Annotated in this window: 52 protein-coding genes, 1 tRNA gene and 1 pseudogene; 27 read left to right on the top strand and 27 right to left on the bottom strand. The window is 57.3% G+C overall.

The window, feature by feature from the left end; genetic code table 11:
• Positions 1-452 (bottom strand): fimbrial protein (gene mrkA, locus HMPREF3096_RS10890; protein WP_228704800.1); only part of this gene is annotated, 452 nt, incomplete at its 3' end.
• Between the two features lie 704 nt (positions 453-1,156).
• Between mrkA and HMPREF3096_RS10885 the strand changes: the two genes are divergently transcribed.
• Entirely contained in the window at positions 1,157-1,366 is a 210-nt protein-coding gene (locus HMPREF3096_RS10885; RefSeq protein ID WP_002916131.1) for a YdgH/BhsA/McbA family protein, read from the top strand.
• 95 nt (positions 1,367-1,461) lie between these two features.
• Here HMPREF3096_RS10885 and HMPREF3096_RS10880 read toward each other — a convergent pair whose 3' ends face one another.
• Complete coding sequence (locus HMPREF3096_RS10880; protein WP_012540631.1) at positions 1,462-2,358, bottom strand: EamA family transporter; 897 nt, start codon at positions 2,356-2,358, stop codon at positions 1,462-1,464.
• Between the two features lie 81 nt (positions 2,359-2,439).
• Here HMPREF3096_RS10880 and HMPREF3096_RS10875 point away from each other — a divergent pair, with 81 nt between their 5' ends.
• Positions 2,440-2,946: a MarR family winged helix-turn-helix transcriptional regulator gene (locus HMPREF3096_RS10875; protein ID WP_012540630.1), complete on the top strand. Its 507-nt coding sequence runs from the start codon at positions 2,440-2,442 to the stop codon at positions 2,944-2,946.
• On the opposite strand, the gene HMPREF3096_RS10870 is transcribed toward HMPREF3096_RS10875, so the two are convergent.
• The 5 genes from HMPREF3096_RS10870 to yehD form a co-directional block, all read right to left on the bottom strand.
• Positions 2,943-3,899, bottom strand: a complete 957-nt coding sequence (locus HMPREF3096_RS10870) for a nickel/cobalt transporter (protein WP_032731217.1) — start codon at positions 3,897-3,899, stop codon at positions 2,943-2,945. The genes HMPREF3096_RS10875 and HMPREF3096_RS10870 overlap by 4 nt on opposite strands.
• Before the next feature lie 137 nt (positions 3,900-4,036).
• Positions 4,037-5,026 (bottom strand): fimbrial protein, encoded by a 990-nt coding sequence (locus HMPREF3096_RS10865; protein WP_012967263.1) that lies wholly within the window; start codon positions 5,024-5,026, stop codon positions 4,037-4,039.
• A 12-nt stretch (positions 5,027-5,038) separates the two neighbouring features.
• Positions 5,039-7,519 carry a fimbrial biogenesis outer membrane usher protein gene (locus HMPREF3096_RS10860; protein ID WP_032731218.1) on the bottom strand — a complete coding sequence of 827 codons (2,481 nt, stop codon included), beginning with the start codon at positions 7,517-7,519 and terminating at the stop codon, positions 5,039-5,041.
• 12 nt (positions 7,520-7,531) lie between these two features.
• Positions 7,532-8,215 carry a fimbria/pilus periplasmic chaperone gene (locus tag HMPREF3096_RS10855; protein ID WP_012540626.1) on the bottom strand — a complete coding sequence of 228 codons (684 nt, stop codon included), beginning with the start codon at positions 8,213-8,215 and terminating at the stop codon, positions 7,532-7,534.
• Between the two features lie 61 nt (positions 8,216-8,276).
• Complete coding sequence (gene yehD / locus HMPREF3096_RS10850) at positions 8,277-8,819, bottom strand: fimbrial protein YehD (RefSeq protein WP_032731219.1); 543 nt, start codon at positions 8,817-8,819, stop codon at positions 8,277-8,279.
• Between the two features lie 349 nt (positions 8,820-9,168).
• On the opposite strand from yehD, the gene HMPREF3096_RS10845 reads away from it, so the two are divergent.
• Entirely contained in the window at positions 9,169-9,414 is a 246-nt protein-coding gene (locus tag HMPREF3096_RS10845; RefSeq protein WP_032731220.1) for a hypothetical protein, read from the top strand.
• A 410-nt stretch (positions 9,415-9,824) separates the two neighbouring features.
• Here HMPREF3096_RS10845 and HMPREF3096_RS30875 read toward each other — a convergent pair whose 3' ends face one another.
• Complete coding sequence (locus HMPREF3096_RS30875) at positions 9,825-10,022, bottom strand: hypothetical protein (protein WP_153242724.1); 198 nt, start codon at positions 10,020-10,022, stop codon at positions 9,825-9,827.
• Between the two features lie 244 nt (positions 10,023-10,266).
• On the opposite strand from HMPREF3096_RS30875, the pseudogene fimB reads away from it, so the two are divergent.
• From fimB to HMPREF3096_RS10785, 10 genes and pseudogenes are all read left to right on the top strand, one after another.
• Positions 10,267-10,871: pseudogene (gene fimB, locus HMPREF3096_RS10830) on the top strand (type 1 fimbria switch DNA invertase FimB).
• Positions 10,872-11,334: 463 nt separating this feature from the next.
• The gene (gene fimE, locus HMPREF3096_RS10825) at positions 11,335-11,943 is read left to right on the top strand and encodes a type 1 fimbria switch DNA invertase FimE (RefSeq protein WP_012540621.1); all 609 of its coding nucleotides are present in this window, start codon (positions 11,335-11,337) and stop codon (positions 11,941-11,943) included.
• Positions 11,944-12,423: 480 nt separating this feature from the next.
• Positions 12,424-12,972, top strand: a complete 549-nt coding sequence (fimA, locus tag HMPREF3096_RS10820; RefSeq protein WP_008806380.1) for a type 1 fimbrial major subunit FimA — start codon at positions 12,424-12,426, stop codon at positions 12,970-12,972.
• Positions 12,973-13,042: 70 nt separating this feature from the next.
• On the top strand, positions 13,043-13,579 hold the full coding sequence (locus HMPREF3096_RS10815; protein ID WP_012967260.1) for a type 1 fimbrial minor subunit FimI: 537 nt from the start codon (positions 13,043-13,045) through the stop codon (positions 13,577-13,579).
• A gap of 49 nt (positions 13,580-13,628) precedes the next feature.
• The gene (locus HMPREF3096_RS10810; protein ID WP_012540619.1) at positions 13,629-14,333 is read left to right on the top strand and encodes a fimbria/pilus periplasmic chaperone; all 705 of its coding nucleotides are present in this window, start codon (positions 13,629-13,631) and stop codon (positions 14,331-14,333) included.
• Between the two features lie 80 nt (positions 14,334-14,413).
• Positions 14,414-17,029, top strand: coding sequence for a fimbrial biogenesis usher protein (locus HMPREF3096_RS10805; protein ID WP_032731224.1), 2,616 nt, complete (start codon positions 14,414-14,416; stop codon positions 17,027-17,029).
• Between the two features lie 10 nt (positions 17,030-17,039).
• Positions 17,040-17,567 carry a type 1 fimbrial adaptor subunit FimF gene (locus tag HMPREF3096_RS10800; protein ID WP_012540617.1) on the top strand — a complete coding sequence of 176 codons (528 nt, stop codon included), beginning with the start codon at positions 17,040-17,042 and terminating at the stop codon, positions 17,565-17,567.
• A 27-nt stretch (positions 17,568-17,594) separates the two neighbouring features.
• Complete coding sequence (locus tag HMPREF3096_RS10795) at positions 17,595-18,080, top strand: type 1 fimbrial minor subunit FimG (RefSeq protein ID WP_162550390.1); 486 nt, start codon at positions 17,595-17,597, stop codon at positions 18,078-18,080.
• A gap of 17 nt (positions 18,081-18,097) precedes the next feature.
• Positions 18,098-19,003 (top strand): fimbrial protein, encoded by a 906-nt coding sequence (locus HMPREF3096_RS10790; protein WP_012540615.1) that lies wholly within the window; start codon positions 18,098-18,100, stop codon positions 19,001-19,003.
• Entirely contained in the window at positions 19,000-20,412 is a 1,413-nt protein-coding gene (locus HMPREF3096_RS10785) for a cyclic diguanylate phosphodiesterase (protein ID WP_012967256.1), read from the top strand. Before HMPREF3096_RS10790 ends, HMPREF3096_RS10785 begins: the two co-directional genes overlap by 4 nt.
• A gap of 42 nt (positions 20,413-20,454) precedes the next feature.
• On the opposite strand, the gene HMPREF3096_RS10780 is transcribed toward HMPREF3096_RS10785, so the two are convergent.
• Together HMPREF3096_RS10780 and yjdI are read right to left on the bottom strand one after the other, a co-directional pair.
• Complete coding sequence (locus HMPREF3096_RS10780; RefSeq protein WP_002916201.1) at positions 20,455-20,727, bottom strand: GNAT family N-acetyltransferase; 273 nt, start codon at positions 20,725-20,727, stop codon at positions 20,455-20,457.
• An 11-nt stretch (positions 20,728-20,738) separates the two neighbouring features.
• Positions 20,739-20,969, bottom strand: a complete 231-nt coding sequence (gene yjdI, locus HMPREF3096_RS10775) for a 4Fe-4S mono-cluster protein YjdI (RefSeq protein WP_012540613.1) — start codon at positions 20,967-20,969, stop codon at positions 20,739-20,741.
• Positions 20,970-21,175: 206 nt separating this feature from the next.
• On the opposite strand from yjdI, the gene HMPREF3096_RS10770 reads away from it, so the two are divergent.
• Genes HMPREF3096_RS10770 through HMPREF3096_RS10755 form a run of 4 tightly spaced genes read left to right on the top strand, consistent with a single transcriptional unit; the run spans position 21,176 to position 25,875 of the window.
• Complete coding sequence (locus HMPREF3096_RS10770; protein WP_008806389.1) at positions 21,176-21,448, top strand: YtcA family lipoprotein; 273 nt, start codon at positions 21,176-21,178, stop codon at positions 21,446-21,448.
• Positions 21,449-21,454: 6 nt separating this feature from the next.
• On the top strand, positions 21,455-22,480 hold the full coding sequence (gene mdtN / locus HMPREF3096_RS10765) for a multidrug transporter subunit MdtN (protein ID WP_008806390.1): 1,026 nt from the start codon (positions 21,455-21,457) through the stop codon (positions 22,478-22,480).
• A 12-nt stretch (positions 22,481-22,492) separates the two neighbouring features.
• Positions 22,493-24,430 (top strand): multidrug efflux transporter permease subunit MdtO, encoded by a 1,938-nt coding sequence (gene mdtO / locus HMPREF3096_RS10760; RefSeq protein WP_064169476.1) that lies wholly within the window; start codon positions 22,493-22,495, stop codon positions 24,428-24,430.
• Entirely contained in the window at positions 24,427-25,875 is a 1,449-nt protein-coding gene (locus HMPREF3096_RS10755) for an MdtP family multidrug efflux transporter outer membrane subunit (RefSeq protein ID WP_032731226.1), read from the top strand. Before mdtO ends, HMPREF3096_RS10755 begins: the two co-directional genes overlap by 4 nt.
• A 266-nt stretch (positions 25,876-26,141) precedes the next feature.
• Here HMPREF3096_RS10755 and HMPREF3096_RS10750 read toward each other — a convergent pair whose 3' ends face one another.
• The 5 genes from HMPREF3096_RS10750 to HMPREF3096_RS10730 all read right to left on the bottom strand — a co-directional run bounded on the left by HMPREF3096_RS10750 (position 26,142) and on the right by HMPREF3096_RS10730 (position 30,763).
• Positions 26,142-26,441 carry a DUF1889 family protein gene (locus HMPREF3096_RS10750; protein ID WP_008806393.1) on the bottom strand — a complete coding sequence of 100 codons (300 nt, stop codon included), beginning with the start codon at positions 26,439-26,441 and terminating at the stop codon, positions 26,142-26,144.
• 183 nt (positions 26,442-26,624) lie between these two features.
• Complete coding sequence (locus HMPREF3096_RS10745; RefSeq protein WP_008806394.1) at positions 26,625-28,178, bottom strand: peptide MFS transporter; 1,554 nt, start codon at positions 28,176-28,178, stop codon at positions 26,625-26,627.
• 478 nt (positions 28,179-28,656) lie between these two features.
• The gene (arsC, locus tag HMPREF3096_RS10740; protein WP_008806395.1) at positions 28,657-29,079 is read right to left on the bottom strand and encodes a glutaredoxin-dependent arsenate reductase; all 423 of its coding nucleotides are present in this window, start codon (positions 29,077-29,079) and stop codon (positions 28,657-28,659) included.
• A gap of 9 nt (positions 29,080-29,088) precedes the next feature.
• Positions 29,089-30,381 carry an arsenic transporter gene (locus HMPREF3096_RS10735; RefSeq protein WP_008806396.1) on the bottom strand — a complete coding sequence of 431 codons (1,293 nt, stop codon included), beginning with the start codon at positions 30,379-30,381 and terminating at the stop codon, positions 29,089-29,091.
• Positions 30,382-30,433: 52 nt separating this feature from the next.
• On the bottom strand, positions 30,434-30,763 hold the full coding sequence (locus HMPREF3096_RS10730) for a metalloregulator ArsR/SmtB family transcription factor (RefSeq protein WP_008806397.1): 330 nt from the start codon (positions 30,761-30,763) through the stop codon (positions 30,434-30,436).
• A 219-nt stretch (positions 30,764-30,982) separates the two neighbouring features.
• Between HMPREF3096_RS10730 and HMPREF3096_RS10725 the strand changes: the two genes are divergently transcribed.
• On the top strand, positions 30,983-31,276 hold the full coding sequence (locus HMPREF3096_RS10725) for a YciI family protein (RefSeq protein ID WP_012967252.1): 294 nt from the start codon (positions 30,983-30,985) through the stop codon (positions 31,274-31,276).
• A gap of 18 nt (positions 31,277-31,294) precedes the next feature.
• Entirely contained in the window at positions 31,295-31,867 is a 573-nt protein-coding gene (locus HMPREF3096_RS10720; protein WP_023323252.1) for a DUF1349 domain-containing protein, read from the top strand.
• A gap of 3 nt (positions 31,868-31,870) precedes the next feature.
• Here the strand turns inward: HMPREF3096_RS10720 and HMPREF3096_RS10715 are convergent, their stop codons facing one another.
• Both HMPREF3096_RS10715 and HMPREF3096_RS10710 read right to left on the bottom strand, forming a co-directional pair.
• Positions 31,871-32,146 (bottom strand): hypothetical protein, encoded by a 276-nt coding sequence (locus tag HMPREF3096_RS10715; protein ID WP_008806400.1) that lies wholly within the window; start codon positions 32,144-32,146, stop codon positions 31,871-31,873.
• 170 nt (positions 32,147-32,316) lie between these two features.
• A complete protein-coding gene (locus HMPREF3096_RS10710; RefSeq protein WP_012540606.1) occupies positions 32,317-33,216 on the bottom strand; it encodes a LysR family transcriptional regulator in 900 nt (299 codons plus the stop codon).
• A 138-nt stretch (positions 33,217-33,354) separates the two neighbouring features.
• Between HMPREF3096_RS10710 and HMPREF3096_RS10705 the strand changes: the two genes are divergently transcribed.
• Genes HMPREF3096_RS10705 through HMPREF3096_RS10690 form a run of 4 tightly spaced genes read left to right on the top strand, consistent with a single transcriptional unit; the run spans position 33,355 to position 36,105 of the window.
• Complete coding sequence (locus tag HMPREF3096_RS10705) at positions 33,355-33,663, top strand: superoxide dismutase (protein ID WP_004151785.1); 309 nt, start codon at positions 33,355-33,357, stop codon at positions 33,661-33,663.
• A 2-nt stretch (positions 33,664-33,665) separates the two neighbouring features.
• Positions 33,666-34,229, top strand: a complete 564-nt coding sequence (locus HMPREF3096_RS10700) for an NAD(P)H-dependent oxidoreductase (RefSeq protein WP_032731227.1) — start codon at positions 33,666-33,668, stop codon at positions 34,227-34,229.
• Between the two features lie 20 nt (positions 34,230-34,249).
• Complete coding sequence (locus HMPREF3096_RS10695) at positions 34,250-35,269, top strand: aldo/keto reductase (RefSeq protein ID WP_032731229.1); 1,020 nt, start codon at positions 34,250-34,252, stop codon at positions 35,267-35,269.
• Between the two features lie 32 nt (positions 35,270-35,301).
• Positions 35,302-36,105 (top strand): carboxymuconolactone decarboxylase family protein, encoded by an 804-nt coding sequence (locus HMPREF3096_RS10690; protein ID WP_032731230.1) that lies wholly within the window; start codon positions 35,302-35,304, stop codon positions 36,103-36,105.
• 357 nt (positions 36,106-36,462) lie between these two features.
• Here the strand turns inward: HMPREF3096_RS10690 and HMPREF3096_RS10685 are convergent, their stop codons facing one another.
• Positions 36,463-37,392: a LysR family transcriptional regulator gene (locus HMPREF3096_RS10685; protein ID WP_029602171.1), complete on the bottom strand. Its 930-nt coding sequence runs from the start codon at positions 37,390-37,392 to the stop codon at positions 36,463-36,465.
• A gap of 129 nt (positions 37,393-37,521) precedes the next feature.
• Between HMPREF3096_RS10685 and HMPREF3096_RS10680 the strand changes: the two genes are divergently transcribed.
• Positions 37,522-38,910 carry an MFS transporter gene (locus HMPREF3096_RS10680; RefSeq protein ID WP_032731231.1) on the top strand — a complete coding sequence of 463 codons (1,389 nt, stop codon included), beginning with the start codon at positions 37,522-37,524 and terminating at the stop codon, positions 38,908-38,910.
• Between the two features lie 167 nt (positions 38,911-39,077).
• Here HMPREF3096_RS10680 and HMPREF3096_RS10675 read toward each other — a convergent pair.
• Positions 39,078-39,151, bottom strand: a tRNA-Gly gene (locus HMPREF3096_RS10675).
• An 80-nt stretch (positions 39,152-39,231) separates the two neighbouring features.
• A complete protein-coding gene (gene actS, locus HMPREF3096_RS10670) occupies positions 39,232-39,945 on the bottom strand; it encodes an amidase activator ActS (protein ID WP_016161813.1) in 714 nt (237 codons plus the stop codon).
• A gap of 313 nt (positions 39,946-40,258) precedes the next feature.
• On the opposite strand from actS, the gene idi reads away from it, so the two are divergent.
• On the top strand, positions 40,259-40,813 hold the full coding sequence (idi, locus tag HMPREF3096_RS10665; RefSeq protein WP_012540596.1) for an isopentenyl-diphosphate Delta-isomerase: 555 nt from the start codon (positions 40,259-40,261) through the stop codon (positions 40,811-40,813).
• Between the two features lie 230 nt (positions 40,814-41,043).
• Here idi and lysS read toward each other — a convergent pair whose 3' ends face one another.
• The 5 genes from lysS to xerD all read right to left on the bottom strand — a co-directional run bounded on the left by lysS (position 41,044) and on the right by xerD (position 47,126).
• A complete protein-coding gene (lysS, locus tag HMPREF3096_RS10660) occupies positions 41,044-42,561 on the bottom strand; it encodes a lysine--tRNA ligase (protein ID WP_008806422.1) in 1,518 nt (505 codons plus the stop codon).
• Positions 42,562-42,570: 9 nt separating this feature from the next.
• A protein-coding gene (gene prfB / locus HMPREF3096_RS10655; protein WP_012540595.1) for a peptide chain release factor 2 occupies positions 42,571-43,669 on the bottom strand; the annotation gives its coding sequence in 2 pieces (ribosomal slippage) (positions 42,571-43,593 and positions 43,595-43,669; 1,098 coding nt in all).
• Between the two features lie 85 nt (positions 43,670-43,754).
• On the bottom strand, positions 43,755-45,488 hold the full coding sequence (gene recJ / locus HMPREF3096_RS10650) for a single-stranded-DNA-specific exonuclease RecJ (protein WP_008806424.1): 1,734 nt from the start codon (positions 45,486-45,488) through the stop codon (positions 43,755-43,757).
• 5 nt (positions 45,489-45,493) lie between these two features.
• Positions 45,494-46,207, bottom strand: a complete 714-nt coding sequence (gene dsbC / locus HMPREF3096_RS10645) for a bifunctional protein-disulfide isomerase/oxidoreductase DsbC (protein WP_032731232.1) — start codon at positions 46,205-46,207, stop codon at positions 45,494-45,496.
• 22 nt (positions 46,208-46,229) lie between these two features.
• Positions 46,230-47,126 (bottom strand): site-specific tyrosine recombinase XerD, encoded by an 897-nt coding sequence (gene xerD / locus HMPREF3096_RS10640; protein ID WP_008806426.1) that lies wholly within the window; start codon positions 47,124-47,126, stop codon positions 46,230-46,232.
• A gap of 100 nt (positions 47,127-47,226) precedes the next feature.
• Here xerD and fldB point away from each other — a divergent pair, with 100 nt between their 5' ends.
• Positions 47,227-47,748, top strand: a complete 522-nt coding sequence (fldB, locus tag HMPREF3096_RS10635) for a flavodoxin FldB (RefSeq protein WP_008806427.1) — start codon at positions 47,227-47,229, stop codon at positions 47,746-47,748.
• Between the two features lie 6 nt (positions 47,749-47,754).
• Here fldB and HMPREF3096_RS10630 read toward each other — a convergent pair whose 3' ends face one another.
• Entirely contained in the window at positions 47,755-48,165 is a 411-nt protein-coding gene (locus HMPREF3096_RS10630) for a protein YgfX (protein ID WP_002916310.1), read from the bottom strand.
• Positions 48,146-48,412 (bottom strand): FAD assembly factor SdhE, encoded by a 267-nt coding sequence (gene sdhE / locus HMPREF3096_RS10625; RefSeq protein WP_002916312.1) that lies wholly within the window; start codon positions 48,410-48,412, stop codon positions 48,146-48,148. Before sdhE ends, HMPREF3096_RS10630 begins: the two co-directional genes overlap by 20 nt.
• 245 nt (positions 48,413-48,657) lie before the next feature.
• On the opposite strand from sdhE, the gene ygfZ reads away from it, so the two are divergent.
• Positions 48,658-49,641, top strand: a complete 984-nt coding sequence (gene ygfZ / locus HMPREF3096_RS10620) for a tRNA-modifying protein YgfZ (protein ID WP_032731234.1) — start codon at positions 48,658-48,660, stop codon at positions 49,639-49,641.
• Positions 49,642-49,735: the final 94 nt, after the last annotated feature.

Here is a 49,735-nt window from a genome sequence, read left to right as displayed (position 1 = left end):
GGGATGATTTTGTTGGTCAGCGCGGTGGCGTTGTCAGTAGACAGCACCAGCTGGATGTTCTGGGCACCGGAAGCTTCGGTGTTCGCCAGGTAACCCTGCTGTTTGCTGGTTGCGCCAGCCAGCAGGTTACCGCCGGTCCAGTTCACGCCCAGTTTGGTTACGTCATCCTGTTTGGTGCCGTCAGCAGCCTGGCAGTTAGAGACGTCAATGGTGAAAGATTTCGGTTTCAGATAAGTATCCGCTGCTGCCGCTTTAACTTCAGTCAGGGTTACCGGAGACAGGTAAACGTTCGCATCGCTGCCCTGGCCGTTAACAGAAACAGTACAGGATACATCGGTAACTTTACCGAAGAAATTAACCTGGCCGCCGCCAACATTGGTATCAGCTGCATGGGCAGCAGTCATGCCAAAAAACGCGGTTGCCATTGCTGCAGAGAGAAGAACCTTTTTCATTGCCATTTCCTTGTCAGAGTGAATTACGAATCAATGAGCACACTGTGAATTCGCATAGAACCAGAAACATCAGGCGATGCTGATTTATGCCACTGCTAATAGAATCTTCGACTGACCGGGAGCCGCAATATTTAAGGCGTCAGGTAACGAACTTAAAAATATCAGTTCGCTGGTGCTATCGGCGTCAAAGAATGCTATTTATTCGCCGACAAATATACATTTGTTCACGTTTCATTAAGTTATATAACAGATAACCATCAACTATTAATAAACAGTCATTGATAGATGAAAACGATAGGGTGGTTGTTTACAGCGCAGCAAGCCTAACGCCAGTGCGAGAGAAAGTGACCGCAACAGCATGCAGAAAAAGCCCTCGGAAGGCCATCGCGATAAGTCTGAATCTGCCTTTACGGTGGTGAAAACAGCACCAAACCATTCATACAACGAATGATGAAAGCATGAATGAGGCGCATTCCTCTCCCTGAACAAGGGCAGCCCATGTGATATCCCCTTCCAGAAACAAATCATTAATCCATTGTTTTTAAATTAAAAAATCGATAAACGATCATATTTCCGCCATAAACCGCCATAAAAATGTGATCTAAATCGCACTTTTTGCAACGCACGTTATAGTTAGCAGACTTATTATAAGTCCATCGAAAGCAAACACGCTTTCCACCATAAAAGTTAAAAGGACAAACACCATGAAAAACGTAAAATTACTCGCCGCTGCCGGTATGCTCTCCCTGGTTTCTTTTGCTAGCTTCGCGCATCCGGTGAGCGTGACAGCAGATACCCTGGACAGCGCAGAAGCGAAAATCGCGACCATTGCGAAAGAACAAGGCGCTTCCTACCACATCACCGAAGCGTACACCGGCAACCAGGTCCATATGACCGCCGAGCTGTCTAAATAAGCGAATGGTTGCAGAGGGAGCTGCCGGACAGGCCGCCTGCGGGTGGCTGGTCTGGCTCCCGCCGCCCACCCCGCACGCAGCAATGTCGAGCCCCGTTATGGGGCTTTTTTCGTTTTTGCTCCCGCCGCCTGGCGCGCCAGCGCGCGCTGGATAGACAGCACGCTCGCCAGCACCACGATCAACCCCACCAGCGCCATCCCCTGGATCTTTTGTCCAAGGAAAATCCATCCCAGCACCACGGCGGTCACCGGGCTCAGCAGACTCATCGCCGACACCGCCACCGGCGAGAGGCGACCAATCCCCCGGAACCACAGGCCATAGGCCAGCATGGCGCCCGCGACGCACAGCCACAGATAGCCTGCGACCTGCAGCGCTGTCACCTGATGCAGAGGGGGATCAACGATCAGCGCCACCGGGGCCAGCACCACTCCCCCAATCGCCAGCTGCCAGCCGGTCAACGCGACAATCGGCAAGGAGAGCGCCCAGCGGCGGGAGAGCCAGGTGCCCAGCGCCATACTGATCGCGCCGAGAAACGCCGCGCCGATCCCCAGCGGGTCGAGGACGGTGTGCGGCGACAGCAGCAGCATGGCCATACCGAGTATACCGGCGATGGCGGAGAACACCGCCAGCCAGGGCGAGCGCTGCCGATCAACGCACCAGGCGAGGAGCATCACCAGCAGCGGCTGGATCGCGCCAATCACCGCCGCCAGTCCACCGGGTAAGCGATAGGCAGCGATAAACAGCAGCGCCTGGAAAGCGCCGATATTTAAAATGCCGGTAACGATAAGCTTTGCCCACTCGCCGCGCTGCGGGAAACGACGGCTCCAGATCAGCAGGGCGATGCCTGCCGGCAACACCCTCAGCAGCGCAGCGATAAATGGCCGATCGGGAGGAAGGAACTGGGAGGTGACGATATAGGTCGTCCCCCAGATAGCGGGCGCCAGCGCGGTGAGCAGTAAGTCGATCATCAGACTACGTGAGAGAAAAGCCATGATTTTATCTTCACTTCAAGCTAAATTGGTGACTGAAGTATGTACCGACAAGTATCTTGATATCAAGACAAGTGAGCACTGATGGACAAATCACCCGCGATCGACGCCGTGGATCGCATTCTCGCCCAGTGGCAGCGGGAGCGACCGGATCTGGACTGCAGCCCAATGGGACCGATAGGCCGCCTGAAACGATGCGCCATGCTGCTGGAGCCGCAGGTGGAAGTGGCCTTTACGCGCCACGATCTGGTGCGCTGGGAGTTTGATATGCTGGCGACGCTGCGCCGCGCCGGCCCCCCTTTCACTCTTTCGCCGACCCAGCTCTTCTCCACGCTGATGATCACCTCCGGCACCATGACTCATCGCCTGAAGGCGCTGGAGAAACGCGGATTTATTACCCGCCTGCCGAACCCGGAGGATGCCCGCAGTATGCTGGTCGCCCTGACTCCTGTCGGGCGTGAGCGGATCGATGAGGCGGTGGAAACGCATGTCGATAATGAACGGCAGCTGCTGGCAGGACTCAGTGACAGCGAACGCCTGCAACTGGATCAGGCGCTGCGGGTATTGATGCACCTGCTGGAAAGTCGTTAACAGCCGGCGGCGATAAAGTCGCCGTTGGCGCTGATCGGCACCACGGTGAAAAACAACCCGGCGGCAAAGAGGATCAGCGCCAGCCCGCCGAGGATCTTCACCAGCGGCACCAGCCAGGGCCGCGGACGACTCCCCACCGTCAGCCTGTTGGCCATACGGTGACGGGCATAGTGCACCGTCAGTGACAGACCGAGGATCGAAAGTCCGGTGCCCAGCGCCATGGTCATCACCGCGGCGATGCCCCAGCTGACAATCCCCAGCGCGTTGGCGAACAGCAAGATCATGATTGCCCCGCTGCAGGGGCGGGCGCCGATGGCCAGCACCACGCCAAGGCGTGTTTTCCAGTCGGCGCCGTGCAGGTTGTGCCCCACGCCGTGGTGCCCGCAGCCGCACGAGGCATCATGCTGATGCGCCGGCGTCATGGCGCGAATCACTCTCTTGCCCGGCCCCAGGTTCTGCAGCGCGCGAAAGATAATGTAAATTCCAAAGGCGCCGATGGTCAGGGCGCTGATCTTCTCAACGTACCAGCGGCTGGCGCTGAGATCGCCGGCGGCCAGATTCAGTCCTACCGCGAGAATAAAGACAAAGAGGATGGCGCTGACGCCCTGCAACAGGCTGCCGAGAAAGGGCACCACCCGCGCCGCCATCAGGCTCTCCGGGTTGGTGCTCAGGTAAGTCGTGACGATAAACTTGCCGTGACCCGGCCCGATGGCGTGCAGCACGCCGTAGAGAAAGGCGCCCACTAACAGCCAGACGCCGCCGCTGTACTGGTGATTATTCAGCAGTAAAAGATACATCACCAGATAGCGATGTAAGGTTATTTGGGTGGCGAGGCACCACTGGAGAAAATCGCCCCAGTGGCTGTGCAACATGATGCCGGCCACCAGCAGAAGGAGCCCGCCGCTCCCGGCCGCCAGCAGGCGCCAGTCGCGCTGCGCAATCGGAGTATTCATCATTATGCCATTGCGTAAAGAGTTTATCTCACCGGGCGGCGAACCGTTTGCCTGCCCTGTCGGCCAGGGGAAGCGGTATGCCCCCTGACAGATAGAGATAACATTAGCCTGGGCTGGCGTCGACAGGCAAAGCGGGGTTAGTTATTGTTGACCACGATGATGACCCGGCTTTTCATCTCCCCGGTACGTATATTCTCGCCATACTTCATTGGCTTGATATTAAGGGTAATTGGGTTTTTGCCGTGCACGGCTTCCTGAGGCGTTTCGTACAGGTAGCCATTGTCATACTGGATATCCGCCCCGCTGGCATCCTGAATATGGAACCCGACCTCACCGGCGCCGGTGGCAGATAATTCCTCATCGTTGGCTAACACCTGGCCGTTTTTCAGTCCCGATGCGCTCCTGAACGAGTACTCAATCTTGCCCGGCGTCAGTTCCAGTACACCGGACTCTCCCTGGCGGCAGTCGATATAGATCACCTCCGGGCGGTACGCGACAGTTCCCTGTTTAATATCGATGAAATTATATTCACCCATGTTGATTTCCGTCGTCGGATTCTCAAAACCACAGGTCATCACGTTGATTTGCAAAATGATATGATAAATATAGGTAATGGGGATATCGGTGCACTCTTTATCCTTATTCTGACAATACCTTAGATTGAGTTTATAACTTACCGTAAAGGGCTGACCGGGGGTGATCACCGGCCTGCCTGCGACCTCTCCCTTACTGATGGCATAGCTAATCGAGGCGGTATCATTAAAAATGTCAGACAATTTATAGTGAATTTTTTCGGTCAAATCGGTGCCGGAAATATTATGCGGCGACAGGTCGAATTTAATTTTATATTTTTCGTGGCCCACCAGGAAATTATACTCGGTGCTGTGCTGCGCTTCTCCTGTCAGGGTAATCACGACGTTCTGTAATGACTGACAAACAAACAGCCAGTCATCATTGGTAAAGGTGCCTTCGCGTAACGCCAGAGTACCGGAGAGGGTGACGGGTTTGAAAATATAGGTACCGTACCCCTCAATCCCTTTCTGGATATGACTGGTGTTCAGGTCGCAGTTCCCCGCCCAGGCGCCAAAGGTACTGAAGGTGAATAGCAGAAACAGTAGCCATCTCATCGTAATATTCCTTTACCGGCAGACATAGGTCTGCTCTTCATCAATGGTTTGTTTAAAGGTGATCGTGCAGTACTGATTATTTGCTTTATCAACAGCCACTTTCAGCGTCGACGGAACAGTATCCGTGCGGATGTATAATAAGCTGCCCTGGCCCACGACCCCGACATTCTGCCCCCGGTTATCCTCGATTTCATAACCAAACGGCAGCGGCTCACCCGCGGCTTGTCGGGCATGAATCAACCACGGCTTACGCTGGTCGGTATCAAAGTGGCTGACCACCACAGCCCCCCGATACGGAGCCACCATTTTCCGGTTGCCTTTCAGTTCCGTCGTACTGTGGGAATCCGACACATCCAGCATCAGGGCGTTTTCACGGAACGGCGTGAGGTTGTCGTAGAGCACGATCCCTTTCCCGTTAGTGGTGCGGTATTTCTGACCATTGACATAAGCCCCCTCCAGCCCCGGCGCCTGCAAAATCGCGAAGGTGTCCGATAACCGATTCGCCAGGCTGACGCCCCCGGACCAAAGCACCACGCCCCCGGAGAGGCTTCCGCTGGCCTGGGTGTAGTTTGACGACTGGCTGTAACTACCGCTCAGTGTGGCCAGCGGGGCATTCCAGGTGAGATTGGCCCCGGCAGCGGTTTCATTATTTTGCTGCTGATGACTGAGATTAACCCCGTAGCTGAACTGATCGCGGGAGCCGGCAATGCCGTTCAGTCCGGTGTTATTGGAGGCAAAGCCACTGTTATCGAAGGTAGTGGAGTTAGACAGATTCAACCGACGACGCGGCGCGGTCAGGTCGTCCCCCCAACTGAACGGAATGGAGAAATAAAGATTAAATCGCTTATCCTGGTGATGATATTCGTCATAGGTTTGGCTAGCCGATAGCGTATAGGTCAGCCGCTGCCAGGTATTCGAGTAGCCGAGCTGATAATCTTTATTGCTGCCGCTTTTTCCCCAGTAGTCGCGCCACAGGGCGCTCAGGGAAATCGCGCCATAGCCCGCCGGAAGCGCCTGACTCAAACTGGCCGACAGGGAATTTTTCCTGCCGAAATCATATTGATAATAATCGGCAATATCGTAGACATCCTTTTCGTCGCGGTGATAGTGGGTTCTGTTCTTCGCCCACACGTGATCGTTAAAGGTGCGGTAATCGCGGCTGGAATAGCGGTAGGCCGCGAGGCCAAAACGGGTCTGGGTTGGGGTGAGGAATTTACTGTAAGCCACCTGATAGCTTTGTCCATCATAGGTGCCGTTATCCTGCTCGCTGTGCGACTGGGTGGCATCGACGGAAATAGCGCCGAGCCAGGTATTCCAGCCCGTCCCGAGGGTAAAAGCCGAATAGTGATTCGACAGCATCGAACCACCATACAGCGTCAGCAGATTGTTCAGACCGTACTGATAGGTCCCCTGGATAAAATCAGCCTGCCGATCGGCCCCCTCAATATGGCTGCGTCCGGCAGCAAGATCGTATTTCGAGACGCCAGCCTGCAGCATATTGGGAACGGAAGAAAAGGGAACCAGATAGCTGGTGACCGTCCCGTCTGCTTCTCTGATGCTCACGTCAAGATCGGCCCCGCCGCCGGCCATCTGTAAATCAGCGATGGCAAAGGGACCGGGCGGCACCTCTTTCTGATAAATGACAAAGCCATTTTGCTCAATGGTGACCAGGGCATTGCTTTGCGCAATCCCCTGGACGATCGGCGTAAAGTTGCGTCTGGAGTTGGGCAACATCTGCATATCGCGATATAAGCGCACCCCGCGAAAGCGCACAGTGTCGAATATATCGCCTGATGTGTACATATCGCCAGCGCGCAGCGTACTCTCTATCTCGCCGAAGCCTCGCTCCAGATAAAGGGTGTTACTTTTCCACTCACCGGCGCCAGAATCATTATTGTTATAGCTGGCGTCAGAGTGCAGTTGCCATCCCAGGAGATTTAAACCGCTGGTAAAACGGGCAAAGGTACTCTTGTTATTCCCGGCGCTTTTATAATCGCTGTAATACTGACTGGCATAATAGGACGTATAGAAGGCGTTGACCCCGCGGTCCCAGCTTTCCGGGGAAGCATAGCCCGCCTCCAGCTCATTAACAAACGCCTGCGGGACAGTGAGCGCGAGGGTCAGGGTGGAGATATCAAAATGATATTTCCCCCCCTGCACAGCCTCGCGTAGCGTGATGCATTGCGCCAGATCCTTTTTGTCCAGCCTCTCGGCTTTAATACCGAGCTGCTGCAGCTGGGAGTGTGACAAGCAGCTTTCCCCTGGCTGCTCCTTCACTGTCAGGTCATATTTCCCACGCCACTTGTTATTGACATACACATCCAGGTTATATTCACCCGCAATCGGTGCGTCATCTGTAAACTGATAGTGACTGTCTTTGACCCCTTTCATCCCGCCGAACATAAAGTTGGTATCAAAGGTCTCTTCTGCCGCCAGGGCTTCAGCAAATAATGATGCAATAATTGCCAGGGCCAGTGATGTCATCCTTAACATAACCACCTCTTTTTATTTTACGCTGATGCTATCACTAATATAATTTCCATAATCATCAATAAGAGTAATTTTGTACTGTCTGGCAACGCTGCCGCTGAGGGTGATCATTTGCTGTGAAAATGGCGCCAGCATAATGGCTTTACTGTTTCCTTTGACATTATTCACTTTAATTTCAGGGATCGTTATCCAGTTTGCGCTGTTATTTTTAAGCAGTACATTTTTACCTTTTTGCTGCAGGTCTAAATGATGAAAACTGGCCTGCGTAACGCCAGCGACACCTTCCGGGCGATAAAACAACTTAATTCGATTTTGGATCGCAAATTTCACCACATTTTTACCATCATTCACGCTGGCATTGGGTGGGATATCGAGGACATTCAGATAAAATAAACTTTCCTGATTTTGCGGTAACGTATTGGATAATGCTTTTATTTTAAGCTGCTGACCGGTATTGGCTCTGACGCGCACCACCGGCGGTGAAATAAGAAAAGGTACGCGGATATTTTCCGGAGCAATGGAAGTATTACCGTCGTCGATCCACGCCTGTACCAAAGCGCCGCGATCGCCGCGATTCATTAACTGCACCATCACCTCATTTTTACCGGCCGGATAAATAACGCGCGTCCCATAGATCACAATACCCGCCTGCGCGGGGATAATGAAAAAGGTCAGTAACAGCAGAATGAATCCTTTCATCTCTTTCACTCCATGTAAACAGAGACCCGGCGAACGCCCTGCGTCTCGCCGGGTGACAGCATCACTCGGTTACCACGGTCAGCGTAAGGGTTGACTCAACATCGCCCTGGGTGACTGCGGAACCTGCGGCCACTAGCGCATATTGTGCTGAAAAATCAATGGTATATACACCGCTTTCATCAGGATCCCCATTAAGAGGGATCAGCGTTTCGGGGGTCAGTGGGGTGTCATTCGCCGTCACCACAAAGCCGACGCCGGATGCGCCACCCGCTACGGTATTTTTAGTAATGTTCGGGTAATTATCATCAAACTGATTACGCGCGAGGCTGATTTTCGGCTCAGCACCGGTACATTTTAATTTTAATGGCACCGTGGTGCTGTTTTTAATGCCGGTATAGGTGGCGCCGGCATTAAGACCAGCAAGACTTTCCTGCCCGACCTGGTTCATCGTAATAGTGGTAGAGTTGTTGCCATCAAGAAACTGACACGTGGTTCCTACAACGCGTCCGGTGATAATAACTTCACCCTGGTCAGTATCCGCAAAAGCACCGGCACTCATAAATACGGTGGACAGGACTGCTGCAGCAACAGTTAAACGCTTCATAATATAGTTCCTTTTACTTGTTTATCCATTTGGCTTATGAGATGAGAAAAAGCTCATGCGGTAAATATTGCACGCGTTTTAATCATTCACAACGTGCGTATTTAATTCTGTTGACCAATATCAAGCTAAATAATTCATTATATCTACGACTCATCTAAAAGTTATGTTGCTTATAACGCATTAAAACACAATAAAAACATAGACATCAGAAACAACGGATTTATTTAATAAAAAACAACGTTATTGCTGGCAGCGATGCATTTTGTGCTATCCTCACTTAAGCCATATGATAATTTTATAATTACCTGCTAATCATTTATTGTGTTTATAAAAACAGAAGGCCATCCTAATGAAAAAAGGCTTACTTGCCCTGGTCTGCGTCGCGCTGCTGGCGCCATCGCTTTCGGCGCAGGCGACCTGGCGCGGCGAAAAGCGTCAGGACGCCCGCGATATCCGTCAGGATAGCCGCGAGCAAGGTCGTGATACCAAGCAGGAATGCGTCCGCAATAACAATCAAAGCAACGCCAGCTGCCGTCACGATAAACGGGAAAACCGCCGCGAAGGTCGCCAGGAAGCACGTGACGAAAAATGGTGAAACTAAGGCTTCGGCGTCTCCAGGACGTCATTCCTCCCACCGCCGGAGCCTTTAACGCCCCCTCATACTTCAGTTGTCTGGCTGACATTTGTGGCATGCGCCTTATTCTTAGCATAGCGCAGAATATTCCCGTTCAACCCTCAGACCCTATCCCGGTCCTCATCATGTCCCCCTTTTTTCCAGCCCACTAATATCGCCGCCACTAGCGCTTACCGTGCCTGATACCACTCCACTTCGACCACATGCTTTAGATTAAACTGAATTACTGAAATACAGCGTAAAGTGCCCTCATACAGACAATGGCTATTATCCCCAGGCTTTTTGCAGTATGGTTTAATCACTGTTGTAGTTTTGCAGTGAATGCTATCCAGACGATGCAGAGTTGTATTCTGTCTGAGAAATTTCTCATGCTATTCCCGAAGGTTGTTGGCGCGGGAGGTTGGTTTGCTGGCGCAATGATGTCCAGCAGGCAGGCAATAAATCATGACGGCATTGATGGCCGCCTTGCCGCGGCCGGAAGCCCGCGCCTTCATCATCATGCGGGCATCATCAAGAGGATCAGGGATGTACAGGACGTGGAAACCACCAGGAAAGCGACGCCACTTCAACCCGCTAACCCTTTCTTTACCCTTCAGCTTGCGGCGCCTTATCGGTGGCGATGGAGATAGCCTATGATACCGCACGCTCACTCAGCGATAGCATTCAGATTTTGCCTTCACCAGGTGAAACGCTTTCGTATGAGATTAAAACGTTATCAGCACGCCGTTTCAAAATAAAAAGGCAGTCGAATTTAACAATGACCTGACGCAGGCCTGGAAAGAGAAAAATATGCCTGCAATAAAAGGGAAAACCATGACGAATAACGCCGATATAAAAAAAGGAACTTCCTGACTCAGAATGAGATCGAGTCTTTACTTAAAGCCGCCGATACCGGTCTCTATGCCGCACGGAATTATTGCCTGACATTACTGTGCTTCATTCACGGTCTGCGAGCCAGCGAGATCTGCCGTCTACGAATATCGGATATCGACCTTGCTGCCCGCTGCGTTTACATCCATCGACTCAAAAAGGGGTTTTCAACTACCCATCCGTTGCTGGAGAAAGAGATCCACGCCCTAAAGCGATGGCTGGCCATTCGCAGCAGCTGGCCGCAGGCAGCCAGCGAATGGCTGTTTCTCTCCCGCAAAGGTAATCCCCTTTCTCGCCAGCAGTTTTATCAGATTATCGCCTCATCAGGGGATCTGGCGGGATTACCGCTGGAGATCCACCCACACATGCTGCGTCACTCCTGTGGCTTTGCGCTGGCCAATATGGGGATCGATACCCGTTTGATCCAGGATTACCTTGGGCATCGCAATATCCGCCATACCGTCTGGTATACCGCCAGCAACGCGGGACGTTTCTATGGCATCTGGGACAATACGCGCGACAAACAGCGATCGTCTTTGATCCAATAACCTTGACGCCAAGGATGGCGTTGTCCCGCAACCTGCTCGCAAATTATAACATTTATTATCATTAACCCTGCGTTAATTATGATTACTGTTCCCGCAAGTTCTTATTTATTCCTGCCAGCTCCGCGTCAATTTAACCCTGCGTTCATTCTGGATTTGACCGAATTATTTATTGCTCGAGCAAAATTTCCGCACCGTTTTTTTAATGACAACGTGCGCCAGAAAAAAATCCTTTTATTTTATGCACCTGGCGATAACATCTGGAGATGCTATTGAGACAACGATTAAAATCTTTAAAATTAAGAATTATCGCCCGGCGATATTTTTAGTATCAGTCAATGTAATGTGCTATCTATTCGTGGTTAATCAACTTCACCCTACAACGTTTTAGCATTACGCATTCTTTTCGTCATGGCGTAAGGTTTCGCCGTGACGGTCATTCATCCTTTTTTCAGGAGCTAATATTGTGAACCGACGTCGTTTTCTTACCGCCAAAGAAGTTCAGGCAATGATGCAGGCCGCTCGCCAGGGCCCAACCGGTGAACGGGATTACTGCCTCATCCTGCTTGCCTTTCGCCACGGCATGCGCATCAGCGAACTGCTGGATCTGCACTATCACGATCTGGATCTGCATGAAGGACGGGTCAATGTGCGGCGGCTTAAGAACGGTTTTTCGACTATTCATCCGCTGCGCTTTGATGAGCGCGAGGCAATCGAACGCTGGAGTCAGGTCCGCGCCGGCTGGAAAGCGGCGGCAAAAACCGACGCGCTGTTTATCTCTCGTCGCGGTACGCCGCTCTCACGCCAGCAGGCATATCGTATTATTCGATCCGCCGGTGAAAATGCGGGCACCGTTACGCACACGCACCCTCATATGCTGCGTCACGCCTGCGGCTATGAACTGGCGGAAAGAGGTACAGATACCCGTTTGATACAGGATTATCTGGGACATCGTAATATTCGTCACACGGTACGCTACACTGCCAGCAATGCGGCGCGTTTTGCCGGGATTTGGGAAAGAAATAATCTTTTAGAGGAAAAAGGCCTGTCAAAGGAAAATGATTTAAGCGATTGATTTAATACAATAAAATAAATTGCTAACAGGTCAATTGGGGCCAAACTGTTTATATCATAAAAATGTTTTGTAATGTTTTGCAACTCACCGCGCTATATTTCTGCAGAAAAAATCATAGTTTATTGATTATTATATATTTTTAATCACGCAATCACTCACTTTTCTCCCACCATACTCCCGTTGCACCGGCGATCCTTCGCCAGCGCCATCGCTATTCCTTTTGCACTCCCGCCCACCACTCCAGATTATATACCCACAAAAAGCCAAATAAACAGAATTTAAAACCACAAATAAACCAGTCAAAAACCAAAAACAGATCATTTATCCCAACGAGTCAAAATGGCCCCAATTGTCTCATCAGTTGGGTAAAAACTGTGCAGAGCCGGCAGCCTGACTACTCGGCTGAAATCTGACATGCCTGGAAGGCACATCGGCTGCCAATCCGGTTCGTTATTTCGACATCGTTCAAAGGAAAACAGTATGAAAATCAAAACACTGGCAATGGTTGTTGTGTCAGCCCTGTCTCTGAGCTCCGCGGCGGCGCTGGCCGATACCACCACGGTCAACGGCGGGACAGTGCATTTTAAAGGGGAAGTCGTCAATGCGGCCTGTGCGGTAGATGCCGGCTCTATCGATCAAACCGTCCAGTTAGGACAGGTGCGTTCCGCGAAACTTGCCACCGCAGGTAGCACCAGCTCCTCCGTCGGTTTCAACATTCAGCTGGATGACTGCGACACCACAGTGGCGACCAAAGCTTCTGTCGCTTTCTCCGGTACCGCTATCGACAGCAGCAACACCACCGTTCTGGCACTGCAAAACTCTGCCGCCGGCGGCGCAACCAACGTTGGCGTGCAGATCCTCGACAGCACCGGCACGCCGCTGGCGCTGGACGGGGCCACCTTCAGTGCCGCGACCACGCTGAATGACGGCACCAACATCATCCCGTTCCAGGCGCGTTACTACGCGACCGGCGCAGCGACCGCCGGTACGGCGAACGCGGATGCCACGTTCAAAGTGCAATACGAGTAAGGCCCGATCCACGCAGGGAGGCAATCAGGGCCAGGAGGGCCCGCTCTCTATTTCCAACTGGAGTGAAACGATGCAGGGAATGAAATCAGGTCTGCTGCTGCTACTACCCCCGCTGGCCCTGGCCGGTAATCAGTGGAACGTCACGCTGCCTGGGGGCAGCATGCGTTTTCAGGGCCTGATTATGGCGAGTTCCTGTCGCGTCGAAGCGGGCGATCGGCAGATGACGGTCAATCTGGGGCAGATCAGCAGTAACCGATTTCATGATGTCGGCGAAGACAGTAACCCGATCCCTTTCGCGATTCATTTACAGGATTGCAGTACCGCAGTCAGCCAGCATGTGGGGGTGGCATTTCACGGCGTGGCTGATGGTAAAAATCCCGATGTGCTCTCGGTGGGCGAAGGCCCGGGGATCGCCAGCGGGATTGGCATTGCGCTGTTCGACAGTCAGGGCCAGCAGCTGCCGCTCAATCGTCCGCCCGACCGCTGGGTGCCGCTCTACCGCGGACCGACGACGCTCAATTTTGTCGCCAAATATCGGGCGACCGGACGCCAGGTCACCGGCGGCGCGGCCAACGCCCAGGCCTGGTTCTCATTGACCTATCAGTAATTAATCCGCAGACAAACAGGACAACACGGTGAGCAGACAAGGAGATAACGTGAGAAAAATGGCAACGACGACACGCGGCATACTGGCGGGATGTTTACTTTTCGTCGCCGGTGCGTTGAGCGCCAGCGCGCAGGCGGGCGTCGCGCTGGGCGCGACCCGGGTTATCTACCCGGCGGGACAGAAGCAGGTCCAGCTCGCGGTGACCAATAATGACGACAACAGCACCTGGCTTATACAGTCATGGGTGGAAAATGCCGATGGTCAGCGAGACGGCCGGTTTGTCATCACTCCCCCGCTGTTTGCCATGCAGGGCAAAAAAGAGAACACCCTGCGCATTATCGACGCCACCAATAACCAGCTGCCGCAGGATCGGGAAAGCCTGTTCTGGATGAACGTGAAGGCGATCCCCTCAATGGATAAATCCAAGCTCAGCGACAATACCCTGCAGCTGGCGATTATCAGCCGCATCAAGCTCTACTACCGTCCGGGAAAACTGGCACTGCCCCCGGATCAGGCGGCGGAAAAGCTGACCTTTAGCCGCAGCGGATCGTCGCTGACGCTGACGAACCCCACCCCTTATTACCTGACGGTGACCGAACTGAACGCCGGGACGCGCATTCTGGAAAACGCCCTCGTGCCGCCGATGGGCAAAACCAGCGTCAAGCTGCCCGCGGATGCCGGGAGCACCATCACCTATCGCACGATTAACGATTACGGCGCGCTGACGCCGAAAATGAATGGCGTACTGCGTTAACCCAGAGTACCCCGCCGCGCGGGCCACGCTGCGCATGACCAGAAGCACTGACAGCCGGGCAACGTCGGACCGGAGGGATTATGTCACATCGAAAATATGGACTGGACCATTGGGGTTGCCGAAGCGCACGGCGCCTGATTACGCCGGCGCTGACGCTGTGGCTCTGCTCACAGCCGTTTGCCGCGCGGGCGGACCTCTATTTTAACCCCCGCTTCTTAGCTGACGATCCGGCGGCGGTGGCTGACCTGTCGGGATTTGAAAAAGGCCAGGAGGTGCCGCCAGGCACCTATCGCGTCGATATTTATCTCAACAATGGTTTTATGACCACCCGGGACGTCACTTTCCAGGCCGACGTTCAGGGCCATGGCTTGTCGCCCTGTCTGACGCGCGGCCAGCTGGCGAGCATGGGCGTGGATACCGGTCGGGTGCCGGGCATGGCGACGCTGGACAGCGCAGCCTGCGTGCCGCTAACGACGCTTATCAGCGAAGCCACTACACGCTTCGACGTCGGCCAACAGCGTCTGTATCTCACCGTGCCTCAGGCATTTATGGGCACCCGCGCGCGCGGCTATATTCCGCCGGAGCTGTGGGATAACGGTATCACCGCCGGGCTGATTAACTATAACTTCACGGGCAATAACGTCCATAACACCACGGGTGGCAGCAGCCGTTACGCCTATCTGAATCTGCAGAGCGGCCTGAACGTTGGCGCCTGGCGTCTGCGCGATAACAGCACGTGGAGCTACAGTAGCGGCAGCGGCAGCGCTTCCTCCAGTGAAAACCGCTGGCAGCACGTTAACAGCTGGCTTGAGCGGGACATCACGCCTCTGCGTTCGCGGCTGACCCTCGGGGACAGCTATACCAACGGCGATGTCTTCGACGGGATCAACTTCCGCGGCGCCCAGCTGGCCTCGGACGACAATATGCTACCGGACAGCCAGAAAGGCTTCGCGCCGGTGATCCACGGGATCGCCCGCGGCACGGCGCAGGTGTCAATCAAACAAAACGGCTATGAAATCTACCAGAGCACAGTGCCGCCGGGGCCGTTTACCATCGACGATCTCTACGCCGCGGGCAATGGCGGCGATCTGCAGGTCACGATTAAAGAAGCGGATGGCTCCCGCCAGGTCTTCAGCGTGCCCTGGTCAACGGTGCCGGTGCTGCAGCGTGAAGGCCATACCCGCTTCGCCCTCACCGCCGGGGAGTACCGCAGCGGCAACAGCCAACAGGAAACGCCCGATTTTTTCCAGAGCACGGCCATGCATGGCCTGCCGGCCGGCTGGACCCTGTACGGCGGCACTCAGCTGGCGGACCGCTATCGCGCCTTTAACCTTGGGGTGGGGAAAAACATGGGCTATTTCGGCGCCCTGTCGCTGGATATCACCCAAGCCAACGCCACGCTGGCGGACGACAGCGAGCATCAGGGACAGTCGGTGCGTTTCCTCTATAACAAATCCCTGGATGAGACCGGGACTAACCTGCAGCTGGTGGGCTACCGCTACTCCACCCGCGGCTACTATAACTTTGCCGATACCACCTACCGCCGGATGAGCGGCTACAGTGTGGAAACTCAGGACGGCGTTATCCAGGTGAAACCCAAATTTACCGACTACTACAATCTGGCTTACAGCAAGCGCGGCAAGGTGCAACTGAGCGTGACCCAGCAGCTGGGGCGCACCGCCACCCTCTATCTCAGCGGCAGCCACCAGACCTACTGGGGCACCGACGATACCGATGAGCAGCTGCAGGCCGGCCTCAACGCCGCCGTAGACGATATCAACTGGTCGCTAAGTTACAGCCTGACCAAAAACGCCTGGCAGCAAGGGCGCGATCAGATGCTGGCGGTCAACGTCAATATCCCCTTCAGCCACTGGCTGCGTTCCGATAGCCGCTCAGTCTGGCGGCACGCCAGCGCCAGCTACAGCCTGTCGCACGATCTCAATGGCCGCATGACTAACCTGGCGGGCCTGTACGGCACCCTGCTGGAAGACAACAACCTCAGCTATAGCGTGCAGACCGGCTATGCGGGCGGCGGCAACGGCGACAGCGGGAGCACAGGCTATACGGCGCTCAACTACCGCGGCGGCTACGGCAACGCCAACGTCGGCTACAGCCGCAGCGACGGCTTTAAACAGCTCTACTACGGGGTCAGCGGCGGCGTGCTGGCGCACGCCAACGGCATCACCCTGAGCCAGCCGTTGAACGATACCGTGGTGCTGGTGAAAGCCCCCGGCGCCGGCGGCGTGAAGGTGGAAAACCAGACCGGGGTACGCACCGACTGGCGCGGGTATGCCGTCCTGCCCTATGCCACCGAGTATCGCGAAAACCGGATCGCGCTGGACACCAACACCCTGGCAGACAATGTCGACCTTGATGATGCAGTGGTCAGCGTGGTGCCGACCCATGGGGCGATCGTCCGCGCCAACTTTAACGCGCAGGTGGGAATGAAGATCCTGATGACGCTGACCCATCGCGGCAAACCGGTGCCGTTTGGCGCCCTCGCCACCGGCGACAGCAACCAGAGCGGCAGCATCGTCGCGGATAACGGCCAGGTCTACCTGAGCGGGATGCCGCTGGCGGGCAAGGTGCGAGTGAAATGGGGCGATGGCCCGGACGCTCAGTGCGTGGCCGATTATCGTCTGCCGCCGGAGAGTCAGCAGCAGGCGCTCAGCCAGCTGTCGGCCGCGTGCCGCTAAGGAGATCATGATGAAAACACTGCAGTATCTGCTGGGCGCCCTGCTCACCCTGGTGACGCCGTTTGCCTTCGCTGCCGATAGCACGATCACCATCAGCGGCTATGTGCGCGACAACGCCTGCGCAGTGGCCGGCGAGTCGAAGGATTTCACCGTCGATTTTCAGGACAACGCCGCGAAGCAGTTTTATGCCGTCGGGGCGACGACGCCGCCGGTGCCGTTCCGCATCGTGCTGTCGCCCTGTGGCACTTCCGTCACCGCGGTGAAGGTCGGTTTCACCGGCGTGGCGGACAGCGTCAACACCAGCCTGTTAAAACTCGATGCCGGCGCCTCGGCGGCGGCGGGAATGGGGGTGGAAATTCTCGATCAGCAGCAGTCCCGGCTGCCGGTCAATGCGCCGTCGTCAGCCATGTCCTGGACCACGCTGACGCCGGGCCAGACCAACATTCTCAACTTTTACGCCCGTCTGATGGCCACTCAGGTGCCCGTCACCGCCGGGCATGTCAATGCGACAGCGACATTCACGCTGGAATTTCAGTAAGCGGAGGCTGAAATGAAATGGACCCACGTGGGCTGGCTGCTGGCCGGCCTGTTAACCGCGAGCGCTTCCCTGCGGGCGGCCGACGTCACCCTCACCGTCAACGGGAAGGTGGTGGCCAGACCCTGCACGGTTTCCACCGTCAATGCCACCGTCGAGCTGGGCGATCTCTATACCTTTAGCCTGATCGGCGCGGGCTCGGCATCGGCCTGGCACAGCGTGGCGCTGGATCTCAGTAACTGCCCCGTGGGTACTTCACGGGTGAAGGCCACCTTCAGCGGGACGACGGACAGTACCGGCTATTACAAAAACCAGGGAACGGCAGGCAATATTCAGCTCGAACTGCAGAGCGAGGACGGCACCACGCTGAACAATGGCAGCAGCCAGTCGGTACAGGTGGATGAGGCCAGCCAGTCCGCTCGCTTCCCGCTGCAGGTCAGAGCCCTGTCCGTTAACGGCGGCGCCACGCAAGGCACCATTCAGGCGGTGATTAACGTCACCTATACCTACGCCTGAGCCAGGAGAGCATTATGATGAAAAAAATTATCCCCCTGTTCACCACCCTGCTGCTGTTGGGCTGGTCGATGAACGCCTGGTCCTTTGCCTGCAAAACGGCCACCGGGGCGACGATCCCCATCGGCGGCGGGTCAGCCAACGTCTACGTAAATCTGACACCGGCGGTTAACGTCGGGCAAAACCTGGTGGTCGACCTCTCCACGCAGATTTTTTGCCATAACGACTATCCGGAAACGATCACTGACTACGTCACCCTGCAGCGCGGATCCGCCTACGGCGGCGTGCTGTCGAGTTTCTCCGGCACCGTGAAATATAACGGCACCTCTTACCCCTTCCCGACCACCACGGAAACGGCGCGGGTGGTTTACGATTCACGGACCGATAAGCCCTGGCCCACCGTCCTGTATCTGACGCCGGTCAGCACCGCCGGTGGGGTGGCGATCACCGCAGGATCGTTAATCGCGGTGCTGATCCTGCATCAGACCAACAACTACAATAGCGACTCCTTCCAGTTCATCTGGAACATTTACGCCAACAACGACGTGGTGGTCCCCACCGGCGGCTGCGATGTCTCCGCCCGCGATGTCACCGTCACCCTCCCCGACTACCCGGGATCGATGGCCGTGCCGCTCACCGTGCACTGCGCGCAAAGCCAGCAGCTGGGGTATTACCTCTCCGGCACCACCGCGGATAGCGCCAACGCGATCTTCACCAATACCGCCTCCGCCTCGCCGGCGCAGGGGATAGGCGTTCAGCTGACCCGCAACGGCAGCGCCGTGCCGGCGAACAGCACGGTCTCGCTGGGCACCGTCAGTACCTCGCCAGTTAATCTCGGTCTGACGGCAACCTATGCCCGGACCACAGGCCAGGTCACTGCCGGCAACGTGCAGTCGATCATCGGCATCACCTTTGTCTATCAATGATGACCGACTATATCCTCTCACCCTGCTCGCTGGCCGCCCGCGGGTTGAGCCAGCTGATGGTGAACGCCGCGAAGCGGCCCGTTGAGCTGCCGGTCGAGGGCGTGTCCCTGCGGGAGCTGACCGCCGTGACGCGGATCGTGGTGTTTCTCCCTGACGATCCCCTGTGGATGCTCACCACGCTGCGCCAGGCGGCAAGGCTGCTCGACCAGGCCTTGCAGCCGTTACCGATGTTGATTCTGAGCCGCAGCCCAGCCATCTGGCTGTGGCAAACGCTGCTTTATCAGGTGAGCCATCCGGATCGTCTGCGCAACGTCCATACCGCCCCCGCCGATCTGTCCTGCACGGAGCTGGCCGATCGGCTGGAGAACGCACCGCGACTTGAGCGGCTTGCCAGTGAAGCCGCCCTGCTCAACGACAAACGAGCCGCCGGATTGAGCCATGCCGAGTTCAAAGTGATCCTCGCCCTGCTGCAAGGGCAGACGATAGGCGAGCAGGCCCGGCGTCTCCGATTGAGCCAGAAAACGCTCTACACCCAGCGGCTGGCCGGGGTGAAAAAGCTGGTGGAATATCACCCGCATCTGGCCCCCCGCTTTCCGCGTACGCTGCTACCGCGCTCATCCGCCAGCTCACTGTCGGCGTTTGAACAGGAATGGGTACAAGCGATCCACGATCGCCAGGTCTTCCCGGTTTTTCAACCTATCGTCGATAGTCGCTCACAGCTACAGGGGGTGGAGATCCTGATCCGCTGGCGCCACCGCGGCCAGGTTCTCCATCCGCAGGCTTTTTTGCCGCAGTTCCGCGCCGACTACGCCTGGCTGCTGCTCACGGCCTTTGTCCTGCAGGAGGCCGTGCAGAATATTAATGAGCATCCGGGTACTTTCTATTTTTCGGTCAATATTCCTTCCTCGCTCGCCGCCAGCGATAGCCTGCTGCGGATGGTGGAAGCCGCTCGCCAGCAGCTCCGGCAGCCAGAGGGCGTGGAAAGGCTGGTGCTGGAATATGCTGAAACCATCGATTTTCGCCGTCAGAGCCGATCCACCGCCCAGGTGGAGGAACTGCAACGTGCTGGCGTGCGGGTGATGCTGGACGACTGCTTTTCTCAGGGGAGCGTCATCTTTCCGGCGCGTCGCCTGCACTTCAATGCCTATAAACTGGATATGAGTATCGTCAACGACGCTCAGCACGATCAGAAGGCGCTTGCGCTGATAAAAAGCCTGGCCTACTACTGCCAGTTGAGCGGCAGCCGCTGCGTGGCGGAAGGGGTGGATTCGCTGGCGAAGTTTACGCAGTTAAAATCGCTGGGTATTGACCGTTTCCAGGGCTATCTGTTTTCACCGCCGATGCGGCGCGAGCATCTCCCGGATCTGATCCGCCGCTTTTCCCATCAGCGCGATCCGGCGGATCGTTGATGGCGCGAGAAAAGCGCACCGGTTGGCACCGGTGCCGGTACGTCAGGCGCGAATATCGTCGTATTCGCGGGTGTTATCGAATTCATGTTTGGCAAACGGGCAGAGAGGAATGATCTTCCGCTGCTCCTGGCGCATTTTTTCCACCACCTTCGCCACCAGCTGTTTCCCCACGCCCTGGCCTTTCAGGCTGGGATCAACATCGGTATGTTCGATAATACTGAGGTGTTCCCCGGTGGGAACAAAAACAATTTCCGCCACCTGGTTTCCCTGCGCGTCGTTAACATAAAACTTGTTGTGCCCTTCCAGTATTTCCATCTTCTCCTCGCTTATTTATGACGATAGTGCAGGGCGCCGCTCGGGCAGGTATCGATCACTTTTACCACCGTCGCCACATCCACTTCATCCGGGATAATCCACGGTTTACGCTTCAGGTTAAAAAGCTTCGCGCTGCCGCGCACGCAGTTCCCCGAATGCTGACAGATCGCCGTATTAAAGTAGACGTCGATTTTCTCTCCGGTGTAGGCCCGGTAGCCCGCTTCCAGTAATTCCTTATCCATGACATTGCCTCGTTCTTTTTTTATGTTTCAGGCTAAGCATAGTCCTACACGTCGCGGCTGACTACGCGTAAGCGTGGGAATTGGCGCCTCACATCATGCTTTCCCATCGGGTAAGGATCCCGCAGTCGGCGATCCGTTGACTTTCATTCCCGCAACGAGGCGATTACACTCATCACACACTGGTATGATCACTCAGGGATGCTCTATTGAATCATATTGCCACCATCGCCCGCCCGGCGCGGTTACTGCTCGTCTTGCCGCTTTCTGGCTGCTCACTTTCGCCCGCGATCCCGGTATTGGGCGCCGCGTTCCCCGGCTGGTTTTTCTGCTTATTGGGCGGTGCGTTTTTACTGATCCCCTGCCATATCCTGATTACCCGTAAAGGCTGGCAGCCGCGCTTTTCTCCTCTGGTCTTCAGCTATGTCGCGCTGATGTTCCTGTTCGCCACGCTGCTGTGGTTTCTGTTTTTTGTTCACTGATCGCTTATGACAACTTCCCGCACTCCCCTGTTACGCAAAAAGTGGCCTCTGCTGGCGCTGGTCCTTGCCGCTATCCTGGCGCTGATCCTGGTTATCTGGCAGTTGCAAACCTCGCCGGAGACCAATGACGCCTATGTCTATGCCGATACCATCGATGTGGTGCCCGAGGTCAGCGGACGCATCGTGGAGATGCCCATTCGCGATAACCAGCGGGTGAAAAAAGGCGATCTGCTGTTCCGCATCGACCCCCGTCCCTATCAGGCGATGCTCGATGACGCGAAAGCGCGGCTGACGACCCTCGACGCGCAGATCATGCTGACCCAGCGCACCATCAAAGCGCAGGAGTATAACGCCCAGTCGGTGGCGGCCGCCGTCGAGCGCGCCAGAGCGCTGGTCAAGCAGACCACCTCCACGCGCACCCGCCTTGAGCCGCTGGTGCCGCAGGGGTTTGCCTCCCAGGAAGATCTCGATCAGGCGCGCACCGCTGAGAAAGCGGCGCGGGCGGAGCTGGAGGCCACGCTGCTGCAGGCCAGACAGGCCTCGGCGGCCGTGACCGGCGTGGATGCCATGGTGGCGCAACGCGCCGGGATCCTGGCGCAAATCGCCCTCGCCGAACTGCATCTGGAATTTACCGAAGTGCGTGCGCCCTTCAACGGCGTGGTGGTGGCGCTGAAAACCACCGTCGGCCAGTACGCCTCGGCGCTGAAGCCGGTCTTTACCCTGCTGGATGACGACCGCTGGTATGTGATCGCTAACTTCCGCGAGACCGATCTGAACAACGTGCGCCCCGGCGTGGCGGCGCGGATCACCGTGATGACCAACCACAACCGGACCTTTAACGGGGTGGTCGATTCGGTCGGCTCCGGGGTCCTGCCCGAAGGCGGGAGCGTCATCGAAGGGCTGCCGCTGATCCAAAAAAGCATTAACTGGGTTCACGTCTCGCAGCGCTTCCCGGTGAAAATCGCCGTCAGCGATCCCGATCCGGCGCTGTTCCGCATGGGCGCCTCGGCCAGCGCCGTGCTGCAGCCGTAGCCGGGGGACGCGATGTTTCCTCTCGCCCATTTTTTACGCCAGGAGCTGCGCGACGCGCCGGGACGCGCCAGCTACACGCTGCGCCTGACGCTGAGCTGCGCGGTGCTCATCACCCTGTTTATGACCCTGCAGATCCCCTTCCTGGCCGTTGCGCTGATCGTCGTGTTCTACGTCAGTCAGCCTAACGTGTTGATGATCAAGCTGGTCAGCGTGGTCTTTTTTGTCACCGTCACCGTGGCGCTCGGCGGCGTGCTGCTGATCATCAAGTGGACCTATGACTACCCGCTGATCCGCCTGGCGGCCTCCGTGGCGCTCTTTTTCTGCGCCATCTACCTGATGCGGGTGCTGGGTAAGCTGGGACTGGCTTTTTTCGTGGTGGCGCTGGCGGTGATTTATGCTCAGACCTTCCCGTCAATGACCAGTCAGAGCGAGATCCTGGTGCGGCTGCTGCTCTGGCTGTGGGTGGCGATTAACACCGCGATCCTCGTCACTTTGCTGGTCAACGCCTGTTTTCAGCAGGCCTTTCCCGGCAACCAGTTTAAGGCGCGCCTGGCGGGGATGCTGCACGAGGTCGCCCGGCGGCTGACGGCTCCTGGCGATGAAGCGCCACCGACCTTCGGCGAGACCGCCGCGCAGTTCAACCAGCTGCAGTCGCTGTTCGCCCAGGCCAGCCGGGCCACGCCGGAGATAGCCGCCGAACCGCAGGCCTGGCGCTCGCGGCTGGCCGCCACCCTGCGCTGCTATCAGCTGGCGGCGCTGCTGCAAGCAGACGAGGCGGATAGCGACGATCGCCAGCAGCTGTCGCAGGCGGTACTGAAGCTGAAGAGTGCCCTCAGCGAGGAACAGTTTGACGGCGCCATTCCTCCCCTGGCGCTCAGCGGTCGTGGCATTAATCACGCGGTTCTGCAGGAGATGGCTACCCTCCTGCAGCAGCTGGCGCAGGGTGAGCCCGTCGCCCTGCCGCAGGGTGAGGTGGAGAAGGCGCCCCTGCTGGCGCCGGACGCCTGGCGCAACCCGGCTTATCTCCATTTTGCGCTCAAGACCCTGCTGGCGACGCTAATCTGCTATGTCTTCTATACCGCTGCCGACTGGCAAGGGCTGCACACCATTATGCTGAGCTGCGTCATTGTCGCCCAGCCCGGGCTGGGCGCCACGATGCAAAAGACATGGCTGCGTATCGGCGGGGCGCTGCTCGCCACCCTGCTGGCGCTGCTGTTAATCGTCTTTGTTCAGCCCTGGACCGATTCGCTGTCGGGCCTGCTGGCGATGTCTCTGCCGGTGCTGGCGCTGGCGGCGTGGATTGCCGCCGGCTCGGAGCGTATCGCCTACGCCGGGATCCAGATTGGTTTCACCTTTGCGCTGGCCTTCCTCAGCTGGTTTGGCCCGCTGACGAACCTCACCGAGCTGCGGGATCGGGTGCTCGGCATCCTGCTCGGGGTGCTGGTCTCCTCCATTGTCCATTTGTATCTCTGGCCGGACAGCGAAGCACCACAGCTGAAATCCCGTCTTGCGGCGCTTTATCGCCGGCTGGCGGACTGTCTCGCCGCTCCGAAGGAGGCGGTGCCGCTGGCTCCCCTGTTTGTCGCCTTCACCGACAGCGAAGCGCTGCTCCATCGGGTTCGCGCTGAACCGCTGGGCACCTGGGCCCATCCCTGGCCCCAGGCGAAAGGCTGGCCGATGCGCGCCACCCTCGCCCAGGCCGAGGAGATCGCCCGCCTCAGCGAAGGCTACCGGCTCAACGCCGCGCCGGGAGACCCGACGCTGGCCCGCTGCGCCGAACAGCTGCGGCGCTACGCCGAACGTATCGAACAGGAGGCGGCAGCGCCTGACGGGACGCTGGCCGCCGATCTCCGCAACCCCTTTGGCCCGGCGCTGGCTACCGCGCTGGCCGCCCTGCCCGACTGGGGCCCGACACCGATAGCGACTGAGCAACAGGCTAAAACGTCATGATGATGCTTCCTTTCCCCGCGCGATTGCGGGTCACTCTCTTTACCCTGACGCTGACGCTGCTCAGCGGCTGCGCGCTGATCCAGGATGAGCCTTCCCAGGTCGCCATCGTCAATCCGCAGCAGGCCCAGCTGGCGCAGGTGATCCACCTGGCGAACAGCGACTGGCCGGCAGCCCGCTGGTGGGAGGCCTATGATGATCCTCAGCTCAACCTGCTGATCAACCGGGCGCTGCAGAACTCGCCGACCATGCAGGCCGCCCGGCTACGCATCTCCCAGTCGCAGTCCACGGTGGAACTCGCCCGGTCGGCGATGGGCCTGCAGGCCACCGCCGTCGCGGCGCAAAACCGCCTGCGGATCACCGACAAATCCTTTAGCTGGCCCTACTCGTACTCCCTGCCGGTGGATAAGAACGGTCCCTGGTATACGCTGAATACCGTTGGCGTCGGGGCGCAGCTGAATATCGATCTCTGGGGAGCCGATCGCGCCCGGGTCGCCGCCGCCATTGGCGAGAAAAATGCCCGGCTGGCGGAGACCGCCGGCATTGAGCTCGACATCGCCAGCAGCGTGGCGCAGCTCTATTTCGCCATGCAGGCGACGTTCCAGAAAATCGCGCTGCTGCAGGAGCTGGAGGGCATTGCCCAGTTCTCGGTGGCAGCCCACGAACACCGGACCCAACGCGGTGTGGAGGATAGTGTGGATGTGGCCAACGCCCGGGCTGAGCAGCTTGCCGCTCGCCAGCAGATCATTAGCGCCGAGGGAACGCTGACCCTGTATCGTGAAACCCTGCGGGCGCTGATCGGCGCCGATGCGCAGAGCATGCCGGCCATCCATCCGGTGGCGCTGCCGGCGCTCCAGGAGACGCTGCCGCCATCGCTCTCTTTCGAGCTGCTGGCCCGCCGCCCGGACCTGCAGGCGCTGCGCGGCTACGTGACTGCCTCCCTGAGCCAGGTCGATGCGGCGAAAGCGGCCTTCTATCCTCATTTTGATATCAAAGCGTTCTGGGGGTATAACGCCCTGAGCGTCGGGGATCTGTTTAAGTCCTCTTTCCAGCAGATCAACCTGCTGCCCGGGCTGTATCTGCCAATCTTCGACGGCGGTCGTCTGAACGCTAATCTGCAGTCGGTGCGCACCGCCAGCAACATCCTGATCAAACAGTACAACCAGGCGGTGCTGGACGCGGTGCGCGATGTCGCCATCAGCTCCAGCCAGCTTAACGATCTGAACCAACAGCGCGCGCTGCAGCAGCTAAAGGTCACCGCGGCGCAGACCACCACCGACAGCGCCCGCGCCCATTATCAGCGCGGCCTGCTCAGCCGCTACGCCGCCGAAGAGGCCCGGCGGGCGGTTCTCGCCCAGCAGCTGTTGCTGCTGGACATTGAAGCCCAGCGGCTGAGCACCGACATTACCCTGATCAAAGCCCTGGGCGGCGGCTATCGCGGGCAGTAACAAAAATGCCTTCCCCCGGTGGAGAAGGCATTCAGACTGCAGACAAAGTGCAATATGCAGAGATTGCCCGGCGGCGCTGTGCTTGCGCGGGCCTACAACTAACTGCATAACTTTTTGATGTTGCTGTATTTTGTAGGCCGGGTAAGGCGAAAGCCGCCACCCGGCAGAAAGGCGAGCACAATAACCAAACAGGTTTGTCATCAGCAAGAATGCCTTCCCGGATGGGGAAGGCATTTAACAGAAGAGGCGGGGTGGATGCGCGGCGATTACACCAGGGCGCGCAGCTCCTCCTGCATATAGGTGGAAAAGAATTCCGGATGCTTGATGACCATCCGCTCGCCGGCGGCGATCCGTTCAGCCCAATCCGCCACTTTGTCGGTAAACCCGGCGCTCCAGCCCTGCTGCTGCCCGCGTTCAGCGACGTCGGCCGGGGTAGCGGGCACGCCCAGCTCTTTCAAATATTTGAGAATTCCCTTCGCGGTACTTTCATCCATAGACTGTGGTACTGGCTCAGACGTATTCATACCACCGATGAAATCCAATGCTTTATCAATGACTGCTGGCATAGGTGTGTCCTTATATTAACCACATAGTAAACCTGACTACACTATGGACCGGAAAGTGACGTGATTTCAAAGAACACGCTCACGTTATGGGACATCGCGCATTCTGAAAAAGGGATTTTGTTCTGCTGAGGCGGGTTTCGTACAAAAATAAGCCGGCCCCGTAGGGCCGGCCTGAGGATCGCGTCAGGCGTTGCTGACGGATGTTTGCCCGGCGCTGGACCGACTGTTCTCCAGCATCCGGCGGACCGGGACAATCAGCACGGCCAGCACGGCGGCGCAGATCAGCAATGCGATGGAGCAGCGGGCGAAGAGGTCCGGTAGCAGCGACAGCTGATCGGCCTTCACGTGACCGCCAATCAGGCCCGCCGCCAGGTTACCCAGCGCGCTGGCGCAGAACCACAGGCCCATCATCTGGCCGCGCATTCTCTCCGGCGCCAGCAGAGTCATGGTCGCCAGACCAATCGGACTCAGGCACAGCTCACCGAGCGTCAGCATCAGGATGCTGCCCACCAGCCACAGCGGCGACACACCGGCCCCGCCGTTGCTCAGGACGTTCTGCGCCGCCAGCATCATCAGGCCAAAGCCCGCCGCTGCGCACAGGATGCCAATCACGAATTTGGTCATACTGCCCGGACGCACGTTTTTACGCGCCAGCGCAGGCCACGCCCAGCTGAATACCGGCGCGAGCAGAATGATAAACAAGGCGTTAATCGACTGGAACCAGACCGCGGGGATCTCAAAGTCGCCGATCATCCGGTTGGTGTAGTCGTTAGCAAACAGGTTAAAGGAGGTCGGTTTCTGTTCAAACGCGGACCAGAAAAAGGCCGCCGAGACCAGCAAAATAAAGCACACCAGCAGGCGCGCCCGCTCTTTACGGTTCAGCCCAGCGAAGACGAACAGCCAGATGAAATAGAGCGCCACGGAGGCGGCAATCACATAGACCAGCACGCTGGCCACCGCCACCGGGTTAATCACGATCGTGCCCAGGCTAATCAGCGTGACCAGCACTGCCACCCCCAGGGCCAGGGCCAGCAGCCACGCTCCGACGCCATTCTTTTTCGCCACCGGGCTGTTCCAGGTGGAATCGAGGCCGACCTCCGCGTCATAGCGCTTCATCGACGGCACGGCAAAGACGCGGAAAATGACCAGCGCCACCAGCATCCCGATCCCCCCGATGCCGAAGCCCCAGTGCCAGCCATGGGATTTAATCAGCCAACCGGAGATCAAGGGCGCGATAAACGAGCCGATGTTGATCCCCATATAGAACAGCGAAAAACCGCCGTCGCGGCGCGCGTCGCCTTTTTTATACAGGGTGCCGACCATCACTGAGATACAGGTTTTAAACAACCCGGAACCCAGGACGATAAACATCAGACCGATAAAGAACAGGTCGTTGCCCAGCCATGCCGACAGGGCGATCGACAGGTGCCCCAGGGCGATCAGGATAGAGCCGTACCAGACGGCCCGCTGCTGGCCAAGCCAGTTATCCGCCAGCCAGCCGCCCGGCAGCGCGGCCAGATACATACTGCCAGCAAAAATCCCGACGATCGCCGAGGCGTTCTCCCGCGCCAGTCCCATCCCGCCGTCGTACACCGTCGCCGCCATAAACAGGATCAGTAAGGGACGGATGCCGTAAAACGAGAAGCGCTCCCACATTTCGGTGAAGAACAGGGAGCCCAGCGGATAAGGATGGCCGAAAAAGGTACGGCTTTCGTTTTTATTAACAGAGGAATGCATAAATTCTCCAGGTAAGGTGCGCCGCAGCGCAAGTTAACCGTATAAAGCGGGCTGACGATTTATAATTTGTTTGCATTAACATCAAACGCGAGCATTTTTAACCATTTGATAACCACACAATGGTTTTGTCCAGCCCCTTACCTTCCCTTTTTAGATGAAAAGTCGACAAACATCTAGTTTTACAGATTTAACGTTCATAAAAAGATAAACAGCATTGACTTTATATTAGTGCAGAAAATCCGATTATTTTTTTATTAAAAAACAGAAAGTTAACGCTAAGGCGAGGATCTATAGCGGCTCAGTTCGGCTGCCAGGATAACGACAGAAAAAGTAAGGAAAACAGGTGGAATGATGTAGAAACCACGCTAAGTGGCAATATTTCTCTATCAGGGACTATCCTGGCCCACAGTGTTTGTCGCGGAGGATGACGGGAGGGGAAGTGAGGCAGCCGGGAGTCAAAGCCGGCGCCTTTCGCGAGTTATTTCACACGCTGCCCTGCGGCATCAATGACTGGCTCACCGTCTTCCTTCACGAACGCGCCTTTTTGCGACGCCGTCAGGATCTCCAGCACCACCTCTGACGGGCGGCAGAGTCGGGTGCCCCGCGGCGTTGTCACGATCGGACGGTTAATCAGGATCGGATGCTGAAGCATAAAGTCGATTAACTGATCGTCAGTAAACCGGTCTTCCGCCAGCCCCAGCGCGTCGTAGGGTTCAACGTTTTTCCGTAGCAGGGCACGTACCGGGATCGCCATCGCGGCGATCAGCTGGCGCAGCTCATCGCGCGATGGCGGCGTCTCCAGATAATAGATAATGGTGGGCTCAGCGCCGCTGTTGCGGATCAGCGCCAGGGTATTACGCGAGGTGCCGCAGTCAGGGTTATGGTAAATGGTGATGCTCATAGTACGTTCTCATGGCTGGTTGAAGGAGAGACGCAGCGCCAGCGCGGCCAGCGTCACAAGCAGCACCGGCAGGGTCATGGTAATGCCACAGCGGAAATAATACCCCCAACCGATGGTGATGTGCTTCTGCGCCAGCACATGCAGCCAGAGCAGCGTGGCCAGGCTACCAATTGGCGTGATCTTGGGCCCCAGATCGCAGCCGATGACGTTGGCATAAATCATGGCCTCTTTGATCGTCCCTGTTGCCGCGCTGCCATCAATCGACAGGGCGCCGACCAGTACGCTGGGCATATTATTCATTATTGAAGAGAGGAAGGCCGACAGGATACCGGTGCCCAGCGTCGCGGCCCAGAGCCCGCGCTCCGCCAGCATGTTCAGCACCGTGGTCAGATAATCCGTTAACCCGGCGTTTCGCAGGCCATACACCACCAGATACATTCCCAGCGAGAAGATCACGATCTGCCACGGGGCGCCGCGCAGCACCTTGCCGGTGTTAATCACCCGCCCGCGCTTCGCGACAGCAAACAGGATCCCCGCTCCCGGCGCCGCGATGGCGCTGACCGGGATCCCCAGCGGGTCAAGAACGAAAAAGCCGACCAGCAACAGCAGCAGCACGCCCCAGCCGGTGCGGAACGTCGCCGGATCTTTTATCGCCGTGACCGGCGCTTTCAGTAACGCCATATCCCAGGCCGGCGGGATATCCCGGCGAAAGAACAGGTGCAGCATCGCCAGGGTGGTGAGGATCGCCGCGAGATCGACCGGCACCATCACCGAAGCGTACTCCCTGAAGCCGATGGCAAAGAAATCTGCCGAAACGATATTCACCAGATTCGACACCACCAGCGGCAGGCTGGCGGTATCGGCAATAAATCCGGCGGCCATGACAAAGGCCAGCATCGTTCCCTTGCTGAATCCCAGCGCTCGCAGCATGGCAATCACGATGGGGGTGAGGATCAGCGCCGCGCCGTCGTTGGCAAACAGCGCCGCCACCGCGGCGCCGAGCAGGATAATCCAGGTAAATAGCAGACGACCCCGCCCTCTTCCCCAGCGGGAAACGTGCAGCGCGGCCCATTCAAAAAAGCCAGACTCATCAAGCAGCAGGCTGATAATGATAACGGCGATAAAGGTGGCGGTCGCATTCCAGACGATATGCCACACCACCGGGATATCGGCTAGTTGTACTCCACCGGTGGCCAGCGCCAGCGCCGCGCCAAAGGCCGCGCTCCAGCCGATCCCTAAACCCCGCGGCTGCCAGATCACCAGCACCAGGGTCAGGACAAAAATCGCGCCTGCCAGCAACATGATTACCCCCGTCAATCACATTCGAAAAAACAGATATGTTTAGATAAAATTTTTACTGACAACCCGCCCCGTCAGCCAGTCTGCAAACCATCATCCGCACATCGTCCTGCTGACTGAGCCAGGCCTGCTCAATCACCTGCGCCGCCCAGGCCGGCATCTGCGGAGAGAGGCGGTAATGGACCCATTTACCCTGTTTACGATCCAGCAGCAGCCCGCTTTCCCGCAGCATCGCCAGATGGCGGGAGATCTTGGGCTGGGACTGGGCGAGCGCCGTACAGAGATCGCAAACACACAGCTCTCCACGCGCCTTGAGCAGCAATACGATCCCCAGCCGGGTTTCATCGGCGAGGTTTTTGAACAGTTGCAGGGGCAATAAAGACATGATTTCTCCTCAAGCGTGACGGACAGCATACGGAACCACCAATAAAGATCAATATACATTCGTAAAAACATATGTGTTATTTCACGCCTGCGATAAGCCCCCGTTGAGTGGCTACACGCCCTCCCTTGCGCAATAGCACGGAAAAATGCCGCGCTTTCTTTTATCCCTCATCGAAATGTGTCAGGCTGGCGATCCCATCGGATTGACAGGGTTTTCAGGATGAGTACGATTTATGTGGTTGTTTTAACGTATATAAAACCGCTCGAAGAGGTGGACGACGCCATTCCCGCCCACGTCGAATGGCTCAAAAAAGGCTATGCTGACGGCCTCTTTCTCGCCTCCGGCCGCCGCCTTCCCCGCACCGGCGGGGTGATTCTGGCGAAATGCGCCAGCCAGGAAATGCTGGAATCGCGTCTGAGTCAGGATCCCTTCCAGCAGTTGGGTCTCGCCCGTACCGAGATTATTCCCTTTGAGGCCAGCATGGCGTCACCCGTACTGCAGTCGCTGTTATAAGCGTATCCCGGAGGAAAAATGCAGCCGTCCTTTCACTGGATCAATGAACCTGCCGAGTGGCGCCGCGATACTGACGGCCTGACGGTGGTCACCGATAAGCATACCGACTTCTGGCGCCATACCTGGTATGGCTTCGAGCGTTTCTCTGGGCATCTTTATGCTACTGAGGTGGAAGGTGATTTTACCCTGCAGGCAAAAATATGTGCCGATTTCACCACGCTTTACGACCAGGCTGGACTAATGATGATGGCGGACGAGCAGACCTGGCTGAAGGCGGGGATTGAATTCAATGACGATGCCCCGGCCATCGGCAGCGTACTGACGCTAACCCACTCCGACTGGGCCACCGGGCTTTTTCCCGGCGACCCGCGCACCTTCTGGCTGCGGCTGACCCGCAAGGGCGATGCGTTAAGGCTGCAGTATTCGACCGACGGCGAGCGCTGGCCGCTGCTGCGGCTCGGCTACTTTCCGCCAGGCCCGGTGAAAGCGGGCGTCATGTGCTGCTCACCGGAGCGCGCGGGACTGGCGGTTGAGTTTCAGGATATCCAGCTTTCCCCGCCATCAGACAAAGCGCTGCACGATCTGAGCTGAACGCTAGCGGGAAGACCCGACTTTCTCTGCATCCTGGGGCCCGGGATTACAGGGTTCGCGGGTGCCGGGCAGGTAAAAATGGCCGTGCTTATCAGGATCGGTGCCGCCCGGGCACCCTGCCCGACCCGAGGAATTATCGCTATCGCCGCCGTTCGAACCGTTGCCGCCGTCGGCGCCAGCTATTACCGACTGCCCGTTATGGCCACCGTGAACGCCCTGCGCTGCACTGGCCGAAAACGCCACCAGCGCGAACATACAGACCATGAAGCGTCTGCCCATTGCTGCCTCTCCCTTATTGATATTCCCCGTCCATCGCGTTGACGATGGGATGAGCCGTTGCACGGCAAAATGCACCGCGATAAAAACGCGTTATCCGCAGGGAGTATAGGGTTAAGGCTGAGAGAAAGACAGGGCCGGTGCCTTCAGACATTTCGCACGCAAAATAGCCTCTATTCCGCGGTATGCGCTATCAGAAAATCAATCAGGGCTTTCACCCTTTTCGTTCTGCCCGCGTTTTTCGGGTAATAGAGATAAACCGGCGGATAGGTTTTCCAGTAGTCCTCCATCACCGGTAGAAACTGTTCACGATCGGGCTGTAGCCGCCAGATGGGTTCAAACAAGCGGCCAATCCCCAGTCCATGGCGGATACCGTCGGCCATGACGTCAATATCATTGCTGATTAACTGCCCCGGCATCTCGACGGTGAGCTGCTCGCCGTGGTCATTGAGGATCAGCGGCAGGATGCGGTTGTTGGTAATAAAGCGATAGCCAATCAGCCGGTGATGGTTGAGATCGGCGGGTACCGCAGGCACGCCATATTCGGCCAGATAGGCTGAGGAGGCATATAACCCTTCCCGAAACGGCTTCATTAACGGGCGGGCGACCACTCCGCCTTCGAGAATATCGCCAAAGCGGATCCCCAGGTCGAATCGTTCTTCAATAATATTGACGGTACCGTCATAGACCGATATTTCCAGCTGGATCCCCGGATATTGCTGACAAAATGCCGCCATCGCCGGTTTCAAAATAAGCAGGTAGGCAAAGCGCGAGAGGGTTATTCTCACTGCTCCGGAGGGTTCCTGATTCTGGTCGCGGAGGCTCTCCAGCGATGTTTCCAGAACCTCCACCGCCGCCGCAGTCTGCTCCAGCAGCTGTTGCCCGGTTTCCGTCAGCTCGATTCGCCGGGTCGTACGCACAAAAAGCGGATGACCAATGTGCTCTTCCAGCAGCTTGAGGGCATTACTGACCGACGGCGGCGTGATTTCTAATTTCCTTGCGGCGGCCGAGATAGTGCCTTCGCGCGCAATGCTCTGAAAAATGCGTATCTGATTATAAAGCGCGTTATTCATAGCATCTCCTTAAGCCAACCTCGCCTGATTATTAAGTACAGGCTAAATATTCTTAAGTCAATGACCGCCTAATCTTCGCCACCAGGGGCTCGTATACTTTTGTCTCTTCCCGCTAATAACGACTTTCCGGAGACAACGATGCGAATTTTATGTCTGGATATCCCTGCGCCCGGCGCGACGCTGGAACACTATGCGCCGCACCTTACCGCGGAAGCCCTGCATGCCTGGGGACTGTATAAGTCTGGCTTTATCCGCGACATCTATTTCCGTCAGGACCGACCCGGCGTCGCTATTTTCCTCGAATGCGACACCGTGGAAGAGGCGAATAACGTCATGGCCGAATTTCCGCTGGCAAAAGCGGGTTTATTAACCTTCGAGTGTATTCCACTCGGCTCGTTTATTAGCTGGGAAAATCTCTTCTCAGCCGAATTTAAACATCAGGAGTAACGATGGGAACGCCTCATATCCTTATCGTTTCCGGACATCCGGACCTCAACCATTCCATCGCCAACGCCACCATCCTCGACGAAGTGGCGACCGCCCTGCCCGACGCGGAAATCCGCCGTCTGGACAGGCTCTATCCGCACGGCAACATCAACATCAGTGCAGAGCAGGAAAGCCTGCTCAGGGCCGATGTGATTGTCTGGCAGTTTCCTTTTTCCTGGTATGGGCTGCCCGGGTTAATGAAACAGTGGCTGGACGAGGTCTTTGTTCACGGCTTCGCGCATGGCTCAACGGCGAAACTGGGTGGTAAAAAGCTCCTTCTTTCTTTCACTACCGGGGCACCGCAGGCGCTCTACACCACTGACGGTTTCTTTGGCCACGCCATTGAAGAGTATCTCCTCCCCTTCGAGACCACGGCCAGGCTGTGCAATCTTGAGCTGCTGGCGCCGGTTTATACCTGCGGCATCAGCTACGCCGACCGGGATGCCGACAAAATCGCCCAGCAAAAAGCACGTGCCCGGGAGCACGCGGCCAGACTGATCGCGCAGCTGAAAACTCTGGTGGAATAACCCAAAGGGAGAAAATAACGATGCAGTATACCCGGCTCGGTAAAAGTGACTTACTGGTCTCCCGCATCTGCATGGGATGTATGGGGTTTGGCGATCCGTTGACGGGCCAGCATCGCTGGACGCTGGACGAAACAGCTAGCCGGGACATCATTCGCTACGGCCTCGAAAAGGGCATCAATTTTTACGATACCGCCATCGCCTATCAGAACGGCTCCAGTGAGCGGTACGTTGGCCGGGCGCTGCGGGAGATGGCAAAACGCGAGGAGGTGGTGCTGGCCACCAAGTTTCTGCCACGAACCGCTGCCCAGATAGCCGAGGGGATCAGTGGAAAAGAGGCGATAGCCCGCTCGCTTGACCAGAGTCTGCGAAACCTCGGGATGGACTACATCGACCTCTACATCTACCACATCTGGGATCACAACACCCCGGTTATCGACGTGCTGGAGGCGCTGCACACCGCCGTGACCGCCGGCAAGGTGCGCGCGATTGGCATTTCCAATTGCTATGCCTGGCAGCTGGCGAAGGCGAACGCCCTTGCCGAACGCGAAGGACTGACGCCCTTTGTTTCCGTGCAGAGCCATTACAACCTGATTATGCGTGAAGACGAACGAGAACTCTTCGGGCTGTGCGCAGAAGATAATATCGCCATGACCCCCTATAGCGCGCTGGCCAGCGGCCGTCTCTCCCGCTTAGAAGGCCACACACGGCGAGCGGTGGAAGATGATTATGCCCGGGGGAAATACGACGGCACGGCAGAGCAGGATCGGATCATTATTGCGCGCGTCGCCGAACTTGCCGGGCGGCATCAGGTCTCCATGACCGAAATCTCGCTGGCCTGGCTGCTGACTAAAGTCACCGCCCCGGTGGTCGGCGCCACGCAAAAGCACCATGTTGACGGTGCGGTCAGCGCCGTGAACCTGCGGCTCAGTTCTGAGGAGATCCGCTATCTGGAAGAGGCCTACCAGCCGCACGTTCTCACAGGCGTGATGGCGCAAAACACGCCGCAAGCCAAAGACCATCATCAGGTGTGGACGCGGTAACCCTCTGTCCTGTTCAGCAGGGAGAATAAAACATGAAAAACGTGATTGCCGCGGCAGCCTTGTCGCTTGTGCTGTCTGATTTTACTTATGCCAACGAACAAAGAGATGAAGCTATGATGAAAATGACCCCCTCCACCCTTGTGGACGCTGATATTCACGCGGTCTCACCGGCGCTGGCACGCTTTGGTCGAGAAGCAATTACTGAAGATCTGTGGACACGCGAAGCCCTCTCGCCCAGGGACCGTAGCATCGTGACCGTAGCCATGCTGATTGCCCGCAACCAGCCAGGCGAGCTGAAGCACTATATTGCCGTTGCGCTCGATAGCGGCGTGACGCCAGCGGAAGTATCAGAGATCATTACCCATCTGGCGTTCTACTCAGGTTGGCCCAATGCAATGTCAGCCGTCAGCGTGACCAAAGCGATCTTTGCAGCCCGCGGCATCACGGCAGAGGCCCTGCCCGCCGCCTCGCCAACGCTGCTGCCACTCAATGAACAGGTAGAGAAACAGCGTGCAGACACCGTGGAAAAAAATGTCGGCCCCATTTCGCCTGGCCTGGTTAAATTTACCGCCGACCCGCTGTTTCTCGACCTCTGGCAACGGCCCGCGCTTACGCCCCGCGACAGAAGTCTGGTGACGGTCAGCGCGTTAATCGCCGCCGGACAGAGCGCGCAGATTGGCTACCACCTGAACAGAGCCATGGATAATGGGCTTTCGGCTGAAGAGGCCGGAGAAGTGGTCGCCCAGGCGGCGTTCTACGCGGGATGGCCAAATGCGTTTACCGCCGCCCCGGTGGTCGGCGAGGTATTGCGATCGCGCGAAAGCAAAGCTGAATAAAAAAGAATAAAGGACAGGTAAGCTGTCCTTTATTTATCGTTAATTGTTAATTTAAAGGTACCACGAGGGCTTCCGATTAGGTCTCGCGGAAAGAACATAAACGGTCTATCGAAGTATGGAGACTTCGATCGTGAGTCTGTTCACATCGCTCATTGAGAAAATTGCCGTTCCGTATGCCGTCATGAGTCTCATGAAAGCAGCGATCGCTGTGGCGAGACGGTAGCGCGGACATGTCTATTTGGTCAGAGATGGGCATCTCAATTTAGTTACTACACCGCTACTTCGCTTGATGTATTTTATATTAAATATCAATGAATTGAATTATTCATTTAATATAAATTGATGTTATAGCAATCGCTATACAGGCTCCTTAGTCATGACTGACCGCCCCACACCGCATATCGCAAGAATTTGCTCTCTCAGCCAGCGGTGACCGGGGTCGCGTTCCATTCTGGGGTGCCACATCTGCGATACCGTAATACGACGGCTTTTGAACGGCAGCTCGAAAACATGTACCTGGTCCGTTACCTGCTGATTGAGTAAATAGAGTGCGGGTATCATGGCGATAAGATCCGATTCCAGCGCCACGGACAGGGCTGTCGGAAATCCCGGTACGACGCTCGCAATTTTACGTTTTGTCCCCAGTTCGGCCAGCGCATCGTCAACGGATCCGTGCAACGCGCCATCGGGTGACGCTACCACATGGCCCCAGGCGACATAATCATCCACGCCTATTTCTGCCTGCTTAGCCAGCGGGTGCCCTTTACGCACGACGCCAACAAACCGATCCTCAAACAGTCGTTGCAGCCGTATTTCTGGCCCCATATTACTCTGAACGCCAATCTCCAGATCAACCAGCCCTTCCCGAAGATAGCGCGACGTTTTTTCCGGCTTAGGTGCGAAGCGTATACAGACGTCCGGCGCGGCGTCGGCAACCGCTGCTATGAGCGCAGGCCCAAACGCCACCACAAAGCCATCGTTTGCCCTGATGGTAAAAAGACGCGCCAGACTTCTCGCGCAGAACGTTTCCGTTGAGGGCTGCAATACCGCCCTGGCCTCGTGCACTGCACGCCTGGCGCGATCCCGGGTCGCTTCGGCCCACGGGGTCAGTACCATGTTACGCCCGGCGCGCACCAGGATCGGGTCTCCTGTGACATCGCGTAACCTGCTTAATGTCCGGCTCATGGCCGAGGTGCTGAGGTTCAGACGACGTGCCGCACCTGCGACACTCGCTTCACTCAGCAATATGTCGAGTGCTACCAGCAAATTAAAATCGGGATCAGACATTATCCTTCCTCCCAGTACATTAAGATAAGGCGTTTGATGCAACAATAAAGTGAAAGTAGTGCGCCTTCCGCCCAGTAAAAGCCATCTTTATAGTTTTGTCATCCATACACTCTTCTCAGAGGACAAATGATGACGCTCTTTTCCAGCCAACCCGGCGACGAAGGACTGCCTGGCCCGGCGCGTGCACGGGTGATGGCCGCAATAATGACCACCACCTTAATGGGCGTGTTTGATGGCACCATGATCAACATTGCCCTGCCCTCAATGGCTCAGGAGATGCAGGTACCTGCCAGTATTGCCGTCTGGTTCGCCAACGGGTATCTGCTGGCGGCTGCGATGACGCTGGCGATATTCGCGGCGCTTGCGGCCCGTCTGGGTTATCGCCCCGTATTTCTGGCGGGCCTGACGACCTTTACCCTGACATCACTGGGTTGCGCGCTGGCGAATAAGCCCGAAGTGCTTATCGGTATGCGCGTGCTTCAGGGGATCGGCGGCGCGGCGACGCTGAGTATTGCCCCCGCAATACTCAGGTCCGTATTTCCCGGACGATTACTTGGCCGCATTCTGGGGTTCCATGCCCTGCTCATTGCCTCCAGCTCCGCTATCGGCCCGGTATTGGGCGGTACGATCCTTCACACCCTGAGCTGGCAATGGCTGTTTGCGATAAACGTTCTTCCCGGCACCCTCGCCTTACTGCTGGCGGTCAGAGCGCTGCCGCGGGATGCGATCCCTATGCAGGCGCCCTTCGACACCGTGGGCGCCATATTGTCGGCGCTGCTGTTGGGTTCGACGATCATGGCGGCGAACAGCCTACAGAACGCTACTTCTCAATTCGGCAGCCTTTGCTGGATGGCTCTCGCTGCGCTGAGCGGCATGGCTTTTATCTGGCAAATCCGCCGCACGGATCATCCCTTACTGCCGCCGACCATGTTTAAAAATGAACGTTTTACCCTCGCGGCCTTCACGTCGATGATTGCTTTTGTTAGCCAGGGGATCACCTTTATTACGCTGCCCTTCCTGTTTCAGAGCGAATACGGCTACAGTCCGGTAGTGTCTGCCCTGCTGTTTACGCCGTGGCCGTTAGGGATCGTGCTGATTGCGCCGCATGCAGGCCGTTGGGCGGACACGATATCAGCCCCGGCGATATCCACCCTGGGGCTGGTGATTTTTGTCGTCGGTTTGATCCTGCTGGCGACGTTACCCGCCGGCCCTTCAATGTGGGATATCTGCCTGCGAAGTCTGGTGTGCGGAATAGGGTTTGGCTGCTTTCAGAGTCCCAATAACCGGGAAATGCTCTCAAACGTTATTCGTGAGCACGCGAGTTATGCGTCCGGTGTTTTATCCATTATGCGCACTTTCGGGCAGTGCCTGGGAGCCGCCGCCGTAGCCGTTCTGCTGGCAGCAGATGAAAGGTCAATTCATGTTGCGCTGTGGAGCGCTGCCGCGGCCTCTACGGTATCGGTCGTCGTCAGCGCGAGCCGGTTGCGTAAAATTACTCATCCTGCGGAAACAGGATAAATGCGAAAATATCACTAAACGCTACGACGCCAGCGCCAGCAGCGCAAAACGCCGATCCCGCAACCAAAATGGAGTGCTCCGTCGGAGTTCAATAGACTGACAGAAAGCTATAACCGCTGATTTATCTAGGGAAAAGTGAGTTGGGTAGACTTCAGGAGATTTGAATTTGGAGCGGGCGAAGGGAATCGAACCCTCGTATAGAGCTTGGGAAGCTCTCGTTCTACCATTGAACTACGCCCGCGAAGAGGTGCGAGAAGCATTATAGCCCTTACGCACCCTGTGACAAGCCTGCCAGATGCTGACTGGCGATAAAATAACCTTTTAGCACTTAGGTTTACTGCCCTGCGGCGGCAGATAGCGCAGCGGATCGATGGCCGTGGCCCGATAGCGGATCTGGAAATGCAGGCGCACAGAGTCGGCATCCGTACTGCCCATGGTGGCAATTTGCTGGCCGGCCTTCACGCTCTGGCCATTATTCACCATCAGCTTATCGTTGTGGGCGTAGGCGGTGATGTAATCCTCGCTGTGCTTAATCATGATCAGGTTGCCATAGCCGCGCAGCTGGTTGCCGACGTACACCACCTTGCCCGCCCCGGCGGCATACACCGGCTGCCCGCGGGTCCCGGCAATATCAATGCCCTTATTGCCGCCATCGGCGGTGGAATAAGGCAGGACCACTTTGCCACTGGTCGGCCAGCGCCAGCAGCGCTGTCCTACCGGCGGCCAGGAGGATTGAGGTACCGCAGATGAAGGGGTGACCGCCGCAGTGCGCGTAGAGGAAGATTTTTTCTTCGTCGTCTTTGACGCGCCGCTGCCGTTAAGCTTCAGCTTCTGCCCCACCTCAATGGTGTAAGGCGGCGAAATGTTATTCAGACGAGCCAGATCGCGAACGCTGGTGCCGGTGGTGCGCGAGATGCCGTACAGGGTATCGCCACGTTTGACGGTGTAGGTGGCACCGGAGTCGGAGGTGCTGGAGCAACCGGCCAGCACCAGGCTTGTCGCCAGCATCAGTGTCATATAAAAGCGTTTCATCATCAGGCATCCTGCACTTAACACAACCACTTACCTCGCAATCAGGGCGAATATCATACCAGCCCGCGGCGCAGGGCGTCATCCCTGAAGGCTAACAGATGACCCTCTGGCATCACGTTCGGCCAGCGACGGAAAGATTCACGTTCATACCGCACGTCGTGGAGGGCACGCCCCGCAGTCCCAGGCTGCCGCTCGCAGACCAGCCTCCAGGGCTTGTTTTGGTAATGCCTTTCTCCCATTTATGGGCTACCCTAGTGGCCTGAGTACATGACCCGGCGGGTTTGTGCCGGGTCATTTTTTATTTTCAGGAGTCGTCATGGCCGGGGAACACGTCATTTTACTGGATGAGCAGGATCAACCTGCCGGTATGCTGGAGAAGTATGCCGCCCACACGCTTGATACCCCTTTACATCTCGCGTTTTCCTGCTGGTTGTTTAATCAGCAGGGTCAGTTTCTGGTCACCCGTCGTTCGCTGGGCAAAAAAGCCTGGCCCGGGGTGTGGACTAACTCGGTCTGCGGACACCCCCAGCAGGGCGAGACCTTCGAGCAGGCCGTCACGCGCCGCTGCCGCTTCGAGCTCGGCGTGGAGATCGCCGATATCGCGCCGATTCACCCGGCCTTCCGCTACCGGGCGGTCGCCCCCAACGGCATTGTTGAGAACGAAGTGTGCCCGGTGTATGCCGCACGCGTGGTCAGCCAAGTGCAGCCTAACGACGATGAAGTCATGGATTATCAGTGGGTTGACCTGGAAACGATGTTAAGCGCGCTGGCCGCCACGCCGTGGGCGTTTAGCCCGTGGATGGTACTGGAAGCGGAAAACCAGGACGCCCGCCAGGCGCTGATCGATTTCGTTGCGCGTCTGCGCGGGTAAGCTGACTATTCTCCAGGCCAGGCGCAGCTCTGTGCCTGTCATTAATGCCTGGCGGCGCTACGCTTGCACAGGCCTACGGTTCTGCGCCATTGCGTAGCCCGGATAAGGCATTTACGCCGCTATCCGGGATTCCCCGGCTTGCGCTGCGCCGGGCTACGTCAGGCTTCGGCCCTCATATCAGACATAAAAAAACCCGGCAAGCCGGGTTTTTTGTATTTCGCGAAGGGCGATTATTTCTGCGGACGCATCGCCGGGAACAGGATCACGTCGCGGATGGTGTGGCTGTTAGTGAACAGCATGACCATACGGTCGATACCGATACCCAGACCAGCGGTCGGCGGCAGGCCGTGTTCCAGCGCGGTGACGTAGTCTTCGTCGTAGAACATCGCTTCGTCGTCGCCGGCGGCTTTCGCATCAACCTGATCCTGGAATCGCTGCGCCTGATCTTCAGCGTCGTTCAGCTCGCTAAAGCCGTTACCGATTTCACGGCCGCCGATAAAGAACTCGAAACGGTCGGTGATTTCCGGATTCACGTCGTTACGGCGCGCCAGCGGAGAAACTTCCGCCGGGTATTCGGTGATGAAGGTCGGCTGAATCAGATGCGCTTCCGCCACTTCTTCGAAGATCTCGGTCACGATACGGCCCAGACCCCAGCTCTTCTCAACTTTAATGCCGATGGACTCAGCGATCGCTTTCGCGGAATCGAAGTTATCCAGATCCGCCATCTCGGTTTCCGGACGGTATTTCTTGATAGCTTCACGCATGGTCAGTTTTTCAAACGGCTTGCCGAAGTCGAACACCTGGTCGCCGTAAGGCACTTCAGTGTTGCCGAGGATGTCCTGCGCCAGGGTGCGGAACAGGGATTCGGTCAGCTCGATCAGATCTTTGTAATCCGCGTATGCCATATAGAGTTCCATCATGGTGAACTCTGGGTTATGACGAACGGAGATCCCTTCGTTACGGAAGTTACGGTTGATCTCGAAGACGCGTTCGAAGCCGCCAACCACCAGACGCTTGAGGTACAGTTCCGGCGCGATACGCAGGTACATGTCCAGATCCAGCGCATTGTGATGGGTGATGAACGGACGCGCGGAAGCACCGCCCGGGATCACCTGCATCATCGGGGTTTCCACTTCCATAAAGCCGCGGCCAACCATGAACTGACGAATACCCGCCAGGATCTGCGAACGCACTTTGAAAGTGTTGCGAGATTCATCGTTGGAGATCAGATCGAGGTAACGCTGACGATAGCGCGCTTCCTGATCCTGCAGGCCGTGGAATTTGTCCGGCAGCGGACGCAGGGCTTTGGTCAGCAGACGCAGCTCGGTGCAGTGGATGGACAGCTCGCCGGTTTTAGTCTTGAACAGCTTACCGCGGGCGGCGATGATGTCGCCAAGATCCCATTTTTTGAACTGGTCGTTATAAACGCCTTCCGCCAGGTCATCACGCGCGACGTATAGCTGAATGCGGCCGCCCACGTCCTGCAGGGTAACGAAAGACGCTTTACCCATAATACGACGGGTCATCATGCGGCCAGCAACGGCCACTTCAACGTTCAGCGCTTCCAGCTCTTCGTTTTCTTTCGCATCGAAGTCAGCGTGCAGTTGGTCAGAGGTATGGTCACGACGGAAATCGTTCGGGAAAGCGACGCCCTGCTCACGCAGCGCGGCCAGCTTCTCACGGCGGGTTTTCAGTTCATTATTAAGGTCAATTGCCGCGTCAGCGCCCTGTGCTTGTTGTTCAGACATGTTGGTTCCTCATAACCCTGCTTTCAAACTTGCTTCGATAAATTGGTCCAGGCTGCCGTCGAGCACCGCCTGAGTGTTGCGGGTTTCCACCCCGGTACGCAGATCTTTAATACGCGAGTCGTCCAGCACGTAAGAGCGGATCTGGCTGCCCCAGCCGATGTCGGACTTGTTGTCTTCCATCGCCTGCTTCTCGGCATTTTTCTTCTGCATCTCCAGCTCATAAAGCTTCGCTTTCATCTGCTTCATGGCCTGGTCTTTGTTCTTGTGCTGCGAACGGTCGTTCTGGCACTGCGTCACCAACCCGGTCGGGATGTGGGTAATACGCACCGCGGATTCCGTACGGTTAACGTGCTGTCCACCGGCGCCGGATGCGCGATAAACGTCGATACGCAGATCGGCCGGGTTAATTTCGATATCGATATCGTCATCCACTTCCGGATAAACGAACGCCGAGCTAAAGGAGGTATGACGACGGCCACCGGAATCGAACGGGCTCTTACGCACCAGGCGGTGAACGCCGGTTTCCGTACGCAGCCAGCCGTAGGCGTAATCGCCAATGATTTTGATGGTCACGGATTTAATGCCCGCAACTTCACCTTCGGATTCTTCGATGATTTCGGTCTTAAAGCCGCGGGCTTCCGCCCAGCGCAGGTACATGCGCATCAGCATGCTGGCCCAGTCCTGGGCTTCGGTGCCGCCGGAACCGGCCTGAATATCGAGGTAGCAGTCGGCGCTGTCGTATTCGCCGGAGAACATGCGGCGGAACTCAAGCTGCGCCAGCTTCTCTTCCAGCCCATCCAGCTCAGCAACCGCTTCGTTGAAGGTCTCTTCGTCTTCGGCTTCAACCGCCAGCTCCAGCAGACCAGCCACGTCTTCCAGCCCCTGGGACATCTGATCCAGGGTATCCACAATGGCTTCCAGGGAAGAACGCTCTTTACCCAGCGCCTGGGCGCGTTCAGGTTCGTTCCAGACGTCCGGCTGTTCCAGCTCGGCGTTTACTTCTTCGAGACGCTCTTTCTTGGCATCGTAGTCAAAGATACCCCCTAAGAACGTCGGAGCGCTCCGTGAGGTCCTGAATGCGGTTTTTTACCGGATTTATTTCAAACATGGTCGGTTTCTTTTAATGGATTTGTCAAAATGCGGTGATAAGAGCGGAATTCTACCGGATTCGCGCCCTTATTCATACACTGTTGTCAATTTGGCCAGAGGTGATCGATGATCAGCTGCAGGCTACGGTTGCCGCGGAACTCGTTGATGTCGAGCTTGTAGGCTAACTGCACTTCGCGCACGCCGTTGTCCGGCCAAATGGAAGTATCAACGTTGAAAGCAATACCGTCCAGCAGCGGGCCGCCGCCAACCGGTTCGACCATCACTTTCAGGTGACGCTCGCCCACCAGCCGCTGCTGCAGCAGGCGAAAACGGCCATCAAACAACGGTTCCGGGAACATCTGCCCCCATGGTCCGGCATCGCGCAGCATCTGCGCCACTTCCATGCTCATCTCCGTCGCCGCCAGCGGGCCGTCGGAGACCACCTCGCCCTGCAATAATGCGGGATCCAGCCACTCAGTCACCAGTTCGCCGAAGCGCTGTTGAAACTCCTCAAAGCGCGCCTCTTCCAGCGATAAACCCGCCGCCATAGCATGGCCGCCGAACTTCAGGATCAGTCCCGGATAGAGCGTATCCAGGCGCTCCAGCGCATCGCGCATGTGCAGCCCCTGAATAGAGCGGCCGGAACCTTTCAGCGTGCCGTCGCCGGTCGGCGCAAAAGCGATAACCGGGCGATGGAAGCGCTCCTTAATGCGTGATGCCAGAATGCCGACCACCCCCTGATGCCACTGCGGATGGTACATCGCCAGCCCGCCAGGCAGGGTGTCGCTGCTGCGTTCCAGTTGCTGACACAGGGTCAACGCTTCGGCCTGCATCCCCTGTTCAATCTCTTTACGCGTCTGGTTGAGCGCATCAAGCTCATTGGCTAACACGCGCGCTTCGCCGATGTTATCGCACAGCAGCAGCGCCACGCCGACGGACATATCATCCAGCCGCCCCGCCGCATTGAGGCGCGGCCCAAGGGCGAAACCGAGGTCGCTGGCCGCCAGTTTTTGCGGGTCACGGTTGGCAATTTCCAGCAGCGCTTTAATGCCTGGCCGACATTTGCCGGCGCGAATGCGGCTTAACCCCTGCCAGGTCAGGATGCGGTTGTTGGCATCCAGCGGCACGACGTCCGCGACGGTGCCCAGCGCCACCAGATCCAGCAGCTCAGCCAGGTTCGGCGCGGCTATGCCGCGGGCGTCGAACCAGCCTTTATCGCGCAGGAAAGTACGCAGCGCCAGCATCAGATAAAACGCCACCCCCACCCCGGCCAGTGATTTCGACGGGAAGTCACAATCGCGCAGGTTAGGGTTAACGATGGCCTCGGCCGCCGGTAGCGTCTCGCCCGGCAGGTGGTGATCGGTCACCAGCACCGGAATGCCCAACGCATGGGCGTGATCGACACCGGCATGTGACGAAATGCCGTTATCAACGGTCATGATCATCTGCGCGCCGCGGGCGTGCGCCTGATCGACCACTTCCGGGCTTAAACCGTAGCCGTCTTCAAAACGGTTGGGCACAAGATAGGAGACGTTACCGTAGCCCAGCGCGCGTAGCGCCAGCACGCTAAGGGCGGTACTGGTGGCGCCGTCGGCATCAAAATCGCCGACCACCACAATATGTAACCCTTTCTCGAAAGCCTCATGCAGCATTTCAACCGCTTTTTCAACGCCAGTGAGCTGCGTCCACGGCAGCATGCCTTTGACGCTGCGCTCCAGCTCCTGCGCGCTGCGCACGCCGCGGCTGGCATACAGCCGCTGCAGCAGCGGCGGCAGGTCGGCAGGGAGATCGACGCCGTCAACCGCCTCACGGCGGCGTAGTTGTATCTGTTGTTTCACGCGAATCAGTTACCGCTTGTCTGTTTTTTATGCTCGTCGAGGAACGCTTTCAGCTCTTTCGGCCCCTGATAGCCCGGCAACACCATACCGTTGCTGAGAACCATCGCCGGGGTGCCGTTGACGCCCATCTGCACGCCGAGGGTGTAATGTTTGGCGATATCCACATTGCAGCTTGCCGGCTGCACGCCTTTGCCGTTCATGGCGTCATCCAGCGCTTTGTTGCGATCTTTCGCACACCAGATAGCCTTCATGTCCTGCTCGGCCTGGCTCTGCAGCCCCTGGCGCGGGAAGGCCAGATAGCGCACAGTGATGCCCAGCGCGTTGTAGTCGTTCATCTGCTCGTGCAGTTTATGGCAGTAGCCGCAGGTGATATCGGTAAAGACGGTAATGACGTGCTGCTCCTTCGGCGCTTTATAGACAATCATCTCGTTGCTCAGTGCGTTCAGCTTACCGACCAGCAACTGGTTGGTGACGTTGACCGGCTGCGCGCCGCTCACATCGTACATCGGCCCCTGGATGATGTGTTTGCCATCGTCGGTAACGTACAGGACGCCGCTGTCGGTCAGCACCGTGCTCATCCCGGAAACCGGCGACGGTTGAATATCAGTACTCTGCACACCCAGCTTCGCCAGCGACTGTTTGATCGCCGCGCTATCGGCATGCGCCGCGCCGGAAAGCGAGGCTGCCAGCAGAGTGAACATCAATAAACCTTTTTTCATACTCAGTCCTTTTGTTCAGCACTCACGCCCGCGGGTGGTGCTGTTGATGAAGTTGTCGCAGACGCTCGGTCGCCACGTGGGTGTAGATCTGCGTGGTGGAGAGATCGCTGTGTCCTAACAGCATCTGCACCACGCGCAGGTCGGCGCCGTGATTGAGCAAATGCGTGGCGAAGGCATGGCGTAATACGTGCGGGGAGAGTTTCGCGCTGTCGATCCCCGCCAGGACGGCATAGTGTTTAATGCGGTGCCAGAAGGTCTGACGCGTCATCTGCTGTGCGCGCTGGCTGGGAAATAAGACATCCGACGCCACGCCATTCAGTAGCCACGGGCGACCATATTCGAGGTAATTTTCTACCCACATTACCGCCTCTTCGCCCAGCGGCACCAGCCGTTCTTTGTTGCCTTTACCAATGACCCGCAACACGCCCTGACGCAGGCTGATATCGCTCATCGTCAGGCCAACCAGTTCCGAGACGCGCAGGCCGGTGGCATACAGCACTTCCAGCATCGCCTTATCGCGTAACTCCAGCGGCTGCTCCACCAGCGGCGCCTGCAGCAGACGTTCAACCTGCGCCTCGCTGAGATCCTTCGGCAACCGCTGCGGTAGCTTCGGCGAAGCCAGCAGCGCGCTGGGATCGTCCGGGCGAATTTTTTCCCGGTACAGATGCTGGAAGAACCGGCGCACGGCGCTGAGCAGACGTGCGGTGCTCGTTGCTTTGTAGCCGCCGGTTTGCCGCTCAGCCAGCAGCGCCTGCAGATCGTCGCTGCCGACGCTGGCCAGCGACAGGCCGCGATGGTGCAGCCACTCGACTAACATCGTCAGATCGCGACGGTAAGCGCTGAGCGTATTCTCCGCCAGATTCCGCTCCAGCCAAAGGGCATCGAGAAACTGTTCGATTTGTGCCAGATCCTGTTTCACATCGGCCTCTTTGTTCGTTATAGGGTCTCATTATGCCTTAAGAGGCCGCCTTTCTGGTACACTGGGCGCAATTCACGGCAAGAATTGAGACGTTTACGCGATGAATATAGGTCTTTTTTACGGCTCCAGTACCTGCTATACCGAAATGGCTGCGGAGAAAATCCGCGATATCATCGGCCCTGAGCTGGTGACGCTGCACAATCTGAAAGACGATTCCCCCGCGCTGATGAGCCAGTACGACGTACTGATCCTCGGCATCCCGACCTGGGATTTCGGCGAAATTCAGGAAGACTGGGAGGCGGTCTGGGAGCAACTGGATACCCTGGACCTGGAAGGCAAAATCGTCGCACTGTACGGCATGGGCGATCAGCTGGGCTATGGCGAATGGTTCCTTGACGCACTGGGCATGCTGCACGACAAGCTGGCGACCAAAGGCGTGAAGTTTGTCGGCTACTGGCCAACCGAAGGCTATGAGTTCACCAGTCCAAAACCGGTTATCGCCGATGGCCAACTGTTCGTTGGCCTGGCGCTGGATGAAACCAATCAGTACGACCTGAGCGACGAGCGCATCCAGAGCTGGTGCGAGCAGATCCTCGGCGAAATGGCCGAACACTTCTCCTGACGCCGCTTACTCCTGCGCCGGTTTTTGCAGCACCAGCCGGCGCAGATCGCGCCATTCTCCGGCATCCATGCTATCCGCCGCCAGCCACAGATGCTGCCCGCGCCGGGTATCGACATGGCGTAAACGCAGCAGCATACCGCTATTGATGACCCACGGCGTCCCGAGGATCTCCCATTCGGCGTTTTGCCAGCGAAGACGGGAATCGGTGAGCAGTTTTATCTCTCCGCGACGGGCATGGATCCGCCGCTGGCTGCGCACGCAGTCAAACACTACCAGCGACAACAGCAGCAGCCAGATCGGGGTGTAGCTTAGCGGCCAGGGAACCAACAGCACCAGCGCCGCCACAACGCCGTGGAGCAGCAGGGAAAACCACTGCGCGCGCCAGGAGATACGGAGATCAGATTGCCACAGGACCACGTTCCCGATTCCGTGTCTGAATTAAGGTTACCATCCGCTGCAGCTCCGCATCGGCCGGTTTGCCGTGATTCATCAGCCAGTTGAACAGATCCGGATCGTCATTTTCCAGCAGGCGAATGAACAGCTGTTTGTCAGCGTCGCTGAGGGTATCGTACTCATACTCAAAGAACGGCATGATGGAGATGTCGAGTTCGCGCATCCCGCGGCGGCATGCCCAGTGGATACGTGCTTTATTGTTAATGTCCATGTTGACCTTCCAGCAGCAAAATATAGGTTAGTTTAACCCGTTTTCTGCCGTAACTTTACAGGAATATCGCTGAATGCGAGCATCCTTCCATAAAAACCATAAAATAATGATGGGCTTATTGATTCCCTGCGTCAGGCGGCTGTCTCACGCCAGCGCACAAATGGCCTGTTGAAAGCACTTGCAATGCACTATAGCTCTTTTACCATTGGTCACACACACTGCGTTAAGCGATTCAGGATATGACTATGGCTTTTACACCTTTTCCTCCGCGTCAGCCTTCCTCTTCCGCTCGTCTGCCGTTAACGCTGATGACCCTGGATGACTGGGCGCTGGCGACGATTAGCGGGCCGGATAGCGAAAAATATCTGCAGGGGCAGATTACCGCCGATGTGAGCAATCTCACCGATGCTCAGCATCTGCTTGCCGCCCACTGTGACGCCAAAGGCAAGATGTGGAGCAATCTGCGCGTATTCCGCCGCGACGGCGGCTTCGCATGGATCGAGCGCCGCAGCCTGCGCGACGTACAGCTGACCGAACTGAAAAAATATGCCGTCTTCTCTAAAGTCACCATCGCCGCCAACGACGATCTGGTTCTGTTGGGGGTGGCCGGCTTCCAGGCGCGCGCCGCGCTGGCGCCGTTGTTCGCCGCCCTGCCCGACGCGGCCACCCCGGTGGTCAGCGAAGACGCCACCAGCCTGCTGTGGTTTGAACATCCAGGTGAACGCTTCCTGCTGGTGACTGATGTCGACACCGCCAATCGCGTTACCGATGCGCTGCGCGGCGAAGCGCAGCTCAATAACAGCCAGCAGTGGCTGGCGCTGAATATTGAAGCCGGTCTGCCGGTTATCGACAGCGCCAACAGCGGGCAGTTCATTCCGCAGGCGACCAACCTGCAGGCGCTGGGCGGTATCAGCTTCAGGAAAGGCTGCTACACCGGTCAGGAGATGGTGGCGCGGGCGAAATTCCGCGGCGCCAATAAGCGCGCGCTGTGGACGCTGTCAGGGACCGCCAGCCGGGTGCCGGAAGCGGGGGAAGATCTGGAGCTGAAAATGGGCGACAACTGGCGCCGCACCGGGACGGTGCTTGCGGCGGTTCAGCTGGATGATGGCCAGTTGCTGGTGCAGGTGGTGATGAATAACGATATGGAGCCGGACAGCATCTTCCGCGTGCGCGACGATGCCGGAAGCCTGCGCATCGAACCGCTGCCCTATTCGCTGGAAGACGTGTAATAAAGCGTTATGACTCCCGGCTTGCGGCGCTCGCGCCTTAGCCGGGCTACTTGACTGCAAATACCGTAGCCACGGTAAGCGTAGCGCCACCGTG

The sequence above is a fragment of the Klebsiella sp. HMSC25G12 genome, assembly GCF_001807705.1.
Lineage (GTDB): Bacteria > Pseudomonadota > Gammaproteobacteria > Enterobacterales > Enterobacteriaceae > Klebsiella > Klebsiella variicola.
The sequence above is the reverse complement of the archived record's forward strand: the minus strand, read 5'-3'. Positions and strand labels throughout refer to the sequence as shown.

Coding starts and splice junctions, on each gene's coding strand:
- HMPREF3096_RS10885 (WP_002916131.1), top strand. CDS start 1,157: ATGAAAAACGTAAAATTACTCGCCGCTGCCGGTATGCTCTCCCTGGTT.
- HMPREF3096_RS10880 (WP_012540631.1), bottom strand. CDS start 2,358: ATGGCTTTTCTCTCACGTAGTCTGATGATCGACTTACTGCTCACCGCG.
- HMPREF3096_RS10875 (WP_012540630.1), top strand. CDS start 2,440: ATGGACAAATCACCCGCGATCGACGCCGTGGATCGCATTCTCGCCCAG.
- HMPREF3096_RS10870 (WP_032731217.1), bottom strand. CDS start 3,899: ATGAATACTCCGATTGCGCAGCGCGACTGGCGCCTGCTGGCGGCCGGG.
- HMPREF3096_RS10865 (WP_012967263.1), bottom strand. CDS start 5,026: ATGAGATGGCTACTGTTTCTGCTATTCACCTTCAGTACCTTTGGCGCC.
- HMPREF3096_RS10860 (WP_032731218.1), bottom strand. CDS start 7,519: ATGTTAAGGATGACATCACTGGCCCTGGCAATTATTGCATCATTATTT.
- HMPREF3096_RS10855 (WP_012540626.1), bottom strand. CDS start 8,215: ATGAAAGGATTCATTCTGCTGTTACTGACCTTTTTCATTATCCCCGCG.
- yehD (WP_032731219.1), bottom strand. CDS start 8,819: ATGAAGCGTTTAACTGTTGCTGCAGCAGTCCTGTCCACCGTATTTATG.
- HMPREF3096_RS10845 (WP_032731220.1), top strand. CDS start 9,169: ATGAAAAAAGGCTTACTTGCCCTGGTCTGCGTCGCGCTGCTGGCGCCA.
- fimA (WP_008806380.1), top strand. CDS start 12,424: ATGAAAATCAAAACACTGGCAATGGTTGTTGTGTCAGCCCTGTCTCTG.
- HMPREF3096_RS10815 (WP_012967260.1), top strand. CDS start 13,043: ATGCAGGGAATGAAATCAGGTCTGCTGCTGCTACTACCCCCGCTGGCC.
- HMPREF3096_RS10805 (WP_032731224.1), top strand. CDS start 14,414: ATGTCACATCGAAAATATGGACTGGACCATTGGGGTTGCCGAAGCGCA.
- HMPREF3096_RS10800 (WP_012540617.1), top strand. CDS start 17,040: ATGAAAACACTGCAGTATCTGCTGGGCGCCCTGCTCACCCTGGTGACG.
- HMPREF3096_RS10790 (WP_012540615.1), top strand. CDS start 18,098: ATGAAAAAAATTATCCCCCTGTTCACCACCCTGCTGCTGTTGGGCTGG.
- HMPREF3096_RS10785 (WP_012967256.1), top strand. CDS start 19,000: ATGATGACCGACTATATCCTCTCACCCTGCTCGCTGGCCGCCCGCGGG.
- HMPREF3096_RS10780 (WP_002916201.1), bottom strand. CDS start 20,727: ATGGAAATACTGGAAGGGCACAACAAGTTTTATGTTAACGACGCGCAG.
- yjdI (WP_012540613.1), bottom strand. CDS start 20,969: ATGGATAAGGAATTACTGGAAGCGGGCTACCGGGCCTACACCGGAGAG.
- mdtN (WP_008806390.1), top strand. CDS start 21,455: ATGACAACTTCCCGCACTCCCCTGTTACGCAAAAAGTGGCCTCTGCTG.
- mdtO (WP_064169476.1), top strand. CDS start 22,493: ATGTTTCCTCTCGCCCATTTTTTACGCCAGGAGCTGCGCGACGCGCCG.
- HMPREF3096_RS10755 (WP_032731226.1), top strand. CDS start 24,427: ATGATGATGCTTCCTTTCCCCGCGCGATTGCGGGTCACTCTCTTTACC.
- HMPREF3096_RS10750 (WP_008806393.1), bottom strand. CDS start 26,441: ATGCCAGCAGTCATTGATAAAGCATTGGATTTCATCGGTGGTATGAAT.
- HMPREF3096_RS10745 (WP_008806394.1), bottom strand. CDS start 28,178: ATGCATTCCTCTGTTAATAAAAACGAAAGCCGTACCTTTTTCGGCCAT.
- arsC (WP_008806395.1), bottom strand. CDS start 29,079: ATGAGCATCACCATTTACCATAACCCTGACTGCGGCACCTCGCGTAAT.
- HMPREF3096_RS10735 (WP_008806396.1), bottom strand. CDS start 30,381: ATGTTGCTGGCAGGCGCGATTTTTGTCCTGACCCTGGTGCTGGTGATC.
- HMPREF3096_RS10730 (WP_008806397.1), bottom strand. CDS start 30,763: ATGTCTTTATTGCCCCTGCAACTGTTCAAAAACCTCGCCGATGAAACC.
- HMPREF3096_RS10725 (WP_012967252.1), top strand. CDS start 30,983: ATGAGTACGATTTATGTGGTTGTTTTAACGTATATAAAACCGCTCGAA.
- HMPREF3096_RS10720 (WP_023323252.1), top strand. CDS start 31,295: ATGCAGCCGTCCTTTCACTGGATCAATGAACCTGCCGAGTGGCGCCGC.
- HMPREF3096_RS10715 (WP_008806400.1), bottom strand. CDS start 32,146: ATGGGCAGACGCTTCATGGTCTGTATGTTCGCGCTGGTGGCGTTTTCG.
- HMPREF3096_RS10710 (WP_012540606.1), bottom strand. CDS start 33,216: ATGAATAACGCGCTTTATAATCAGATACGCATTTTTCAGAGCATTGCG.
- HMPREF3096_RS10705 (WP_004151785.1), top strand. CDS start 33,355: ATGCGAATTTTATGTCTGGATATCCCTGCGCCCGGCGCGACGCTGGAA.
- HMPREF3096_RS10700 (WP_032731227.1), top strand. CDS start 33,666: ATGGGAACGCCTCATATCCTTATCGTTTCCGGACATCCGGACCTCAAC.
- HMPREF3096_RS10695 (WP_032731229.1), top strand. CDS start 34,250: ATGCAGTATACCCGGCTCGGTAAAAGTGACTTACTGGTCTCCCGCATC.
- HMPREF3096_RS10690 (WP_032731230.1), top strand. CDS start 35,302: ATGAAAAACGTGATTGCCGCGGCAGCCTTGTCGCTTGTGCTGTCTGAT.
- HMPREF3096_RS10685 (WP_029602171.1), bottom strand. CDS start 37,392: ATGTCTGATCCCGATTTTAATTTGCTGGTAGCACTCGACATATTGCTG.
- HMPREF3096_RS10680 (WP_032731231.1), top strand. CDS start 37,522: ATGACGCTCTTTTCCAGCCAACCCGGCGACGAAGGACTGCCTGGCCCG.
- actS (WP_016161813.1), bottom strand. CDS start 39,945: ATGATGAAACGCTTTTATATGACACTGATGCTGGCGACAAGCCTGGTG.
- idi (WP_012540596.1), top strand. CDS start 40,259: ATGGCCGGGGAACACGTCATTTTACTGGATGAGCAGGATCAACCTGCC.
- lysS (WP_008806422.1), bottom strand. CDS start 42,561: ATGTCTGAACAACAAGCACAGGGCGCTGACGCGGCAATTGACCTTAAT.
- dsbC (WP_032731232.1), bottom strand. CDS start 46,207: ATGAAAAAAGGTTTATTGATGTTCACTCTGCTGGCAGCCTCGCTTTCC.
- fldB (WP_008806427.1), top strand. CDS start 47,227: ATGAATATAGGTCTTTTTTACGGCTCCAGTACCTGCTATACCGAAATG.
- sdhE (WP_002916312.1), bottom strand. CDS start 48,412: ATGGACATTAACAATAAAGCACGTATCCACTGGGCATGCCGCCGCGGG.
- ygfZ (WP_032731234.1), top strand. CDS start 48,658: ATGGCTTTTACACCTTTTCCTCCGCGTCAGCCTTCCTCTTCCGCTCGT.